This window comes from Paralcaligenes ureilyticus (assembly GCF_004346225.1).
Lineage (GTDB): Bacteria > Pseudomonadota > Gammaproteobacteria > Burkholderiales > Burkholderiaceae_B > Paralcaligenes > Paralcaligenes ureilyticus.
In genome coordinates, this window is sequence record NZ_SMAJ01000021.1 from 1 (window position 1) to 56,595 (window position 56,595).

At 57.9% G+C, this 56,595-nt stretch carries 55 protein-coding genes and 1 riboswitch (1 of these 56 only partly in view); of the genes, 23 read left to right on the forward strand and 32 right to left on the reverse strand.

Going from position 1 to position 56,595, the window contains the following annotated elements; all coding sequences use genetic code 11:
• Positions 1–173 precede the first annotated feature (173 nt).
• Together sucD and sucC are read right to left on the reverse strand one after the other, a co-directional pair.
• Complete coding sequence (gene sucD, locus EDC26_RS18185; protein WP_132585425.1) at positions 174–1,052, reverse strand: succinate--CoA ligase subunit alpha; 879 nt, start codon at positions 1,050–1,052, stop codon at positions 174–176.
• 1 nt (position 1,053) lies between these two features.
• On the reverse strand, positions 1,054–2,262 hold the full coding sequence (gene sucC / locus EDC26_RS18190) for an ADP-forming succinate--CoA ligase subunit beta (RefSeq protein WP_132585428.1): 1,209 nt from the start codon (positions 2,260–2,262) through the stop codon (positions 1,054–1,056).
• Positions 2,263–2,618: 356 nt separating this feature from the next.
• Between sucC and EDC26_RS18195 the strand changes: the two genes are divergently transcribed.
• The 3 genes from EDC26_RS18195 to EDC26_RS18205 all read left to right on the forward strand — a co-directional run bounded on the left by EDC26_RS18195 (position 2,619) and on the right by EDC26_RS18205 (position 6,523).
• Positions 2,619–4,373, forward strand: a complete 1,755-nt coding sequence (locus EDC26_RS18195) for a thiamine pyrophosphate-binding protein (RefSeq protein ID WP_132585431.1) — start codon at positions 2,619–2,621, stop codon at positions 4,371–4,373.
• A 26-nt stretch (positions 4,374–4,399) separates the two neighbouring features.
• On the forward strand, positions 4,400–5,632 hold the full coding sequence (gene frc, locus EDC26_RS18200) for a formyl-CoA transferase (protein WP_132585434.1): 1,233 nt from the start codon (positions 4,400–4,402) through the stop codon (positions 5,630–5,632).
• Positions 5,633–5,749: 117 nt separating this feature from the next.
• Positions 5,750–6,523, forward strand: coding sequence for a fumarylacetoacetate hydrolase family protein (locus EDC26_RS18205; RefSeq protein WP_132585437.1), 774 nt, complete (start codon positions 5,750–5,752; stop codon positions 6,521–6,523).
• Between the two features lie 153 nt (positions 6,524–6,676).
• Here EDC26_RS18205 and EDC26_RS18210 read toward each other — a convergent pair whose 3' ends face one another.
• Both EDC26_RS18210 and EDC26_RS18215 read right to left on the reverse strand, forming a co-directional pair.
• Positions 6,677–6,949, reverse strand: coding sequence for a LysR family transcriptional regulator (locus EDC26_RS18210; RefSeq protein ID WP_132585580.1), 273 nt, complete (start codon positions 6,947–6,949; stop codon positions 6,677–6,679).
• Positions 6,950–7,131: 182 nt separating this feature from the next.
• Positions 7,132–8,061: a LysR family transcriptional regulator gene (locus EDC26_RS18215; protein ID WP_132585440.1), complete on the reverse strand. Its 930-nt coding sequence runs from the start codon at positions 8,059–8,061 to the stop codon at positions 7,132–7,134.
• Positions 8,062–8,426: 365 nt separating this feature from the next.
• On the opposite strand from EDC26_RS18215, the gene oxlT reads away from it, so the two are divergent.
• Positions 8,427–9,761: an oxalate/formate MFS antiporter gene (gene oxlT, locus EDC26_RS18220; RefSeq protein WP_132585443.1), complete on the forward strand. Its 1,335-nt coding sequence runs from the start codon at positions 8,427–8,429 to the stop codon at positions 9,759–9,761.
• A 216-nt stretch (positions 9,762–9,977) separates the two neighbouring features.
• Positions 9,978–11,426: an aldehyde dehydrogenase family protein gene (locus EDC26_RS18225; protein WP_132585446.1), complete on the forward strand. Its 1,449-nt coding sequence runs from the start codon at positions 9,978–9,980 to the stop codon at positions 11,424–11,426.
• A gap of 155 nt (positions 11,427–11,581) precedes the next feature.
• Here the strand turns inward: EDC26_RS18225 and EDC26_RS18230 are convergent, their stop codons facing one another.
• Positions 11,582–12,058, reverse strand: coding sequence for a TM2 domain-containing protein (locus EDC26_RS18230; protein ID WP_243700975.1), 477 nt, complete (start codon positions 12,056–12,058; stop codon positions 11,582–11,584).
• Between the two features lie 169 nt (positions 12,059–12,227).
• Between EDC26_RS18230 and EDC26_RS18235 the strand changes: the two genes are divergently transcribed.
• From EDC26_RS18235 to ruvB, 7 genes are all read left to right on the forward strand, one after another.
• On the forward strand, positions 12,228–13,391 hold the full coding sequence (locus tag EDC26_RS18235; RefSeq protein WP_132585449.1) for an FAD-dependent monooxygenase: 1,164 nt from the start codon (positions 12,228–12,230) through the stop codon (positions 13,389–13,391).
• Positions 13,392–13,432: 41 nt separating this feature from the next.
• Positions 13,433–14,452 carry a tRNA dihydrouridine synthase DusB gene (dusB, locus tag EDC26_RS18240; RefSeq protein WP_132585452.1) on the forward strand — a complete coding sequence of 340 codons (1,020 nt, stop codon included), beginning with the start codon at positions 13,433–13,435 and terminating at the stop codon, positions 14,450–14,452.
• Positions 14,453–14,490: 38 nt separating this feature from the next.
• A complete protein-coding gene (locus tag EDC26_RS18245; protein ID WP_132585455.1) occupies positions 14,491–14,730 on the forward strand; it encodes a helix-turn-helix domain-containing protein in 240 nt (79 codons plus the stop codon).
• A 23-nt stretch (positions 14,731–14,753) separates the two neighbouring features.
• Positions 14,754–16,346 (forward strand): bifunctional phosphoribosylaminoimidazolecarboxamide formyltransferase/IMP cyclohydrolase, encoded by a 1,593-nt coding sequence (gene purH / locus EDC26_RS18250; protein ID WP_132585458.1) that lies wholly within the window; start codon positions 14,754–14,756, stop codon positions 16,344–16,346.
• Positions 16,346–16,891 carry a crossover junction endodeoxyribonuclease RuvC gene (gene ruvC, locus EDC26_RS18255; protein ID WP_132585461.1) on the forward strand — a complete coding sequence of 182 codons (546 nt, stop codon included), beginning with the start codon at positions 16,346–16,348 and terminating at the stop codon, positions 16,889–16,891. Before purH ends, ruvC begins: the two co-directional genes overlap by 1 nt.
• Positions 16,892–16,916: 25 nt before the next feature.
• The gene (gene ruvA, locus EDC26_RS18260; protein WP_132585466.1) at positions 16,917–17,492 is read left to right on the forward strand and encodes a Holliday junction branch migration protein RuvA; all 576 of its coding nucleotides are present in this window, start codon (positions 16,917–16,919) and stop codon (positions 17,490–17,492) included.
• A gap of 243 nt (positions 17,493–17,735) precedes the next feature.
• A complete protein-coding gene (ruvB, locus tag EDC26_RS18265; RefSeq protein WP_132585469.1) occupies positions 17,736–18,800 on the forward strand; it encodes a Holliday junction branch migration DNA helicase RuvB in 1,065 nt (354 codons plus the stop codon).
• Positions 18,801–18,807: 7 nt separating this feature from the next.
• Here ruvB and recQ read toward each other — a convergent pair whose 3' ends face one another.
• Together recQ and EDC26_RS18275 are read right to left on the reverse strand one after the other, a co-directional pair.
• Complete coding sequence (gene recQ / locus EDC26_RS18270) at positions 18,808–20,634, reverse strand: DNA helicase RecQ (protein ID WP_132585472.1); 1,827 nt, start codon at positions 20,632–20,634, stop codon at positions 18,808–18,810.
• 177 nt (positions 20,635–20,811) lie between these two features.
• The gene (locus tag EDC26_RS18275) at positions 20,812–21,978 is read right to left on the reverse strand and encodes a fimbria/pilus outer membrane usher protein (RefSeq protein ID WP_132585475.1); all 1,167 of its coding nucleotides are present in this window, start codon (positions 21,976–21,978) and stop codon (positions 20,812–20,814) included.
• Between the two features lie 205 nt (positions 21,979–22,183).
• Positions 22,184–22,320, forward strand: a riboswitch (yybP-ykoY riboswitch).
• Positions 22,321–22,384: 64 nt separating this feature from the next.
• On the opposite strand from EDC26_RS18275, the gene EDC26_RS18280 reads away from it, so the two are divergent.
• The 3 genes from EDC26_RS18280 to EDC26_RS18290 all read left to right on the forward strand — a co-directional run bounded on the left by EDC26_RS18280 (position 22,385) and on the right by EDC26_RS18290 (position 25,861).
• Positions 22,385–23,389 (forward strand): sodium:calcium antiporter, encoded by a 1,005-nt coding sequence (locus EDC26_RS18280; protein WP_132585586.1) that lies wholly within the window; start codon positions 22,385–22,387, stop codon positions 23,387–23,389.
• A 62-nt stretch (positions 23,390–23,451) separates the two neighbouring features.
• Positions 23,452–24,321: a cytochrome c oxidase assembly protein gene (locus tag EDC26_RS18285; protein ID WP_132585478.1), complete on the forward strand. Its 870-nt coding sequence runs from the start codon at positions 23,452–23,454 to the stop codon at positions 24,319–24,321.
• An 88-nt stretch (positions 24,322–24,409) separates the two neighbouring features.
• On the forward strand, positions 24,410–25,861 hold the full coding sequence (locus EDC26_RS18290) for a M48 family metalloprotease (RefSeq protein WP_425012896.1): 1,452 nt from the start codon (positions 24,410–24,412) through the stop codon (positions 25,859–25,861).
• 636 nt (positions 25,862–26,497) lie between these two features.
• Here EDC26_RS18290 and EDC26_RS18295 read toward each other — a convergent pair.
• The 4 genes from EDC26_RS18295 to EDC26_RS18310 are packed head-to-tail and all read right to left on the reverse strand — an operon-like array spanning position 26,498 to position 29,251.
• Positions 26,498–27,589: a YheT family hydrolase gene (locus EDC26_RS18295; RefSeq protein WP_132585481.1), complete on the reverse strand. Its 1,092-nt coding sequence runs from the start codon at positions 27,587–27,589 to the stop codon at positions 26,498–26,500.
• 8 nt (positions 27,590–27,597) lie between these two features.
• Entirely contained in the window at positions 27,598–28,020 is a 423-nt protein-coding gene (locus EDC26_RS18300; RefSeq protein WP_132585484.1) for a YybH family protein, read from the reverse strand.
• Positions 28,021–28,075: 55 nt separating this feature from the next.
• On the reverse strand, positions 28,076–28,288 hold the full coding sequence (locus EDC26_RS18305; RefSeq protein ID WP_132585487.1) for a zinc-finger domain-containing protein: 213 nt from the start codon (positions 28,286–28,288) through the stop codon (positions 28,076–28,078).
• A gap of 42 nt (positions 28,289–28,330) precedes the next feature.
• Complete coding sequence (locus EDC26_RS18310; RefSeq protein ID WP_132585490.1) at positions 28,331–29,251, reverse strand: branched-chain amino acid transaminase; 921 nt, start codon at positions 29,249–29,251, stop codon at positions 28,331–28,333.
• A gap of 206 nt (positions 29,252–29,457) precedes the next feature.
• On the opposite strand from EDC26_RS18310, the gene EDC26_RS18315 reads away from it, so the two are divergent.
• Positions 29,458–30,879, forward strand: a complete 1,422-nt coding sequence (locus EDC26_RS18315) for a DEAD/DEAH box helicase (RefSeq protein WP_132585493.1) — start codon at positions 29,458–29,460, stop codon at positions 30,877–30,879.
• Here EDC26_RS18315 and EDC26_RS18320 read toward each other — a convergent pair.
• A complete protein-coding gene (locus tag EDC26_RS18320; RefSeq protein ID WP_132585496.1) occupies positions 30,856–31,248 on the reverse strand; it encodes a thioredoxin family protein in 393 nt (130 codons plus the stop codon). The genes EDC26_RS18315 and EDC26_RS18320 overlap by 24 nt on opposite strands.
• 60 nt (positions 31,249–31,308) lie before the next feature.
• Here EDC26_RS18320 and EDC26_RS18325 point away from each other — a divergent pair, with 60 nt between their 5' ends.
• The 4 genes from EDC26_RS18325 to phaP all read left to right on the forward strand — a co-directional run bounded on the left by EDC26_RS18325 (position 31,309) and on the right by phaP (position 34,963).
• Entirely contained in the window at positions 31,309–32,115 is an 807-nt protein-coding gene (locus tag EDC26_RS18325; protein ID WP_132585499.1) for an EI24 domain-containing protein, read from the forward strand.
• Between the two features lie 97 nt (positions 32,116–32,212).
• Positions 32,213–33,019, forward strand: coding sequence for a competence/damage-inducible protein A (locus tag EDC26_RS18330; protein WP_132585502.1), 807 nt, complete (start codon positions 32,213–32,215; stop codon positions 33,017–33,019).
• A 207-nt stretch (positions 33,020–33,226) separates the two neighbouring features.
• Positions 33,227–34,051, forward strand: coding sequence for an IclR family transcriptional regulator (locus EDC26_RS18335; RefSeq protein WP_132585505.1), 825 nt, complete (start codon positions 33,227–33,229; stop codon positions 34,049–34,051).
• Between the two features lie 336 nt (positions 34,052–34,387).
• Entirely contained in the window at positions 34,388–34,963 is a 576-nt protein-coding gene (gene phaP / locus EDC26_RS18340; RefSeq protein ID WP_132585508.1) for a TIGR01841 family phasin, read from the forward strand.
• A gap of 111 nt (positions 34,964–35,074) precedes the next feature.
• Here the strand turns inward: phaP and EDC26_RS18345 are convergent, their stop codons facing one another.
• The 20 genes from EDC26_RS18345 to EDC26_RS18440 form a co-directional block, all read right to left on the reverse strand.
• Positions 35,075–36,112 carry a quinone-dependent dihydroorotate dehydrogenase gene (locus tag EDC26_RS18345; RefSeq protein ID WP_132585511.1) on the reverse strand — a complete coding sequence of 346 codons (1,038 nt, stop codon included), beginning with the start codon at positions 36,110–36,112 and terminating at the stop codon, positions 35,075–35,077.
• A 57-nt stretch (positions 36,113–36,169) separates the two neighbouring features.
• Positions 36,170–36,907: an arginyltransferase gene (locus EDC26_RS18350; RefSeq protein ID WP_132585514.1), complete on the reverse strand. Its 738-nt coding sequence runs from the start codon at positions 36,905–36,907 to the stop codon at positions 36,170–36,172.
• Positions 36,908–36,969: 62 nt separating this feature from the next.
• Complete coding sequence (gene aat, locus EDC26_RS18355) at positions 36,970–37,722, reverse strand: leucyl/phenylalanyl-tRNA--protein transferase (protein WP_132585517.1); 753 nt, start codon at positions 37,720–37,722, stop codon at positions 36,970–36,972.
• Positions 37,723–37,732: 10 nt separating this feature from the next.
• Complete coding sequence (locus EDC26_RS18360; protein ID WP_132585520.1) at positions 37,733–38,323, reverse strand: NUDIX hydrolase; 591 nt, start codon at positions 38,321–38,323, stop codon at positions 37,733–37,735.
• A 9-nt stretch (positions 38,324–38,332) separates the two neighbouring features.
• Positions 38,333–39,022, reverse strand: coding sequence for a DUF2946 family protein (locus EDC26_RS18365; protein WP_132585523.1), 690 nt, complete (start codon positions 39,020–39,022; stop codon positions 38,333–38,335).
• A gap of 118 nt (positions 39,023–39,140) precedes the next feature.
• A complete protein-coding gene (hydA, locus tag EDC26_RS18370; RefSeq protein ID WP_132585526.1) occupies positions 39,141–40,544 on the reverse strand; it encodes a dihydropyrimidinase in 1,404 nt (467 codons plus the stop codon).
• Between the two features lie 11 nt (positions 40,545–40,555).
• Positions 40,556–41,284, reverse strand: a complete 729-nt coding sequence (locus EDC26_RS18375; RefSeq protein WP_132585529.1) for a maleate cis-trans isomerase family protein — start codon at positions 41,282–41,284, stop codon at positions 40,556–40,558.
• Positions 41,285–41,306: 22 nt separating this feature from the next.
• A complete protein-coding gene (locus tag EDC26_RS18380; RefSeq protein WP_132585532.1) occupies positions 41,307–41,978 on the reverse strand; it encodes a GntR family transcriptional regulator in 672 nt (223 codons plus the stop codon).
• 221 nt (positions 41,979–42,199) lie between these two features.
• Entirely contained in the window at positions 42,200–42,955 is a 756-nt protein-coding gene (locus EDC26_RS18385; RefSeq protein WP_132585535.1) for an aspartate/glutamate racemase family protein, read from the reverse strand.
• Positions 42,956–43,045: 90 nt separating this feature from the next.
• Positions 43,046–44,356 (reverse strand): MFS transporter, encoded by a 1,311-nt coding sequence (locus EDC26_RS18390; protein ID WP_132585538.1) that lies wholly within the window; start codon positions 44,354–44,356, stop codon positions 43,046–43,048.
• 268 nt (positions 44,357–44,624) lie between these two features.
• Positions 44,625–45,110, reverse strand: a complete 486-nt coding sequence (locus EDC26_RS18395) for an aconitase X swivel domain-containing protein (protein WP_132585541.1) — start codon at positions 45,108–45,110, stop codon at positions 44,625–44,627.
• Complete coding sequence (locus EDC26_RS18400) at positions 45,107–46,342, reverse strand: aconitase X (RefSeq protein WP_132585544.1); 1,236 nt, start codon at positions 46,340–46,342, stop codon at positions 45,107–45,109. Before EDC26_RS18400 ends, EDC26_RS18395 begins: the two co-directional genes overlap by 4 nt.
• Positions 46,343–46,346: 4 nt before the next feature.
• Positions 46,347–47,330, reverse strand: coding sequence for a Bug family tripartite tricarboxylate transporter substrate binding protein (locus EDC26_RS18405; RefSeq protein WP_132585547.1), 984 nt, complete (start codon positions 47,328–47,330; stop codon positions 46,347–46,349).
• Positions 47,331–47,373: 43 nt separating this feature from the next.
• Positions 47,374–48,186: a GntR family transcriptional regulator gene (locus tag EDC26_RS18410; RefSeq protein WP_165931067.1), complete on the reverse strand. Its 813-nt coding sequence runs from the start codon at positions 48,184–48,186 to the stop codon at positions 47,374–47,376.
• A 304-nt stretch (positions 48,187–48,490) separates the two neighbouring features.
• Positions 48,491–48,922, reverse strand: coding sequence for an EVE domain-containing protein (locus EDC26_RS18415; RefSeq protein ID WP_132585553.1), 432 nt, complete (start codon positions 48,920–48,922; stop codon positions 48,491–48,493).
• Positions 48,919–49,290: a VOC family protein gene (locus EDC26_RS18420; protein WP_132585556.1), complete on the reverse strand. Its 372-nt coding sequence runs from the start codon at positions 49,288–49,290 to the stop codon at positions 48,919–48,921. Before EDC26_RS18420 ends, EDC26_RS18415 begins: the two co-directional genes overlap by 4 nt.
• 171 nt (positions 49,291–49,461) lie before the next feature.
• On the reverse strand, positions 49,462–50,154 hold the full coding sequence (locus EDC26_RS18425; protein WP_132585559.1) for a helix-turn-helix transcriptional regulator: 693 nt from the start codon (positions 50,152–50,154) through the stop codon (positions 49,462–49,464).
• Between the two features lie 80 nt (positions 50,155–50,234).
• Positions 50,235–50,672 carry a hypothetical protein gene (locus tag EDC26_RS18430; protein WP_132585562.1) on the reverse strand — a complete coding sequence of 146 codons (438 nt, stop codon included), beginning with the start codon at positions 50,670–50,672 and terminating at the stop codon, positions 50,235–50,237.
• On the reverse strand, positions 50,669–51,406 hold the full coding sequence (locus tag EDC26_RS18435; protein ID WP_132585565.1) for a type IV toxin-antitoxin system AbiEi family antitoxin domain-containing protein: 738 nt from the start codon (positions 51,404–51,406) through the stop codon (positions 50,669–50,671). Before EDC26_RS18435 ends, EDC26_RS18430 begins: the two co-directional genes overlap by 4 nt.
• Positions 51,407–51,520: 114 nt before the next feature.
• The gene (locus tag EDC26_RS18440) at positions 51,521–53,884 is read right to left on the reverse strand and encodes a TOTE conflict system archaeo-eukaryotic primase domain-containing protein (RefSeq protein ID WP_207915199.1); all 2,364 of its coding nucleotides are present in this window, start codon (positions 53,882–53,884) and stop codon (positions 51,521–51,523) included.
• 155 nt (positions 53,885–54,039) lie between these two features.
• Between EDC26_RS18440 and EDC26_RS18445 the strand changes: the two genes are divergently transcribed.
• The 3 genes in view from EDC26_RS18445 to EDC26_RS18455 are tightly spaced (at most 42 nt apart) and all read left to right on the forward strand, a layout consistent with a single transcriptional unit that may run on beyond the window.
• Positions 54,040–55,338 (forward strand): ATP-binding protein, encoded by a 1,299-nt coding sequence (locus EDC26_RS18445; RefSeq protein ID WP_243700977.1) that lies wholly within the window; start codon positions 54,040–54,042, stop codon positions 55,336–55,338.
• 35 nt (positions 55,339–55,373) lie between these two features.
• Positions 55,374–56,144, forward strand: a complete 771-nt coding sequence (locus EDC26_RS18450) for an enoyl-CoA hydratase (protein ID WP_132585571.1) — start codon at positions 55,374–55,376, stop codon at positions 56,142–56,144.
• A gap of 42 nt (positions 56,145–56,186) precedes the next feature.
• On the forward strand, positions 56,187–56,595 hold the 5' end (the start) of the coding sequence (locus EDC26_RS18455; RefSeq protein ID WP_132585574.1) for a tetratricopeptide repeat protein. The gene runs 1,022 nt beyond the window's last position; the window shows 409 of its 1,431 coding nt (coding positions 1–409); the start codon lies at positions 56,187–56,189; the stop codon falls past the right edge of the window.

Here is a 56,595-nt window from a genome sequence, read left to right on the forward strand (position 1 = left end):
CAGTCGGAGCGCGCAGCGCCCCGACCGCTGGACGGACCGGACGGTACCCACCCCTCGCCCTGCGGCGTCTTAACAGAATGACCCCACCCAAAACGATGACCACTCCCAAAACGGCTCAAAAAAGAGCGACACGAAACCCGTTCAGTTCCGTAAACACGTCAACCGAAAATGCCCTAACGGCCAGCCATCGCTTGATGCATCGTCTGTCCCAGTGCCGCCGGTGAATTGGCAACGTGAATGCCCGCGGCCCGCATGGCTTCGATCTTGGCGGACGCAGTGCCTTTGCCCCCCGAGATGATGGCGCCGGCATGCCCCATGCGGCGCCCCGGCGGGGCGGTGGTGCCGGCGATAAAGCCGATCACAGGTTTCCTGGTGTTGGATCGTTGCAGGAATTCGGCCGCCTCCTCTTCTGCCGAGCCGCCGATTTCACCGATCATGATAATGCCTTCGGTGGCGTCATCGGCCAGAAACATCTCAAGGCAATCGATGAAGTCGGTACCATTGACCGGATCGCCGCCGATCCCGATGCAGGTCGTCTGGCCCAGGCCGACGGCGGTGGTTTGAGCGACGGCTTCGTAGGTGAGGGTGCCGGAACGCGATACGATGCCGATCTTGCCGGGCCGATGGATATGGCCTGGCATAATGCCGATCTTGCATTGCCCCGGGGTGATGACGCCTGGGCAGTTGGGCCCGATAAGCCGGCTGCCGGAATGCGCCAGCGCGCGTTTGACGCGCACCATGTCGACCACGGGGATACCTTCGGTAATGCAAACGATGAGTGGTACCTCCGCATCGAGCGCCTCGAGAATGGCATCGGCGGCATAAGGCGGCGGCACATAGATGACCGACGCATTGGCGCCGGTCGCGGCTACGGCATCCGCCACGGTATCGAATACCGGTAGTCCAATGTGCTTGGTGCCGCCTTTGCCGGGGGTGACTCCCCCCACCATGCAGGTGCCATAAGCCATGGCCTGTTCAGAGTGGAAAGTGCCTTGCTGGCCGGTGAAACCCTGGCAAATGACTTTGGTATTGCTGTCGATCAGAACGGCCATGTCAATTTACTCCTTCAGTGGCTTGGGCAACGGCTGTCGTTACCTTTTGAGCGGCATCGGCCAGGTTGTCGGCCGACATAATGGGCAGACCCGAATCACGCAGAATCTGTTTGCCCAGTTCAACATTGGTGCCTTCCAGGCGAACCACCAGCGGCACGTTCAAGTTGACCTCGCGAGCAGCGGCCACAACGCCGTCGGCAATCACGTCGCAACGCATGATGCCACCGAAGATATTGACCAGGACGCCTTCTACCTTCGAATCGGCCAGGATCAGCTTGAATGCGGCCGCAACACGTTCGCGCGTGGCCCCACCGCCCACGTCGAGAAAATTGGCCGGCTCGCCGCCATACAATTTAATGATGTCCATGGTGGCCATCGCGAGGCCGGCGCCATTCACCATGCAGCCTATATTGCCGTCCAGCTTCACGTAGTTCAGGCTGTGCCTGGCGGCTTCCAGTTCGGCCGGATCTTCTTCGCTTTCGTCACGCAACGCTTCGATATCGGCGTGGCGAAAGAGCGCGTTGTCGTCGAAACTCATCTTGGCGTCCAGGGCCAGAATATCGCCGTCATCGGTAAGCACCAGAGGGTTGATTTCGACGATTTGAGCATCCAGCTCGGTAAAGGCACGGTACATGCTCAGTATGAAGCGCGTAGCTGCGCCGATTTGCTTGCCCGTCAGGCCAAGCCCATAGGCCACCTGGCGCGCGTGGAATGTCTGGGCGCCCGTGGCTGGGTCGATGGATATCTTGAGAATTTTTTCCGGTGAGCGGTGTGCAATCTCTTCGATTTCCATGCCGCCCTCGGTGGACGCCATGATCGTAATCCGCGAGGTGGCCCGGTCGATCAGCATGCCTATATAGAGTTCGCGTTGGATACGGTAGCCTTCTTCTATATAGAGGCGCCTGACCTCTCGGCCCGTTTCGCCGGTCTGCTTGGTGACCAATACCGACGACAGCATTTTTTCGGCGTTCGCGGCAACTTCGTCGATCGATTTCACCACGCGCACGCCGCCGTTGCCGCCAGGATCGTTTTTGAACCGTCCCGCGCCGCGGCCGCCGGCATGGATTTGCGATTTGACTACCCAAAGCGAGCCGCCAAGCTTTTCGGCGGCAGCCCTGGCCTCGGCGGGAGAGAAGGCCACAATGCCTTTGGGCACTGAGGCTCCATAACGTCCGAGCAATTCTTTGGCCTGATATTCATGAATGTTCATTTGTCCCTCGATTCCTTGATTGTCTGGGAAAACATGCTCTGAAGATGCCGCCTGAGACGCCATATGCGTATATGGTATGTGATATATTTAATTTCATCAAGACGTACGAGGGTATTTTCATAGGCGGCACTATCGTTCGGTGGATCCGTCCGGCATTTTTTTGACAACGTTTATTTTTGTGCATTGCAGCTATTTTTGGTGACGTTGGCACCGTTGAAAAAAGGTGTTTCCGTGATCAAAAAAATAGGAATAAGGCTTGTAAAAATATTGTATATCACATATCCTATGCCATCGTTACCAGATAATTTACGCCCAACGAAATCAGAATTCGGCATTTATCCGAGAAGGAGACATCCATGTCCACAGTCGTTACGAACCCATCCCAGACCACCACGGCCGATGACACGCTGAAGCAAAAAAGCAGGAGCGCCAGCGTTGTGTCCGGCGGCCATCTGGTTGCAAAGGCGCTCAAGACCGAAGGCATCGATACTATTTTTACGCTATGTGGCGGCCATATCATTGACATTTACGATGGCTGCGTTGACGAAGGCATTCGCATCATCGACGTGCGGCATGAGCAGGTTGCCGCACACGCGGCGGATGGCTATGCGCGCCAGACGGGCAAGTTGGGCTGCGTGGTCACCACTTCGGGGCCTGGGTGTACCAACGCGATGACCGGCATCGCCACGGCGTTCCGCTCGGAAACTCCGGTGCTGCATTTAGGCGGGCAGGGTGCGTTGAGTCAGCACAAGATGGGTTCGTTGCAAGACTTGCCCCATGTCAGCTTCATGACGCCCATCACCAAGTTCGCCGCCACTATTTCCAGCACCGAGCGCGTGGCCGACATGATTTCGATGGCGGCGCGCGAATGCTTCAGCGGTGCCCCCGGCCCGTCGTATCTGGAAATTCCGCGCGACGTGCTCGACCGTGAAATCGAACTGAGTGCAGCCGTGCTGCCCAAGGCCGGGCATTATCGCGCTTCGACCAAATCGGTGGGCGATCCGGCCGATATCGAAAAACTGGCCGATATCCTGGTCAACGCCGAGCGTCCGGCGATTTTGTTCGGCCAGCAAGTGTGGACTGCCCGTGGTCACGAAGAAGCCGTTGCGTTGCTGCGCGGCCTGGATATCCCGGGCTATTTCAATGGCGCAAGCCGTGGCCTGCTGCCGCCAGGGGATCCGCATCACTTTGACCGCACTCGTTCACAAGCCTTCGTCAAGGCCGATGTGCTGGTGATTGTAGGGACGCCGTTCGATTTCCGCATGGGCTATGGCAAACGCATCAACAAAGACGTTACGTTGGTGCAGATCGACATGGACTATCGCACCGTGGGCAAGAACCGCGATATCAGCCTGGGCCTGGTAGGCGACCCCGGCGCGATTCTTGGCGCGGTGTTGCAAGCCGCAGGCGGGCGCATCAAAAATGACAAGCGTCAGGAGCGCCGCAAATGGATGGCCGAGTTGAGCAAGGCCGAAACCGTGGCGCTTGACAAGGTGATGCCGCTTTTCAGATCCAACAGCACGCCTATCCACCCGTATCGAGTGGCTTACGAGTTGAACGAGTTTCTGGGCGAAGATACTATCTATATAGGCGATGGCGGCGATGTGGTGACTATTTCCGCGCAAGCGGTACGGCCTCGCAACCCTGGCCAGTGGATGGATCCGGGTGCGCTGGGTGCGCTGGGCGTGGGCACGGGCTTTGCCATTGCGGCCGGGTTGGCCGACCCGGAGAAGGAGGTGCTGTGCTACTACGGCGACGGCTCGTTCGGCATGACCGCGTTCGACATGGAAACGGCCAACCGCTTTGGCGTGCCCTATCTGGCCGTGATTGGCAACAACTCGGCGATGAACCAGATACGCTACGGGCAAATTACCAAGTACGGCGAAAAACGCGGCAGTGTGGGCAATTTGCTTTCGGATGTTCCTTTTTCCAGGTTTGCCGAAATGCTTGGCGGCTATGGCGAAGAGGTGCGCGACCCGAACCAGATCGCGGCGGCGCTGCAGCGCGGGCGCGAGTCGATTGCCAAAACGGGCCGTTCGGCGGTCATCAATATTTGGGTCGATCCGCGCGAATATGCCCCCGGCACTAAAAATCAAACCATGTACAAATAATTACGACAGCATCAGGAGGAAACGACATGAACACCAAAGCTCTCGAAGGCGTCCGAGTTCTGGACATGACCCACGTGCAGGCAGGGCCCACTGCCACACAACTATTAGCGTGGTTTGGCGCCGATGTGATCAAGGTGGAGTTGCCCGGACGAGGCGATATCACGCGCGGCCAGTTGCGCGATGTGCCCGATGCCGACAGCCTGTATTTTACGATGCTCAATTCCAACAAGCGCAGCATTACCGTCAATATAAAAAACGCCAGTGGCAGGGCAGTCATGGAAGATTTGGTGCGTCACTGTGACGTGATTGCCGAAAATTTCGGGCCCGGCGTGCTTGATCGCGCCGGCTTTACGTGGGAACGTTTTCAAGAACTCAACCCCCGCATCAGTTATGCGTCGATCAAAGGCTTTGGCCCTGGCGCGTATGCAGATTGCAAGGCCTACGAAAACGTGGCGCAGTGCATGGGCGGTGCTTCGAGCACCACCGGTTTTGAAGATAGCCCGCCTGTCGTGACCGGCGCGCAGATTGGCGATTCGGGCACCGGTGTGCATTTTGTGGTGGGCATTCTGGCTGCGCTCCTGCAGCGTGAAAAGACCGGGCGCGGTCAGCGGATTGAGGTGGCCATGCAAGACGCGGTATTGAATCTGTGCCGCGTCAAGCTGCGCGATCAGCAGCGCGTGATGCGCGGGCCGTTGAACGAATATCCCAACGAGAAGTTCCACGACTATGTGCCTCGCGCGGGCAATGCGTCGGGCGGGGGCCAGCCGGGAGCGGCATTGCGCTGCTCGCCGGGCGGCGCCAATGACTACGCTTATGTGATTATCCAGCCGCAGGGCTGGGAGCCACTGATGAAATTTTGCGGCCGCGAAGATCTGATCACGCATCCGGATTTTGCCACGCCTGAAGCGCGTCTGAGCCACTTGCCGGAGTGCTTCTCGATCGTTGAGCAATGGACGTGCACCAAGACCAAGTTCGAGGTGATGAAGACGCTCAACGACGTCAATGTCCCATGCGGCCCGATCCTGTCGACTAAAGATCTGATCGAAGACAAGTCGATGTACGAACGCGGCTTTCTGGTTGAGCTCGATCATCCGACACGTGGCAAATACGTACAGTTGGGTTGCCCGATCAATCTGTCGGACTCGCCCGTGGATGTGAAGCGTGCTCCGTTGCTGGGCGAACACACCGACGAAATTTTGGCATGGTTGGGCAAGAGTCCGGCCGACATCGCCAAATTGCATGAAGAAGGCTCTGTGTAGCGGGCGCTGGCAGAATTGCAACATCGAAATGCAGATTGACAAAAAGGCGGTACGCAGGATCTTCGACGCTATGAAGGCGCGAAGAGCGTACCGTCTCTGACGGCGGAAGGGCTTTGCATGAAATCCTGGGTACGCTATAGATCGCGTGACGATCGCATCGGCTTCGGTCTGCAGGACGAGCTTGGTCAGATTCACGTACACGACGGGGATATGTTCTACACACCGATCCCGACGGGAGTCCTGCTGAAGGCCGACGATGTCACCTTGCTCAGCCCCTGCCAGCCAAGCAAGATTGTTGCGCTATGGAATAATTTTCATGCCCTGGCGGCCAAGCTGGGGAAGACCGTGCCGTCGCATCCCTTGTTTCTCATCAAGCCGGCAACGTCGGTGTGCGGCACGGGCGCGAGCATCAAACGCCCTAAAAGCTACGACGGCAAGATTGTCTATGAAGGTGAGCTCGGCATCGTGATCGGCAAGCGATGCAGCGATGTCGATCCGGGCGACGCATCCCGTCATATTTTCGGCTATACCTGCGTCAACGACATCACTGCAGCCGAGCTGCTCAACGAAGATCTCAATTTTGCCCAGTGGACACGCGCCAAGGGTTTTGACTCGTTTGGTGTGCTCGGTCCCTGCATTGTGCCTGGATTCGATTGGCGGGCCGCCAGCGTGGTGACTATGCTCGATGGCGTGGAGCGCCAAAACTACCCTTTGTCGGATATGGTGTTCGGGCCAGAGCAACTGGTCAGCCACATTTCGCGCGATATGACGCTGCTGCCTGGCGACGTGATCGCCTGCGGAACGTCGCTGGGCGTGGGGTCGATCAAGAATGGGTCGTCCGTGCGGGTAGCCATTGAAGGAATCGGTGCGTTGACCAATAGCCTGACCTGATTCGGTCGTGCTCGCGAAGAGCGGGTACCTCCGCAGATGTAGCGGCAGCCCTCGTGGCTGCCATCGATGTTTAGAAATGGAATAACGGCGCCGACAAGGCGTAAAAGAAGCCCCGCCGATTAGGGCAGGGCGGCAAAAGGTGATGCGGCGATTTCAGGCCACCGATGCCGGCTCGCCGAAATTTCGGTAATGCTCGTTTTGTTTGCTGCAAATAAGCTGGCTTAAAAAATCGATATCGTAGGCTTTCAACAAATGGGGTTGGCATACTTCAAGATATTTGGCGATGCGCGCTCGGTCGGTGTTGCAGTCGAGGGCGTCCAGCCAATGCAGGGTATCCATACCCCAGCGAAAGCGCAGGTTCAATTCGCTGAAAGCGGCGTTGTATGCCTTCAGGTGTGCATCTTCGTCGGTCTGAGGTGGTGACATAGGGTGCATGCGCGTATACGATGGCAGATGTGCGGTATGCATGATTGATTCCTCCTGGTTGCAATCATTGGTACTTGACGGCTGTCATCATAGATACTATCTACAATACACGATAGTTAAAGATTTATTGGAAAACCATAATTATTTACTTATATATTGGTAGCCGCTATGTTGAAACGGGATCAGGCGTCCCAGGGCAAGTGGGTGTATTTGGCGATCAAGCGCGTGCCGTCTTCCAGGAGGAAGTTTTTGAACGCCAGTGCTACCGGCGGCAATCGCTTGTTTTTGCGGTGCACCACAAACCAATTGAGCATAACCGGAAAGCCTTCGATATCCAGGACGACCAAATTCTTCACCTGCAATTCCAGCGCTACGGTGTGAATCGACAGGAAGCTGATGCCCATCCCGGCGATGACGGCCTGCTTGATGGTTTCGGTGCTGGTGATCTCCATGGCGATTTTCAGATTGGGGAGCCGGCCCGCAAAGCCTTCTTCCATTGAGTTTCTGGTGTCCGATCCTTTTTCCCGCACCACGAACGGTTCACGCGCCAGACGCGCCAGTGGAATATTTTTTTTATTGGCCAGAGGATGGTTGGGCGCAGCCACGATCACATAGGGGTGAGGCGCTATGGATTCATTGATGGTATCCAGATCGAGGGGCGGGCGCACCATGACCGCCAGGTCGGTGAGATTGCCGGCCAGTTGATGCAGAAGTTCCTCGCGATTATGGACGGCCAGATTAAGCACCACGCCCGAATGACGGCGCGTGAAATCGGCCAGTAGACGCGGAAAAAAATAATCGCCCGCGCTGATGACGGATACGTTGAGCTTGCCGCCGGAGATGCCCTTGAAGCGGACCATGGCTTCTTCGGCCTCCCGGAACTGACCGATGATCGAACGAGCATAGTGCAGCATTTCGCTGCCGGCCGGTGTAAGGTAGTTTTTTTTGCCGAGTTGTTCGAAAAGAGGTAAGCCGGCGTGTTCTTCAAGTTGCTTGACTTGGGTGGAGACGGCGGGTTGCGTCAGATGCAGTTCTTCCGCCGCGCGCGAATAGCTCAGGTGCCGGGCCACCGTTTCGAACACTTTAAGTTGGCGCAGTGTGGCGTTTTTCATGGAAAAATCCCATTGATTTTGTTGCAGATGTAAATTCCGATAGCGCCAATAATAAATTAAAATCGCCCATTATTTTAGAACAATAAGCTATTACTTATGATTTATGAATTTTCACTGCCATTTAATTCCTATATCTTGTGTTTAATGACATTTAAGGTTCGGGTATACCCATGATGCATAAGTAGTTATTAATAGTTATGGTAAAAAACTTTAATTTTTACTAATTCTACTTTCAATTTAGGATCGTCGTTAAGGTGAGTGCCGTCTCAGGCGGCGTTTCCCGGGAGGGACTTCCACAGGAAGCCTATCTGAAATTCATCGCGCCCAGGCAGCATGCGCGATGAAAATAAGAACGGAGACAACGCATGACCAATCAACAGAACACGGCCGATGTCAATAACGACTCGGCACACTCGGGTCGATGGGCGCAACTCATCATCGGCATTTTATGCATGGCGCTGGTCGCCAACTTGCAATATGGCTGGACTCTATTTGTCGGCCCGATGGACGCCGAACATCATTGGGGGCGTGCGGCGATTCAGGTTGCCTTTTCAATTTTCATTCTGACGGAAACCTGGCTCGTCCCGGTCGAAGGGTGGCTAGTTGACCACTTCGGGCCTCGCCCGGTTGTCGCAACAGGTGCGATTTTCGCGGCGCTCGCCTGGGTGATCGATTCCCAGGCACAGTCGCTGACCGCGTTGTATTTCGCTGCGATTCTTGCCGGTTTGGGTGCGGGGTGCGTCTACGGCACTTGCGTCGGTAATGCATTGAAGTGGTTTCCGGACAGGCGTGGCCTGGCAGCAGGCTTGACGGCGGCAGGTTTTGGCGCCGGAGCGGCCATTACGGTGATCCCTATCGCCAAGATGATCCATTTCTCCGGGTACGAGCACGCTTTTCTGATCTTCGGCATTGGGCAAGGCGTGGGTATTTTCTTGCTTTCGATGCTGCTGGTGCGGCCGCGTATTCCAAAGGGGCTAACGGTTTCCAAGGCCAATTTGGCGGGCAAAATCGACTATAAACCGTCGCAGATGGTCAAGACGAAAGTGTTCTGGATGATGTATGCAACGTTCGTTGCGGTGGCGGCCGGAGGCATCATGGCCACGGCGCAGCTTGGTCCGATTGCCCACGACTTCGGCCTTGCCAGTCTGCCCATCACGCTGGCCGGCCTGACCTTGCCGCTACTGACCATGACACTGTCGATCGACAGCCTGTGCAACGGCTTCACCCGCCCGTTGTGTGGCTTCATTTCCGACAAGATCGGTCGTGAAAACACCATGTTCATCGTGTTCACAGGCGAAGGGCTCGCCATGCTGGGCCTGATGTATTTTGGCCATAATCCGTATCTTTTCATGTTCTTCGCCGCCATGATCTTCCTGTGCTGGGGCGAAATCTACTCGATCTTTCCGGCTATTTCTGCGGATACCTTCGGCACCAAATTCGCGACAGTCAATGCCGGCACGCTGTATACCGCCAAAGGCACGGCTTCGTTGCTGGTGCCGCTGGCTTCGGTGCTGTCGGTGGGCGGGCGCTGGGATCGCGTGTTCATCACGGCCGCCGCGATGAGTATTGTGGCGGCCTTCTTTGCCAAGTTTGTCCTGTCGCCGGCGCGTCGCCGCTGGATTGAAGGGGGATCTGCTCAAGCCCACGCCAGTGTTCTCGCGCCGCCGAGTGTCCAGCTGTTTGAACAAACTGGCGAATAAAGGATTAGCGCCAGCATTCTGGCGCGTCTCGATGCGACCTGCCAAGCCGTTGATTGAACGGATTGGCCGCAAGGATACCGAGAGCGCCAGAGTGTCTTTGCCTCACGGATGCCATGAGTTCCGCGTGAGCGGCGTCATTTCGGAAGGTCTGGTCCCATAAGCAGTTAGTTGTAGCGAATTCCGCAAGACACCTATCCGAACAAGGAGCAAAAAAGCATGAGCCATCCGTCACCGTTGCAGAAGCACGACTTACTCATCGACGGTAAACGTGTTTCGCCCATCTCGGGCGAATATTCCACTAACCTCAACCCGGCCGACGAGACCCAGATTGGGCTGGTTGCCTCTGGAGGCGTCGACGATGTCAATGCGGCCGTACGCGCCGCCCGGGCCGCACTGCCTATCTGGAGCGGCATGCGCGCCGCTGACAGAGGGCGCATTTTGTATCGGTTCGCCGATCTGATCGAGGCTCACCAGGATGAGTTGGTGACGCTAGAAAGCCGCGATACGGGCAAGCCCCTGAGCGCAGTCAAGCGGCAAGACATGCCCGCCGTCATCGATACCGTGCGGTATTACGCAGGCTGGGCAGACAAGATCCAGGGCTCCGTCGTTCCGGTTCGTCCGGATGCGTTGACGTACACGCGGCGCGAGCCGGTCGGTGTGGTGGCGGCCATCGTGCCGTGGAATTTTCCGTTGATGATCGGCATGTGGAAAATTGCTCCTGCGCTCACTTGCGGTTGTACGATGGTCGTCAAGCCCGCGGAGATTACGCCGATGTCCATGCTGCGCGTGGCCGAGCTGGCGCTCGAGGCGGGCATGCCTCCCGGTGTACTCAACATTGTGACCGGACTGGGAAGCGTGGTGGGCGACGCGCTCGTTCAGCACCCGGATGTCGACAAAGTGACGTTCACCGGTTCTCCCAATGTCGGCCGAGGCATCATGCGCGGCGCGGCGGGCAACTTCAAGCGAGTCACCCTCGAGCTGGGGGGCAAATCAGCCAATCTCATTTTTGCCGATGCCAATCTTGACGCTGCGGTGCGTGCCGCGGCTTCCGGCATTTTCTTCAATACAGGACAGGTTTGTTCGGCCGGGTCGCGCATTCTGGCGCAGCGCCAAGTCTACGATGAGGTGGTGGAAAGGCTCGTCAAGCGTGCGCAGACAATTCGCGTGGGCGACCCTACGGCTACGGACACGTCCATGGGGCCGCTGGTATCGGCACGGCAGCTTGCGACAGTCCTCGATTATGTCGATATAGGGAAACGCGAAGGAGCCACGCTCGCCGCAGGCGGCGAACGCCTCGACCGCAAAGGCTACTATGTCGCGCCCACCGTGTTCGCGGACGTTGAACACGAGATGCGGATTTCGCAGGAAGAGATATTTGGTCCGGTGGCGAGCGTCATTCCGTTCGATGACGAAGAAGATGCCATTCGCATCGCCAACGGCACCGTGTACAGTCTGGCGGCGGGCGTGTGGAGCGCGGATATTGGACGGGTGCACCACGTGGCTCACTCTTTGAAGGCCGGCACTGTCTGGATCAATACCTACGGTTATACCGATATACGCTTGCCCTGGGGCGGTGCCGGCGATTCCGGCCTGGGCCGCGAACATGGCGACGCCGCGGTCGAGAATTTTACCGAGCCGAAAACGGTGTGGCTGGCCTTGAGATAGATGGCTTGGCCTTGCCATAGATGTAGTGCCACCCCTTGTGGGTGGCATTTTTGCTGAACGACGTGCAGGTTGTTGCGTAAATGGCAGCCACAAGGGCTGCCGCTACAAAACGTGCCCGCCGCCAATATAACGGCGCCCCTAATGGGCACCAAAACCTACAACACCAACCCGTTCAGCCACCCCATCGAGGTATAAACGTAAATTACCGCAATGGAAATGCCGCCGGTCACCACGATGCCCGACAGCAGGGTCGTGAAGATGGCCAAAATGACCGGCCCCCAGCCTGTTTTGGTGACCCGCCCTGACGCAGGGTTGTATTTCAGATCGAACTGGTCGTCGGGCTTGAGCGCGAAGATCAGGGCCTCGGTGAAGCCCGCGGTAATCGGGATGAGCAACATCAGGAACGGCGGATTTTCCCACCAGCTGGGGTAGAGCTGGGCCAGCACAATCATGAAACATGAAAAAGCGGTGACCATCCAGGCGCGCCGGCGCCCCAGATACCACCACTGTGCGCCGAATATTCCCAGCAAACACGCCAGCCATGCCACCGCCAGCTTGCTTCGATGCGGTTTGGCCGCCGGCACTGAAGCTTTGGACGATACGGCAAAGCCGGACTGGGTTTGCGTCTGCATGGTGTTGCACCTCGGTTGACCGCCTGGAATCTTTATTCCATTTCATTGTTGGCACCCACAAGGGGTGCTGCTACATGTCAGCTTCGTTTTCGCGTTCACGATTGATTCGGAAATGGAATTACATTAAAGCCGTAAAATCTGCCTTATTGTAGTTGAGCCCAGGGCGAAAATGACGGATACGTCCGCTTATGATGTTGTTATTAACGGCGCAGGGCCAGTGGGCTGCACGCTGGCGCTGCTGCTGGCTTCCAAAACAAGCGTGCCCCGGCGCATTGCCCTGGTCGGCAGGCACTTCATCGCGCCGGGCACTCCGGCTCCCGCTGCCTCTTGCGACCCGCGCACGCTCGCCATCAATCATGGCAGCCGCGTCCTGCTCGAACAATTGCATGCGTGGCCGGATCAATCTTCCAGCATCGAAACCGTGCATGTATCGCAACGCGGCCGCCTTGGCCGTACGGTCATACGCCACAGCGATCTGAATGTGCCTCGCCTGGGCAGCGTCACACCCTACGACGCCTTGCTGGCGGCGCTGCATGACGCTGTATCGCGTTGCGGAATCGAACTTGTCAGCGCGCCCGCCGTCCATCTGCGTTATGCCCAAAACGTGCAGGTCGATCTGGGGGAACGCGTGCTTTCCAGCGCGCTGCTCATCCAGTCCGATGGGGTCAGGCCTAAAGGCCTGCAGCGCCAGTACGGCCAGCACGCCGTGCTGGCCACGGTTCGCGCCAGCCGGCCCAGGCCGCATTGGGCGTTCGAGCGATTTACCTCCGAGGGCCCGCTCGCTGTTTTGCCGCATCCTCGGGGCGCCGACTTCTACGGCATTGTCTGGTGCTGTTCTCCGCAGCGTGCAGAAAGCCTGTCCCGGCTGGACGACCATGCCTTCGAGGCTGCCCTGCATGACGGCTTCGGCGATCGGCTTGGGCTTTTTTCCAGCGCCGGCCCGCGCCACGTTTTCCCGCTCAGCCTGCACGCCGGCCCGTCATTGATCAATACGCGCACTATTGCCATTGGCAATGCCGCACAGACGCTGCATCCCGTGGCGGGCCAGGGACTTAACCTGGGGTTGCGCGATGCGGTGCAGCTGGCCCAGGGGCTGTCCACGTGGTTGCTGCGCAGCGACACCGATCCGGGGCCGGTGCTGACGCGTTTTGCACAGAACCGTCGCCCGGACCGCTGGTTGACAACCGGGATTACCGATTTTCTGCCGCGGATTTTCGCCACGCGAAATCCCCTGATCGAGCACGCCTGCGGATTAAGCCTGCTGGCGCTCGATCTGAGCGCCAGCCTGCGTACGCCGCTGGCGCGTCATTTGCTTCAAGGACTACGCACGTAACGGTTCGCAGCACAATACAAATAGGGGGTTAAAATCCCCCGATGCGCATTGGTCCCTGGTCCTTCCCCAACACGGTTTTTGTCGCCCCCATGGCGGGGGTGACCGATCGTCCCTACCGCCGATTATGCAAAAAGCTGGGCGCGGGCTATGCGGTTTCGGAAATGGCAGCCAGCAATCCACGCCTGTGGGACAGCGTCAAAACCTCGCGGCGCCTGAATCACGAAGGTGAAATGGACCCCATTGCCGTACAAATTGCTGGGTCCGACCCCGATATGCTGGCCGAGGCCGCTGTGTTCAATATACGCAAGGGTGCCTGCATCATCGACATAAACATGGGCTGCCCGGTTAAAAAAGTGTGCAATGTCGCCGCGGGGTCGGCGCTGCTGCGCGACGAAGATCTGGTCGTGCGCATACTTGACCGCGTGGTGCGCGCTTGCACGCCGCTGGGCGTGCCGGTCACGCTCAAGACCCGCACGGGCTGGGATCGCGAGCATCGCAATGTGGTACATCTGGCCCGGCAGGCCGAGCAAGTGGGCATTGCCGCGTTGATCCTGCATGGGCGCACCCGCGCCGACCTGTATCAGGGCCAGGCTGAATACGACACGATTCGGGACGTAAAAAGCGCACTCAAAATTCCGGTGATTGCAAATGGGGATATCGATAGTCCCGAAAAGGCGCAATACGTACTACAGTACACAGGGGCCGACGCGATCATGATCGGCCGGGCCGCACAAGGCCGTCCCTGGATATTCCGTGAAGTTGCGCATTATCTGGCAACCGGATCGCATCTGGATCCTCCCAGTTACGGTGAATTACGTGCGTGTTTGCTGGATCACCTCGACGACCACTACCGGTTCTATGGTGAATACACGGGTGTGCGATCGGCGCGCAAGCATATCGGCTGGTACTTGGCCGAATTGCCGGGCAGCGATGCACTCATACGCGACATCAACCAGATCGACACAACATGCCATCAGACCCGAGCCCTGGAGCAATGGTTTAATCGTTACCCTGCCCACGAACCTATCGAAACCCGTTTGCCAGCGGCTCTGGCCGCTTAAACCGAACATCCAACAACTAAAAAATATTTTCATCCGCCATGAGTATCAAAAATCCCTTAGAGCAGTCCGTACGCGAACGTCTTGAACTTTACTTTTCCGATCTGGGCGAATCCGAGCCCCGCGACATGCTGGCCATGGTCGTGAACTGCGTCGAGCGCCCTGTGCTGCAGGTCGCGCTGGAAAAATCCAAAGGCAATCAGTCCAAAGCGGCCGAGATGCTGGGCGTCACCCGCAGCACACTGCGAAAAAAGCTGCAGGCCCATAACCTGCAACCCTAACCCTCCTTAACGCAAGCCTATTCATGAAGATTCAGACCGCCTTACTTTCGGTTTCCGACAAAACCGGCATTGTCGAATTCGCCCGGGAGCTTGCCGCACGCGGCGTGCGCCTGCTCTCCACCGGCGGCACGGCCAGGCTGCTCGCCCAGGCTGGGCTTTCCGTCACCGAGGTGGCGGCCCACACCGGCTCGCCTGAAATTCTCGATGGGCGCGTCAAGACCCTGCATCCCAAAATCCATGGCGGCCTGCTGGCGCGGCGCGATAGCCCCGAACATATGGCCACGTTGGCGCAACACCATATCGACCCCATCGATCTGCTGGTGGTCAACCTGTACCCCTTTCGCGAAACCATCGCCAAGCCCGGCTGTTCATTTGCCGACGCGGTTGAAAACATTGATATCGGCGGGCCGGCCATGCTGCGCGCGGCAGCCAAAAATCATGGCACACAGGAGGGCGGCGTCACCGTCGTCATCGATCCGGGCGATTATGCGCGCGTGCTGGCTGAAATGGATGGCCCGGCAAAGCAGACCTCATACGCCTTGCGCCTTGAACTGGCCACGCGGGCGTATGCGCATACGGCCTCGTACGATGGCGCCATTGCCGACTACCTGAGCAGCCTGGCCGAGGCTGAGCCCGGCCAGGATCAGGCGCCGCAGCGTCACCCCTGGCCTCGTACGCTGACCTTGCAAATGCGGCAGCAGCAAGTGCTGCGCTATGGCGAGAATCCGCATCAGGCCGCGGCTTTCTATACCGACGAGCCCTTGGGCGCGGGGCTGCTGGGCAGCTATAGACAGTTGCAAGGCAAAGAACTGTCATACAACAATATCGCCGATGCTGACGCCGCCTGGGAGTGCGTGCGCAGCTTCGACACCACGGCCTGCGTGATCGTCAAGCATGCCAACCCCTGCGGAGTCGCTATCGCCGATACCCCGCTGGCTGCCTACCGGCAAGCGTTCAAAACCGACCCCTCTTCGGCCTTTGGCGGCATCATTGCCTTCAATCGCCCGGTCGATGCGGCCACGGCGCAGGCGATCAGTGCCCAATTCGTCGAAGTGCTGCTCGCGCCCGCTTACGACGCCGCCGCACTGGCGATCTTTGCCGCCAAGAAGAACGTCCGCGTCCTGCAAGTGCCTGCCGGATCGGCGCACAATGCCTTCGACGTCAAGCGCGTCGGTGGCGGATGGCTGGTGCAGACCCCCGATAACCATCAAGTGGCCGCCCAGGACTTCAAGGTGGCCACGCACAAGGCGCCTACACCGCAGCAGATGCGCGACCTGATGTTTGCCTGGAAGGTGGCCAAATATGTTAAATCGAATGCGATCGTGTTCGTGGCCGATGGCATGACGGTAGGTGTGGGCGCGGGGCAAATGAGCCGCGTCGATTCGGCCCGCATTGCCTCGATCAAGGCGGCGAATGCGGGCTTGAGCCTGGCCGGTTCGGCGGTGGCTTCCGATGCCTTCTTTCCGTTTCGCGATGGGCTCGATGTGGTCGTCGATGCGGGCGCCACTTGCGTGATACAGCCCGGGGGCAGCATGCGCGACGATGAAGTCATCGCCGCCGCCAACGAGCGTGGCATTGCCATGGTGCTGACCGGCGCGCGGCATTTCCGCCACTAATGCGCATCCTGGGCATCGATCCGGGTTTGCGCCGCACGGGCTTTGGCGTGGTGGACGTCCAGGGCATGCACCTGCAGTACATTACCAGCGGCACCATCGTCATCCCTGCCGATCAGCCGCTGGCGCAACGCTTGAAAGTCATCCTCGATAACCTGCGCGAAATCGTGCGAGACACCGAGCCCACCGTGTCGGCGCTGGAAAAGGTATTCGTCAACGCCAACCCCATGTCCACTCTGCTGCTCGGGCAGGCGCGTGGCGCGGCCCTGTGCGCCATGGCGGACAGCCAACTGCTGGTGCATGAGTACACGGCGCTGCAAATCAAGAAGGCCGTCGTCGGCAATGGCCATGCGGCCAAGGAGCAGGTGCAGAAAATGGTCCAGCATCTGTTAAAGCTCGACGGCTTGCCGGCCGCCGACTCGGCCGATGCGCTGGCCTGCGCCATTTGCCATGCGCATGCCGGTCCGTTGGCACAACGCCTGAAACTGTCCGGCGAGCTGGCCGGGCAACGCGGCAACCGCCTGCGCGGCGGGCGCCTGATCGGTTAAGCACTTCTTATAAAGGGAATCTCCGATGATCGGACGCATCACTGGCACTTTGCTGGAAAAAACGCCTCCCGTGGTCTGCATCGATGTCGCGGGCGTGGGCTATGAAATCGACGTTCCCATGAGCACGCTCTACGATCTCCCCGAAAACGGCGCACGCGTCTCCCTGTATACGCATCTGGCCGTGCGCGAGGACGCCCATACGCTGTATGGCTTTTCGACCGCCAGCCAGCGCTCGACATTCCGGGCGCTGATCAAAGTCACCGGCATCGGCGCGCGTACCGCCCTGGCGGTACTTTCGGGCATGACGGTCGAAGATCTGGCCAACGCCATTACCCGCCAGGAAACCACGCTGCTGACCCGCGTGCCCGGCATCGGCAAGAAGACGGCCGAACGATTGCTGCTTGAACTGCGCGGCAAGCTGGGCGCCGATATGGGCCCGGGCGCCGTCCATTTATCGTCAGGCAAGGATGACATTCTGAATGCGCTGCTCTCGCTGGGCTATTCAAACAGTGAATCGCTGGCGGCTCTCAAAGGCCTGCCCGACGTAATAGACGTGTCCGAAGGCATCCGGCTGGCGCTCAAATCGCTCGCCCGCGGGTGAACTTTGTAGCGACAGGCCTTGTGCCTGTCATCGTTGCAAGATTCCATCCTGGCTGTGAATGGTTTTTGTAGCGGCAGCCCTTGTGGCTGCCATAATCGTTGATAATCAAGGTGGTGTCTTGCGTAGATGACAGGCACAAGGCCTGTCGCTACAAAACCCATTTGCACGTTTCGTAGGGGCGGCCTTTATGGCCGCTCAATTGCTTGGTGTACGATAGCCCTAACTTTGCCGACCCCACCCATTATGGCCATACATTCCGATAAGCTCTCCAGCGCCCCTCAGACCGAACGCATCGTCGCCGCGCAAAGCGCCTCGCCTAATGAAGAGTCGGTCGAGCGCGCCTTGCGGCCGCGCGCATTCCACGAATATATCGGCCAGCAGCGTGTACGCGAGCAGCTTGAAATCTTTATCGCAGCCGCCAGAAACCGTAGCGAAGCACTGGATCATGTCTTGCTGTTCGGGCCGCCGGGCCTGGGCAAAACCACCCTGGCCCATATTATTGCCAATGAAATGGGCGTGCAGATGCGCCAGACGTCGGGCCCCGTGCTCGAGCGGGCCGGCGACCTGGCGGCATTGCTGACCAATCTCGAAAAAAACGATGTACTCTTCATCGACGAAATCCATCGCCTGTCGCCGGTCGTGGAAGAAATTCTCTATCCGGCCCTCGAGGATTTTCAGATCGACATCCTGATCGGCGAAGGGCCTTCGGCGCGCAGCGTCAAGATCGATCTGCAGCCGTTTACCCTGGTGGGCGCGACCACGCGCGCGGGCATGTTGACCAACCCCTTGCGCGATCGCTTCGGCATCGTCTCGCGCCTGGAGTTCTACAGCGCCGAAGATCTCATGCATATTGTGGCGCGCAGCGCCCATCTGCTTAACGCCGGCCTGACGGAAGAGGGCGCCATCGAAATCGCCAAACGCGCCCGCGGCACGCCGCGCATCGCCAACCGCCTGTTGCGCCGCGTACGCGATTATGCCGAGGTCAAATCAGATGGCAGGATCGACGCGTCGATAGCGGCGGCGGCGCTGGCCATGCTGGAGGTGGATCCACAAGGCCTGGACCTGATGGATCGCAAATTGCTCGAAGCCATTATTCATAAATTCGACGGCGGCCCGGTAGGGGTCGACAGCCTGGCCGCGGCCATAGGCGAAGAGCGCGACACCATCGAAGACGTGATCGAGCCCTATCTCATCCAGCAAGGCTATTTGCAGCGCACCTCGCGGGGCCGAATCGCCACGCAGACCACGTGGCGGCATCTGGGCCTGACGCCGCCCAGCGCGGCCGACAGTGCCGAGCTATTCGTCTGACGCGCTATCAGGCATCCACCCGGCGCAAGAGATCTTCGCCGTAGGCCTCGAGCTTGCGCGCCCCGACTCCGCTGATATGGCTTAATTCGTCGAGCGACGTGGGGCATTGCAACGCAATCTCGCGCAGGGTCGCATCGTGAAAGATGACGTAGGCAGGCACGCCGTGGCCGCGAGCCACGTCGGCGCGCCAGACGCGCAACGCCTCAAAGCGCTGCTGAGCGGCCGCTGGAAGCACGATTTCAGCCTCTTTGCGCCGTGCCGCCGTTGAACGGCCGGTGCGCGCCTGTTTCTCGGATTCGCGCCTGAGCATCAGGGTCTTCTCGCCCTTGAGCACTTCCCGGCTGGCGCTGGTCAACGCCAGGGTGCCGTAGCCTTCATGATCGATCGCCAGCAGGCTTTGCGCCAGCAGCTGACGCAAGACGCCGCGCCAGGCCTGATCGGACAGATCGGCGCCTACCCCGAACACCGACAACGTCTGGTGGTCGTATTGCTTGATGCGTTCGGTCGTCTTGCCGCGCACGATATCGATGAGGTGCCCGGCCCCGAAACGCTGGCCGCGCTCGCGCCACAGGCGGTACACCGTGGACAGGATTTTCTGCGCGGCGACCGTGCCATCCCAGGCCTGGGGCGGCTCCAGGCAGGTATCGCAATTGCCGCAAGGCTCTATGGTCTGATCGAAATATGCCAACAGGCGCTGGCGCCGGCACGATACCGTCTCGCACAGTCCCAGCATGGCATCGAGCTGGGCTCCCAGGCGGCGCCTGAACAGATCATCGCCGGCCGACCCGTCGATCATGCGCCGCAATTGCACCACGTCTTGCAGGCCGTACGCCAGCCACGCCGTTGCGGGCAGGCCGTCACGCCCTGCGCGGCCGGTTTCCTGGTAATAGCCTTCCACCGACTTGGGTAAATCGATGTGAGCGACAAAACGCACATCGGGCTTGTTGATACCCATTCCAAAGGCGATGGTAGCCACGATGACCCGCCCGTCCTCACGCAGGAAGCGGGCCTGATTGTCGGCCCGCACCGTGGCGCTCAGGCCCGCATGATAGGGCAGGGCGGCGATGCCGTGCTGGCATAGAAAGTCGGCAGTCTCTTCAACCCTGGCACGCGACAGGGCGTAAACAATGCCGCAGTCGCCAGGATATTCCGTTTGTATGAAATGCAAAAGCTGGCGCTTGACTTCGGCCTTTTCAATAATGCGATAACGTATATTGGGCCGATCGAAGCTGGACACAAAATGCCGCGCGCCATCCAGGTTCAGGCGGTGTGCGATTTCGCGGCGCGTCACGGTCGTGGCGGTTGCGGTCAGGGCAATGCGGGGAACCTGCGGCCAGCGCTCCGACAAAATCGACAGTTCGAGATACTCGGGGCGGAAGTCATGCCCCCATTGCGACACGCAGTGCGCTTCGTCGATGGCAAAAAGAGCGATCGTGCCCCGTTCTAGCAGATCCAGGCAGCGCTCGGTCAGCAAGCGCTCGGGCGCCACATAGAGCAGATCCAGCTGGCCCGTCAAAAATGCCTGCTCCACCTCGCGGGCCGTGTGCCAATCCTGCGTCGAATTCAGAAAAGCGGCGCGCACGCCCAATTCGGTGAGGGCATCGACCTGATCCTGCATCAAGGCAATAAGGGGCGATACCACCACCCCGGTGCCCGCCCTGATCAAGGCCGGGATCTGGTAGCACAGCGACTTTCCTCCGCCCGTGGGCATTAGGACCAGCGCGTCGCCGCCGCCCACCACATGCTCGATGATCGCCTGCTGGTCGCCACGGAAAGATTCATAACCGAAGACGGATTGCAAAGTATCGAGTATGGTTTTTTCGGCAGCAGACATTCAACGGTCAGAAGATAAATGGAAAGGGCCGGCCGGATGTTTTGGAAACATCGGCGCGGGAACGGTATTTTAGCCGTCATGCTACACCGCGCGGGCACAGCTTGCGCAGGTGGCAGGGCTTGTATGTCCAGCAGGGCTTTTGTAGCGCCACCCACAAGGGGTGGCGCTACACGCGGATCAATTGATCGGGATGGAAAAATGCAGGCCTACGTCGTAATCGCCGCCGATCCTTTCATGATCGGCCTTCAGCGCCACCCGTAAATTGGGGCTCAGCCAGAATTGCTGGCTTAGTCCAATATATTGTTTCGACGGCCCCAGCGCCGTGTCGACCGTTTCGTAAGTGCCGCTGATATCGCCCCAGCGCCCCGTTGGCCACGTTGCCGCCCAGCGATTGCTGGTCTGTCCGCCATCCACCGAATAATCGCGATACCGGCTCAAATCGGCAAAGCCGCCGCTGCGCTGCTCGTTGGTCCATGACAGCTTCAGTGTATCGAGAACGCTTGCTTCGTAGCCTACCTGGTAGCGCCAGCCATGCTGCATATCCTGGCTTGCCTTGGCAACCCCTGCTTTCCAGACACCCCAGTTGCGGGTATCGTAGGTTCCGCCTACGCCCAGCGTATCCATCGCCGGTGCCCATTCGACCTGGGATTCCAGTGTCAACTGCGGGCTCCAGCCGTAACGCAGCACTGAGCTGCTGGCCGCCGGCCCGTACGTCAGACCGCCTTCGGACGTGCTGGGCGAGTAGTCCAGCGCGCCCACCATCGCCGAGTATTGCCATTGGCCCACCGCCGCGTTGCCCTTGGATAGCTGGTCAGAAAGCTGCACGCCGCCCAATCGGGCAGAGTTGCCCCACTGCGGGGCGGCAGCCAGATCATTGCCCAAGGTCAGGCCCACGCCGTTGGGGCGGGTGTAGCGCCAGTTATGGGTGCCCAGCGTCCAGTGCTCGTTGCCGGCCGAATCGCCTCCACCAGGGTCATCCTGCGCAAGGACATCGACCCCCATGGGTCGCCAGGCGCCGGGCGCATACAAAGGCAAGTGCTTGCGCCAAGCTCCCTCCAGATCGATATCCGGGGTCGTTGACGAGCTCGGGTCGGGTGCGGTGCCGGCGACGGGAGTGGTGGACGCCGGGTCATCAGCGGCTCCCGCGGGCGGCAAGGGCTGCGGCGGTTCCACGGCAATATTGGGTACCGAATACAAGCGGACCGGAGCCAGATCGCTTAGCGAGGGCCCGCCATCATCAACCGGGGCGGCGCCCGGACCCTCTTGCGCCCGAGCCAGAATCGCCCAACAACTCAGCAACCCCAATCCGATTATTGCCTTGATGCCTAAACTATTTATTGCCATGACTGTTCACCACAAACTGCATCCCAAAATCATCATACCTTGATAGGCCGATGATGGCACCCGTTGGCCATCGAGGCCGTATCTTGCATGGATGACAGGCACAAGGCCTGTCGCTACGTGATTCACCGGCAGGTACTTGTAGCGGCAGCCCTTGTGGCTGCCATCTCGCCAAAAAATTGCTCGATAATCTGCTAGAATTCACGCTCTTTCCGTCATTGGGGAGTAGCTATTTTCGGGCATTGTCCGGGAAGCTTGCGTCAACATACTTGGTGATTCGTTCGCCATGGCGCAAGCGGCGTTGGGTGTCAGTCCTGCGCCATGCGAGACCTTTGGCCGCGATGCGTCGTCCTGCCGGGCGTTGCGTATCGTCGCGCCATGGTTATCGCTACGCCCGGCCCCGATTGTCATGCCGCTTGCTCTCTTCCTCTTTCTCTTTTCCGCCGTGGCGATCTACGCCGCCTGTGAGTTCTTCGTCAATGGCGTGGAATGGGTGGGCTACCGCCTGAATCTGGGCGCGACCGCTGTGGGCACTCTGTTGGCGGCGTTTGGCACGGCACTGCCTGAAAGTGCCGTCACCTTTGTTGCCGTGGTGTTTGGAAGTACGCCCGGGCAAAAAGATATTGGCGTAGGGGCCGCATTGGGCGGGCCGCTGGTGTTGGCGACGCTGGCCTACGCGGTCGTGGGGCTGGCCGTCTGGCGTCGATCCGGGCGGGCAGGGGGCGATCGGCGCGTCATGGCTGTGAATCAGCAGCGCCTGGCGCGCGATCAGGCCTGGTTCATGGCGATTTTCGTGGCCAAGGTGGCGCTGGGCGTGCTGGTCTTTAGCTGGAAGCCCTGGCTAGGACTGTTGTTTTTGCTGGCCTACGGCTGTTACGTCAAGCGTGAACTGGCCGTTTCCGAAGGCGCCGCCGATGCCCAGGCGTTGGAGCCGCTGAAATTGCGGCCGCACGATTCCAGCCCTGGCATGTCCTGGGCTCTTGTACAAACGCTGTTGGCGTTGCTGGTTATTGCGGTTGCGTCACATGTGTTTGTTCAGCAGATCGAGGCCATAGGCATTTGGGCCGGTGCGTCGCCGCATATCACGGCCCTGCTGCTCTCGCCGGTGGCCACCGAGTTGCCTGAAATCATGAACGCCCTGATATGGGTCAGGCAGGGCAAAGAGCGTCTGGCGCTGGCGAATATTTCGGGCGCCATGATGATACAGGCGACGATTCCCAGCTCGCTGGCGATCTTCATGACGCCCTGGCATCTGGATACACCCTTGCTGACGGCGGCCGCCATGACGATGCTGTCCATCGGCTTTTTGTGGATTTCATTGCGGCGCGGTGCGATGCGTGTGGCTCCGCTGGCCACGGTAGGGTTGGCGTATCTGGCCTTTATCGGGTTTGTCCTGGTGTATTTCGGTGTGTGACGCACGATCGCAGCCGTTTGCCTTTCTCTATTACAATCAAGCTTTTACCGGATTTTTGGCTCATGGATTTGCTGGCCTGGCTCACGCCCTGGGAGTTTTCTCCAACGTTGTTGCTACTGTTTTTTGTTGGCGGCGGTCTGTTTGTGCGTGGCACCCGGGTTCATCATGTAACCATCGTGCGGCAGGCTTTGTTCTGGCTGGGCCTCATTTTTTTATATTTGTCGCTGCACACCCGCATCGACTACTACGCCGAGCGCATGTTTTTTGTGCATCGCCTGCAGCATTTGGTGTTGCATCACTTTGGGCCCTTGCTCATCATGGGCGCCTACCCGGGGCAGGTCATGCGGGCCGGCCTGCCCTCGCGCTGGCGTTTTGCCCTACGCGACTTTCGCCGCACGCGCGTCGGCCATGGGCTTGAAACGCTGCTGACGCACAAGATTCTGGTCCCGTGTCTCTTTGTTTTCTTTGTCGTGATATGGCTGGTCCCCTCCATCCAGTTCTATTCCATGCTGGACTGGCGTCTTTATCGCTTCATGAACTGGTCGGTTGTGGCCAGCGGATTCATGTACTGGAACCTGATTCTCGATCGGCGGCCCAGCCCTCCGGCGGCCATGTCTCCGGGCGGCCGCATCATTTCTCCGGTTCTCACCATGGCGCCGCAAATGCTGGTGGGAGCGATCATTACCTTTACCCAGCACGATATCTATCCAGTCTTCGCCTTGTGCGGCCGGGCTATTCCCAGTATATCGGCAGCCATGGATCAGACGCTTGGCGGCTTGACCATGTGGATTCCGGCCGGAATCATCGAAGTGTTTGGCTTGTTGTTTGCCTTGGGAACGTTGATGCGCCTGTCGTCCAAAGGGCGCTTGCCCAACAAGCGCGCGCGGATGCAGCAGGCGCAGCAGGCAAAACAGGCCCCGCTGACGGTATAGGGGAATAGGCGGTGTTCATGGACATCATCGCGTGAACGGCGCTGCCAGGGTGTCCAGAACGTGCGGTTTCAGGCTGTGTTCGGCCGTCATGGCCGCAATCCTGAGTGTGCTGCCGTTGCACCTTCGTGCTCAGCCCATTGGCATTCCCAGCATGGGGGCTGCGTCCTCGGCCGAACTCTCGCCCGCGCTGGAACGGACTTTGGGCGACGCCATCATGGAGCAGGGGCGGCACGATTCAACCTATATCAACGACCCCGATCTCAATCAATACCTGACCGATATGGGGCATAAATTGGTGGCCGGTGCGCCCGGCGGCCCTTGGCGCATTACCGTTTTTGGCGTGCGGGATCCGCAAATCAACGCGTTTGCCTTGCCCGGCGGGTATGTGGGGGTCAACAGCGGTTTGCTTGTGTCGGCACAAAACGAGTCCGAACTGGCATCGGTGCTGGCTCATGAAATTGGCCACGTAGTGTTGCGGCATATTGCTCGCGGCATGACACAGCAAACCCAGAATAGCCACCTGATGCTGGTCTCGATGGCGGCAGCCCTGCTGGCTGCCATAGCGGGTAGCGGCGACCTGGCAATGGGCATGGCCACTTTCGGCCAGGCGGCCGCGGTGGATCGCCAGCTCGGGTTTTCGCGGCAGGCCGAACAGGAGGCCGATCGCACGGGCTTCGACATGCTGCGCCGCGCCGGCTACGACCCGCAGGGCATGGTGCAAATGTTTACCCTGTTGATGAGGCAGTCGGGCCTGAACGAAGGTGCCGGCGGCAACGCCTACACCAGCAACCACCCCTTATCCATACAACGCTTGTCCGATATTGAAAACCGGGCGCGTGAATTGGCTCCGGTGCATCATCGCGATTCGGATACCTTTTGGTATTTGCGCGCCAAGCTGCGTGTAGTTCAGGCGCAAGACCGCCAGGCTCGTGAAGAGGCGTTGCGGCAACTGCGACAGGATGCCGGTTCTTTGACCGGCGTCCAGCGCTCGGCCGCCTGGTACGGGCTGGCCTATGCGGCCTGGAAAAATAACCGATTCGACCAGGCCGATACCGCCCTGCAAAAGGCTCGCGCAGACGGCATCGATTCGCCAGAGCTGGCGCGTCTGGCAATTCAACTGGCCAGCCAACGCGGCGATCTGAAATCCGCGCGCGCCCAGGCACAGGCCGCGGGGACGCGCTGGCCCGACAATCAGGCAGTGGCTTTGGCCAGGGTGGACGTTTTGCAAAAAGACGGGCACGACAAAGAAGCCATCCAGTTTCTGACCCAACGCATCGCCCAGTGGCCCGATCTCGCCACGTTGCATCAGCTGCAAGCGCAAAGCTACGAGCGCATCGGGGAAAAAGTGCAGGCGCGGCGCGCCATGGCCCAGTATTACATACAGACCGGCGCCTTATCGACAGCGGTTGAACAACTGCAGCAAGCGCGCAGCTTATCGAACGACTTCTATACGCAGTCCGAACTCGATGCGCAAATTCGCGACATCAGGCGACGGCTGGACACCGAGCGCGAACTGCTGCAGCGTTTTAAACAGAAATAACGGGGCGGCCATGTGGCCGCCAGATCGTCGAGTGGCCGCAAGGGTCGCCCCACAAAAACGTATCCGTCGTTCATGTAGCGGCAGCCCTTGTGGCTGCCATCGGCGCTCTATAAGTACCGCCTCGGTTCTCAACGATTTTGGCAGCCACAAGGGCTGCCGCTACATGAACGACAATCACGCCAATCGGATTCAATGACGATTGCGCCAATGAATCCACCAACGGTCACGCCCACCAGAATCAGCAACGACCCCCCAAACATCCACTACATGAGCATCGTGGCCGGTTAAGGTGGGGCGGGCGATTCGGGCACGCCGTGTGCAGGGCCGGCTTCGGGGATCCAAGGCGTGCGCTGTTTGAGCAAGCGTTTTGACCCGTCCAGTGGACGGGTCATCTTGCGAGTTCGCACGCCGCCCCGAAGCTGGTCCTGCGCGCGGGGAGTCATGGCGCAGCCATGACCGTGCACGTTCGAGCCCGACCTGCCTTAACCGGCCACGATGCGGGGCTAGAAGGTTCTATAGCCAAGATAGGGTGACACAGAAAAATAATGCCATCCATCAAACGCCATTTACCGGAAATGCCACGTGCAGCGAATGCCACCCACGAGGGGTGGCGCTACAGGGCGGCCGCTACACAACTCAAATCCCCGCCTCGAAATAACGTGCAATGCGTTGTGGCAGCCAGCCTATATTTCCCGGAAACGGCCCGCTCACGAAGGCAGCGTGACCGCCTTCAGCCGGCTGGTGCAACAACACCTGGTCCGAGCACTCGTTCGAGCCCGGCAGCGACGGCTCCGGGACAAAAGGATCGTTGCGCGCATTGAGCACCAGCGTAGGCACACCAATAGTCTTCAGGTGAGGCTTGCTCGACGCGCGCGACCAATAATCCAACGCATTTTTATACCCATGCATAGGCGCCGTATAGATATCGTCAAAATCATGCAGGCTTCTCGCCTGGCCCAGCCTGAACACATCAATGACGCCCGGAAAACGTCTGCTCTTTTCCAGCACCTTTTCCTTCATCGTCTTCAGGAAATACGGCGTATACACATAACGCCCGGCAAAAGTGTCCGTCAAAGCATGGCCGCTCGCCGTCAGATCCAGCGGCACCGAGATCGCCGCGCTCGCCGCCAGCCACCGGGAATCCACAGGATTCTCGCCCAGATACTTCAGCATGGCATTGCCTCCCAGCGACACGCCAACAGCGTGCCATTTCGCGTAAGGCGCGCGAGCGCGGACCGTACGAAACATAAAATCCAGATCGGCCGAATCGCCCGAAAAATAGGCCCGTGCCATACGGTTCGAAAACCCCGAGCAGCTGCGAAAATGCGCAATGGCCACAATCCAGCCGCGTGCCCTGAAATACTGCGCAATGGCTTGCGCATAATGGCTGCGGCTGCTGCCTTCCAGGCCATGAAACAAAACCAGTGCAGGCGTGTCGCGGGTCGCCGGCAAATTTTCCCAATCATCTTTCTGAATCCAGCGCCTTGCCGCCGTCCCGGCCAGTGCCGGGTCGGGCCTGACCGATTTCCCTTGTGCCGTTCGATCGGAGAACAGGCCCGGGCCAGCCCAGTCGAAATCGATAAAGTCGCCATCGGGCGTGTCGACCCGATCACGCACGAACGCTATCCGGTGGTACCGGGCGCCCAGGGCGCCAAACAGGGTTTGCGTATTGCGCCCGGGCAGCCATACCGGGTTGGAGCAGGGCGAGGAATCTATCTGTGCGGTCAAAACAGTCTTTAATGCAAGGTATCGGGGATGTCCTGCAGGTCGAACATCCTGGCGTCAGCCGGTGCATTCGAGACATGATGCAACACCATGCGCCAGCCGGTTGGGCTTTTATGAAAGACATTGCTGGTGTGGAAGTTGACGGTCTTCCCGGCGTCCGCGCCGGCCAGCGTGACTTGTTCGATCAGGACATGAACGGCGCTTAACAGAGTAGTCATGGCGACGGGATGCATCGGGTAAATCATCAATGGCCCGTCGGCCAGGATTTGTTGCCATGAGCTGTATACCGCCGCGTAGCCGGTCAGACGCATGCCGCTTGGGTGTACGCAGACGATTTCTTCATCGTCTGCCCAGACCTGCATCAGTCGCGTCAAATCGGCCTGACGCAGGGCTTCGTAAAAAGCGTGTTCGGCTTCGTCGGGAGTGGCAAACATGAATGATAATCAGCACGTGGTTGAGAAGGGCATGGAGTGTCGGTACGCCCGCCGTCTAGTGTCCGGATACGTGCTCGCCCTCTTTAAGCTGGTAGGTCGCGCCGCAATACGGGCATGAGGCCTTGCCGGTTTTGACAACCTCGATATAGACCCGCGGGTGCATGCTCCAAAGCGGCGCATGAGGTCCCGGGCAGTAAACCGGCAAATCACTGGCCTGGACAAAAACGGTGGCTTGCTCGGGCTGGAATGGCTTGGCGACGCTGGACATGGAGTTTTCCTGAGAATAAATGGGATCTGGATAAGCGTGGATTTATACCTTGGTGAGCCAGCTCAGGTATTTGGGGTTGCGGCCATTGACCACATCGAAAAAAGCTTTTTGCAGTTTCTCGGTAACCGGCCCGCGGCTGCCCGAACCGATGACGCGTCTATCCACCTCGCGGATAGGTGTGACTTCGGCGGCCGTGCCCGTAAAAAAGGCTTCGTCGGCAATATACAGGTCGTCGCGCGTCAGGCGTTTGGTGTGTAGCGGGATGCCCAGGTCGGAGGCCAGGGTGTGTATGGTCGAGCGTGTAATGCCTGTTAGCGCCGAGGCGATTTCAGGCTCGCACAGCGCGCCGTCCTTGACGATAAAAATGTTTTCGCCCGAGCCTTCGGCGACAAAACCGTCGGTGTCCAGCAAAATGGCTTCATCGTAGCCGTGGTCCAGGGCCTCGGCGTTGGCGATAATCGAGTTGGCGTAGGTGCTTGCGACCTTGGCTCGCGGCATCGTCACGTTAACGTGCTGGCGCGCATAGGAAGATATCTTGACGCGTATACCTTGTTTCAATGCCTCTTCGCCCAGATACGCACCCCATGGCCATGCGGCAATCGCCACGTGTACCTGCGCGCCTCGGGGCGACACGCCCATTTTTTCCGAGCCGTAGAACACGATGGGGCGGATGTAGCATGATCGCAGCTGATTACGCCGCACGACTTCGCATTGCGCCTCGATGATCGTTTCGCGATCATAGGGTATGGGCATTTGATAGATATGGGCCGAATTGAACAGGCGCTTGGTATGTTCGTGAAGCTTGAAAATCGCGGTGCCGATGTCGGTGTGGTAGGCGCGTACGCCTTCAAAGACAGACAGGCCATAGTGCAGGGAGTGCGTCAGGACGTGGGTGGTGGCGTCGCGCCACGGCACAAGTTTGCCGTCATACCAGATAAAACCGTCTCGATCGGACATCGACATAATGCACTCCTGAAATTGAGCCCTCATTGTAGCAAGCAGGGGATTGGGCGCTAAAGGCCTGCCTGGTGTCCTATTTCGTGGATATTTAACGACACTTCGGGCCTCGGCGACAGGCCAGTTATCGTGCGCCAGCCATGCTGCGCTAAAATAGGCGGATTATAAAAGCGTGTCCGGGGTGTTCCCGTGTCAGGCGTCTACCACTCTCAATGACTGAATTTACCCTCTCTGATACCCCCGCCACCACGTTTGCCGACTTTGGCCTGCACCCAAACATTCTGCAAGCTGTCGCTGAAACCGGATACACCACTCCCACCCCCATACAAGCTCAGGCCATCCCTATTGTGATGGATGGGCGGGACGTCATGGGGGCGGCGCAAACCGGGACGGGGAAAACAGCGGCATTTACCTTGCCGATATTGCACCGGCTAATGCCTTTTGCCAGCAGCAGTGCATCGCCTGCGCGCCATCCGGTGCGCGCGCTGATCCTGACTCCCACGCGCGAACTGGCCGATCAGGTGTCCGACAATGTCATTCGCTACTGCCAGGCAACGCCTTTGCGTTCGGCTGTGGTGTTTGGCGGTGTCGATATCGGGCCGCAGCGCGACGCCTTGCGGCGCGGTTGCGAGATACTGATTGCCACGCCGGGCCGCTTGCTCGACCACGTTGAACAAAAAAACGTCAATCTGAGCCAGGTTGGCATACTGGTGCTGGATGAAGGCGACCGGATGCTGGACATGGGCTTTCTGCCCGACCTGGACCGCATCATTCGCCTGTTGCCTGCACAGCGTCAGGGCTTGCTGTTTTCGGCCACCTTCAGCAACGAAATTCGCAAGCTGGGGCGCAGTTTTCTGAATAATCCGGCCGAAATCGAGGTCGCGGCCCGCAATGCAACGGCCGAAAACGTATCGCAAATCGCCTATCCGTTGTCGGGCGACGACAAACGCGCCGCCGTGGTGCATTTGGTCAAGTCGCGCGGCCTGAACCAGGTGATTGTGTTTTCGAACACCAAAATCGGCACGAGCCGCCTGGCCCGCCAACTGGAGCGCGATGGCGTCAAGGCGGAATCCATCCATGGCGATAAAAGCCAGCTCGATCGGATGAAGGCGCTTGAAGCCTTCAAAGCCGGCGAGCTCGAGGTTCTGGTGGCCACCGACGTGGCGGCGCGGGGCCTGGACATGCCAGGTGTACCTTGCGTGATCAATTACGACCTGCCTTACAACGCAGAAGATTACGTGCATCGCATCGGCCGCACGGCGCGCGCCGGAGCGTCGGGCGAGGCCATTGCCTTTTACGCTCCCGACGAAGAGCGTTACTTGTTCGATATCGAAAAACTTATCAAGGCCAAGATTCCGCGTGGGCACTTGGCGCTGCCGCCTGCGGCGCGTGTGGGTGTTGCCAGCCGCGAGCGCGTCCATGGCCGCGACCGCGCAAACGGCAGCCACGATCGCGGCCGGCGCGGCGGCTATTCCTCCGGCTTTGGCTCGACGCCGCCGGTAGACGATTTTTTCTCCAAACCCTATGTGCCCCAGGTCTCGTCCGCTGTTGTGGCCGAGGCCGAGGTTAATCCGGCCAAGGCGGTTGCCGCCCGAAAAGGGGTGGGCGTTTTACTGGGCGGAAGGCGCCAGTAAAGAAGCGAGCAGCGGCGGGCCATCCGCCGTCGCCTTGCCCTCGTTTGCTTCAATCTGGTCTATCAGCCGCGCAAGGTGGCTGATATAGGGCATCAAGGTGCCGAAAAACCGATGGCCTTGCGCGTTTTGCACAGACACGGTGGGGAAGTTCTCGACGTCTTCATCGCCCAGCAGTTCGGGGTTTTCTTCGATATCGATCCAGACAAAAACGTGTTGCGGATATTCACCGGCCAGTTGCTGGAAGTCCGTTTCGTATTTTTTGCAGGTATCGCACCATTGCGCGCAATAGCAGACTATGACCAGGCCCTGGAAGGCCTCGAGCCGCGCCGACAGAGCCGATAGATTGTGTAACGGATTAAATACGAGCATAGAGGAATATCGCGTCAAGTTTGACTATGATAGTCATGATACCAACTTTCAAACTTCCCAATGGCGATAACAAGCAACTCCAATCTGACGATCCGGCGGCAGGCTTCATCGGTCTCGCGGGGCTTTGCAGGAATCGGGCTGGCCTTCAGACGGGCCCTGGTTTCCCAGTGCCATCCCAAAATGCTGCTGGCCATTTTCATGCCACTGCTGATTGCGGTGCTGGGAGCCATTTTATTGCTTTGGGGGTTCTGGACGCCGCTCACGCATTGGCTGGACACCCAGGCCTCGGGCTGGGGCGTACTCAACCACATCGATCAGTGGATGCTGGCGATCGGGCTTTTTTCCATCAAGCTGTATCTGGTACCTCTGATGGCGGCAGGTATTTTGCTGCCCGTTGCGGGCATTATGGGCCTGGTGATCGCCGCGATTTTTGTTATGCCTATTGTGCTCAGGCATCTGGAGGCGCGCGACTATGCCGGTTTGAAGCGTCAGGGCCAGTTCTCTACCGCGGTAAGCGTCTGGAACGCCGTCTGGGTAGGTACCGTTTTTGCCGTAGGCTGGTTGCTGACCATGCCTTTGTGGCTGATTCCGCCCCTGGCGTTGGTGCTGCCGGTTTTGTGGTGGGCCTTTGCCTTTAGCGGCATGTTGAAGGTCGATGCCGTAATCGAGCATGCCAGCGCCCAGGAACGGCGAATTTTATGGCGTCGGCATAAGAAGCAATTCTGGCTGATAGGCCTATGCCTGTCGCTCATCAACCTGTTCCCGCCCGCCTGGATTATCTTGCCGGTGTTTTCCGCGCTGGTGTTCGCCCATTACGGCCTGGAAGCGTTGCGGCAATTGCGCCTGGAGTCCATTATCGATGTCTGAGTCGCCTGTAGCGGCACCCCTTGTGGGTGCCATGTCACCCAACCCGCGATTGATCTAGAAATGGAATAACATCCCCTTTTTCAGCACGAGATTTTGTATGAGCACAGTTAACGCGCCGCGGGTCCGGCTAATCATCATCGGCGATGAAATCCTTTCCGGCCGCCGTGAAGACAAGCATTTCGCCAAAATGGTTGAGCTGCTGTCGCAGCGCGGCATGCAGTTGGGCGGCGCCGAGTTCGTGTCCGACGATCGCACAACCATAGCCGATACGCTCACGCGCAGTTTTGCCAGCGACGATATTGTGTTTAGCTGCGGCGGCATTGGTGCCACGCCCGACGACCAGACCCGTCAGGCGGCCGCGCAGGCTCTGGGTGTCGGGCTGGCCTTGCATCCCGAGGCCGAGCGCCTGATTGCCGAGCGTTGCGCCGATAATGCGCGCCGCGGTTCGGGCAGCGCGGACATGTCTTTGGCCGAAAATCAGCAGCGCCTGCAAATGGGCGTGTTTCCCGTGGGCGCCGAGATCGTGCCCAACCCCTACAACAAGATTCCCGGGTTTTTCATTCGCAACCATACCTTTATGCCGGGGTTTCCCGTCATGGCCTGGCCCATGATGGAATGGACGCTCGACACGCGCTATCGTCAATGGCATCACCACGTCACACGGGTGGAACATTCCTTCCTGGCATTCAAATTGCCCGAGTCGCGAATCACGCCGGCTCTGGAAGCGCTGGAACAGAAGTGGCCTGGCGTCAAGGCTTTCAGCCTGCCCAGCATGGGTGAAACCGGCCATCCGCATATTGACCTTGGCGTCAAGGGCGAACCCATCGCTGCCGCGCAGGCCTTGGCCTTTTTGCGCAGCGAAGTCCTGAATGTGGGCGGGTCGCTGACTCCTCCCGAAGAGTAGGCGCCGGCCTGGTTGCCGGCATGGCACCCACAAGGGGTGCCGCTACAAAAACGCGACCGTCACTCATGTAGCGGCAGCCCTTGTGGCTGCCATCAATGCCAGATCTGCAACGCGACCCCTCGCGGCGACCCTTTACGCAAAAAAAACTTGCGCCCAACCCCTTTTTTTTCATATTATGGGAATGTTGCGCTGCGTCAACCGAAAACCATGCCCAGATCTCCTGTTTTTACGTCGGCCTCCTTGGCCTCATCTACCAATGGATCGCCCATCACGATTCAGGTGCTGGAGCGGGCGATGCTGTTGCTGGATGTCCTGGCCAGACAGGCAGAGCCTGTCGCCTTGAAGGATATTGCCGCGGTAACGGGGTTGCATACGTCTACTGCCCATCGAATTTTGAATGATCTGGTCGTAGGGCGCTACGTAGAGCGGGTCGACAGCGGCCTTTACCAACTGGGCATGCGCCTGCTGGAACTGGGTTCGTTGGTCAAGGGGCGCCTGAATGTGCGGGAAGTGGCGCTGGAGCCGATGCGGGAGCTGCACAGGATTACGGGACAGACCGTTAATCTATCGCTGCAGCAGGGTGACGAAATTGTGTATATCGAACGCTCGTGGAGTGAGCGTTCGGGGATGCAGGTGGTTCGGGCCATAGGCGGGCGGGCGCCGTTGCATCTGACGTCGACCGGCAAGTTGTTCCTCTCGACCAGCGACCCTCGTCAGGTGAAGGCATACGCCATGCGCACCGGCCTGGCGGGCACCACGCGCAACAGCATTACGCAAATCGACCAACTCGAGCGGGATCTCGCCCTGGTGCGGCGTCACGGTTATTCGCGCGACAACGAAGAGCTGGAGCTGGGTGTGCGCTGCATTGCCGCAGGGGTATACGACGATACCGGCAAATTGCAGGCCGGGTTGTCGATCTCAGCTCCCGCCGAACGTATGCGTGACGAATGGATCAGCATCCTGCAACGCACCGCCGCGCAAATTTCTGAAGCCCTGGGTTACGAGGGCGGGGATTCATCGGGGTCGTCCTAGCTATTGGCCTGGCGGCACCCGCAAGACGGCGCAAAATCGTCATCAAATTGACCAAATTCCCAGGCAAACTGACCAGGCTGTCACTCCTGCTTCCTTGGCGCCCCGACACTTGTTCAAACCGATCGGATACATCTCATTTCAAATAATCCGGGCTTTTGTTGCATCGCAACAAATAATGCTTGACAGCCTATTTCATTCATGTAGAATTTCAATTGTGCAGTGCAACAAAGAAGGTTTTCACAGTTAGGTGATTTGCTTAGCCTTCTTCAAACTTAATTTGAACCCTTGTTCAATTATTACGGCCGACAAACAGCCGGCTTAACGAAGGAAATGATCATGAGCGCAATCCCCCAACAAGTTTTGGCTAGCCAAAAAGCCTCCCTGGACAAATTTCTTGCCGTTCAAGGCACGTTTTTCGGTGGTTTCGAAAAGCTCGTCGACTTGAACATCAAAGTATTGAAAGCAACTTTGGACGAAGTCGCCCAAAAATCGCAGCAAGCCATCGAAGTCAAAGATGCGCAAGAAGCGATGACCTTTACCTCGGGCCTGGTTCAGCCCGGCGCCGAAAAAGCGTTGGCTTACAGCAAGCATATTTACGATATCGTGTCGGGTGTGCAAGCCGATCTGTCCAAACTGACCGAAGCGCAAATCGCCCAAGGCCAGCAACAAGTGACTGAAGCCATCGAGCAGTTTTCGAAAAACGCCCCTACGGGTTCGGAAAGCGCCGTGGCCTTGCTGAAGTCCACGCTGGCTAATGCCGCCAGTGCTTACGAATCGGTTAGCAAGGCTGCCAAGCAGGCTGCCGAAGTCGCTGAATCGAACATCAATGCCGCGACCAACGCAACCTTCAAGGCTGCGACCGACGCCGCCGATGCCGCCAAGGCTCCTCGCGCACGCCGTACCGCTGCTTAAAGGCTAGGCCGTTGTATGCGATGTCTCTGACATCGCTCACGCAGTAGATTTTGCAGTACTACCGTAGACTTGAGCTGTATTGAACCCCGGAGATGGCTTCCGGGGTTTTTTTTATGAGAGAGCCCGCACGCATTCGTCTATGAGAGCCGGGCCGCGATAGATCAGGCCCGTATAGAGTTGAACCACATCGGCTCCGGCTGCGATTTTTTCTTGCGCTTGTTGGCCAGTGGTGATGCCTCCCACGCCGATGATGGCCAATGAGTTTCCCAATTGCTGTCTGAGCCGCGCAATGACGGCTAGCGACAGTGCATGGACAGGCGGGCCCGACAAGCCGCCGGCTTCGTGCGCATGGGGCAAGCCCTGCACGCCGTCGCGCGATAGGGTGGTGTTGGTGGCAATGACGCCATCGATTTCGTAACGCGGCAGGGCATCCGCAATGACGTCGATCTGTTCGGTGCTTAGGTCGGGTGCAATTTTAACGACCAGCGGCACAAGCCGTCCGTGCTGATCGGCCAGCGCCTTGCGCTTTTCCTGCAAAGGCCCCAGCAGGCCCGCCAGCTCGTCCTGGCCCTGCAGGCTGCGCAGATCGCGAGTGTTGGGCGAGGAAATATTGACGGTAACGTAGTCGGCATGCGGGTAGACCCCTTCGAGCCCCAGAAGATAATCGTCGACTGCGTGAGCGATAGGCGTATTGGCATTTTTGCCGATATTCAGACCAAGGATTCCGCCCTGGGCGCGCCACTGGCTGCCCTTTACATTCTCGATGAAGGTGGCCAGGCCGCGGTTGTTGAAGCCCAGGCGGTTGATGAGGGCCTGGGCGCGCGGCAACCGATACATGCGCGGCTTGGGGTTGCCGGGTTGGGGTTTGGGGGTAACGGTCCCGACTTCGATAAAGCCGAAGCCCAGGTTTCCCAGCGCGTCGATGTGAGCGCCGTTTTTATCCAGGCCGGCGGCCAGGCCTACAGGGTTTCGCACATCCAGGCCCATCAGGCGGACCGGTTGGCCGGGCTGGTCATGCAGAAGCCCGCGGGTCAGGCGGCAATCATAGCTTTTTTGCAGCGATCGCAGAGTCAGCTCATGCGCTGTTTCGGCGTCCAGGGAGAACAAGGCCGGCCGGACCAGCGCGTAGGAATTAAACAGGAATGACATGAAGAGGCTTAATGGCCTGGCGGCTCTTTGGAGTGGCTGGAAAAACGGATACGCGCTTCACGGTTTGGCCGGGTCGCTCTGCTCGGCCCAAACTCCCTGCCGCAGAATCTGGCAAGGTCTGAATTGCGATTTGTACGCCATTTTACGGCTTTCCCCGATCCAGTACCCCAGGTATAACCAGGGCAGGCCGATTTCCTTGCAACGTTCGATTTGCCAGAGTATGCCGTATGTGCCCAGGCTGCCTTTCGCGTTGGGGTCAAAAAAGGTATAGACCGACGACAAGCCGTTTTCCAGGCAGTCGATCATCGACACCATTTGCAGCACGCCTGCCGGGGAACGAAATTCCACCAGATGCGAGTCGATCCGGCTGGTCAGTAGAAACTGTGTGTACTGGGCCTGGCTGTCTTCGTCCATGCCGTCTCCGGCGTGGCGGCCGGCCTGATAGCGGCGGTACAGATCAAAGTGCTCGGCCTCCCAGTGCAGCGGCATGGCATGGCTTTGCAAATTGTGATGATGGTTCCATGCTTTGCGCTGGGTGCGGTTGGGGCGAAACCGTTGCGTGTCCACGCGAATGGAGATGCAGGCCTGGCAGGTATCGCAGTGCGGCCGGTATGTGAACAGGCCGCTGCGTCGAAAACCTTGCTCGACAAGCCTGGAGTACGTCGCCGTGTCGATCAGGTGCGCGGGCGCGGCCACCTGAGAGCGGGCGACATGGTCGGGCAGATAGCTGCACGGGTAGGGCGCTGTCGCATAAAACTGCAAGGTTTTAAAATTGAGTTCGGTCGGATGGCTCATGGCGAGGCCTGGCTAAAGTTAGAGGTCTGTTTCGCAGGTGCGGAGCAGACCGCTTCAAACCATTATGGCGTTTTTAGCGGCAAGGGGGCAAGTTCGCCCGATTGCAAGAGCTGCCCGGACCCCCAGGGCGGAGTGGGCTGCTGCAAGGCTGCTTGCAGATAAAGCAGGAACTTGGTGCGTGGAATCGGCCGTGCGCCCAGGCTGGCCAGGTGCCCGGTTTGCTGCTGGCAGTCAATGAGTGGCACATTATGGCGCGTCAAGAATTTGACCAAATAAGCCAGGGCCAGTTTAGAGCCGTCATCGATACGGCTGAACATGGATTCGCCGCAAAATACGCCACCGAGGCTCACACCGTACAGGCCGCCGACCAAGCGGTTGTCTTGCCAGGTTTCGATGCTGTGGACCTGTCCGGCGTGATGCCAGGCCAGGTAGGCCTCTCGAATTTGCGGGCAAATCCAGGTGCCGTCTTGCCCGTCCCTGGGGGCCGCACAGGCCGTCATGACATCGGCAAACGCGGTATTCATTCTGATTTGGATCGGAGCATCGCGATCGAATTCGCGCCGAGCCAGTTGACGCAGCTTTTTACGCAATGAATGGGACGGCGAAAACTGCGCGCAGACCAGCACCATGCGCGGATCCAGGCTCCACCACAGCACCGGGTTTCCTTCGCTGAACCAGGGGAAGATGCCTTTGGAATAGGCCTCGGTCAGGCGTGCAATCGATAGCTCGCCGCCTGCCGCCAACAGCCCGTCTGCATGCGCTGTGCTCGGATGCGGCAGGGGAGTCGTACCGTCTAGCCAGACCAGGGTGTGCAAGGTGCAGTCCTTAACCTTTCGGCAGAGGATGGGGAACCGAGTAGTGATGTATCGGGAACACCCCGTTTTTTTTGTCGTGCAGATAGTGTTCCAGTGTTGTGATGACCGTTCGGAACGACAATTCTTCCCAGGGGATTTCGTGCGCGGCGAAGTAGCCCGCTTCAAGTGTTTCGGGGCCTGGATTCAAGCCGGGATCGAGCACCTTGGCCAGATAGAAAAAATGAACCTGTTCCGCGTGCGGGACGTCGATAACGGTATAAAGCGGCCCCAGTTCGATCTGAACCCCGGCTTCTTCGTCTGTTTCGCGCACCGCGCCATGTGCCGTGGTTTCACCCAGTTCCATAAACCCGGCCGGCAGCGTCCACGTGTTGTAGCGCGGCTCGATCGCCCGGCGACACAGCAGAATCTTGTCTTCCCAGACGGGCAGCACGCCCACCACATTACGCGGGTTCTGATAGTGGATGGCGCCGCAGTGCTCGCATACATCGCGCTGCCGGTTGTCGTCGGGCGGTACCATGCGAGTCAGTGGCGAGCCGCATTGACTACAAAATTTTTGTGTCCGGGGGGCGGGGAAGTAAAAAGTGGGGGCGCGTTCAGTCATAGCCCAATATTAATCGCCCTTCGGATAACGGACAAACCCCAGTATTTCCGGAATCGCGGCCGCAGTGCAAAAATTGAGTAGCGTGGCGGCACCCCCTGCAGGTGACATTTGCCCAGACGTAGCGGCACCGCTTGTGGGTGTCACTCGTCCAGAAACGGCTGCCACCCAACCCGCTACTCGAATAGGCTCCCGCCGAGGTAATTCAATATCTCCCAGACCTCCGTCGGGCTCCCCCTCCAGGGCATCCATCAAACGTTCCCCTTCCACCGTATAAAGCCCTGCCAGTACAGCCGCCAGATCCCGGCCGGCAATCAAACCCGGGCCGTGTTCCGTCTGGGCGTAAAGCCGTCCGTCGTCATCCAGCCACCAGCCTCGCACATCACTTACATCCAGTCCATTATGCGTGCGCAGGCCAAGGGTTTCATTGGTCGTGCGCAAGATATACGGCGCCGCATCCAGCCGTACAAAGACTTTTTGTGGGCCGTTCTGAAAGTACCATCGTCCCTCCTCGTCGCCTGTGTAATTGCGCCCGATAAACTGTAGGATCTGGGGGTTGGCGATCGATTCACCCACAGCCGTGGACAGCGCATCGCCGCGCGGATGCAAACGCCATTCGCCACGCTCGGTGAGCGACAGCCAGCCGAAAACGTCGGGAACATTGGGCCACCGCGAGATCGCGGCAATTACGTTGACGTCCATGGATAAATCGTGCCAGTTGCCCTCAATCAGTAGACATTAACACCGTTACGGCTTGATATTTAGGCGTTAATGCTTATTTTGGCGCTGCCAAACCATTCGGGCAATGGTGTCGGCATTTTTAGACCATGGGCTTGGCGCAAGGTAAAAATTCGCCGGCGCCCGAGTTGCCTAAAAAGGAGAATTCCCGGCTGACCACTTTGCCGCGTGAAAGAGTGAGTATTGGCCAACCTTGAACTTCCATGCCCTGATACGGTGTGTAGTCGACATTGTGGTGCAGGATTCCATTATCGATAACCACGCGGCGCTTGGTGTCCCACAAGGCAATATCGGCATCGGCGCCCACCATAATTGAGCCCTTGCGCGGATACAGTCCGTACATTTTTGCAGGATTGGTCGCCGTGAGTGCCACGAATTGATGAATGTCGATACGGCCCGTCATCACCCCGCCAGAGAACAACAGGGGAAGCCGCGTTTCAAGGCCAGGAATTCCATTTGGGATGTATTGAAAAGCCTGTTCTTTGCCTTTGAATTTCTTGCCTTGCGGGTCGTCGTAACGAAAAGCGGCATGGTCCGATGAAAATATTGAAAAAACGTTATGAGCCAAGCCATTCCAGACCGCTTCCTGGTTTTGCTTGTCACGGGGAGGAGGGCTGCAAATGCATTTCGCACCCTGGTACCCATCAGCATCCAGGTCTTGTTCTGTCAGAAACAGGTATTGTGGGCAGGTTTCAGCATAAATTCGCAATCCGCGCCCGTGCGCCCAGCGTATTTGTTCAATAGCCTCGCGGCCCGATACATGGACGATAAGAATGGGGACTCCGGCGAGTTCGGAAAAGGTGATCGCTCTGTGGGTCGCTTCGCGTTCGACGGCCATCGGCCGTGAGATTGCGTGAAACTTTGGCGCGGTATGCCCTTGGCTGGCCAGGCGTTCAGTAAGCCACGTGATGCAGTCGGAGTTCTCGGCATGGATCATGACCAGCGCATCATGGGTTCGGGCAACGTCGAGCACCTTGAGGATCTCGTGGTCATTCAGTTTGAGATCATCGTATGTCATATAGATCTTGAACGAGGTGTAGCCCTCTTGAATCAAGCGAGGCAGCTCGTTTTGCAGTACCTCCGGCGTCGGGTCGGTGACGATTAAGTGGAACGCATAATCAATAGCGGCTTTGCCTGCAGCACGATTGTGATAATCATCGACCGCTGCTTGTAGTGATCCTCCTTTGGTTTGGGCAGCAAACGGAATGACCGTGGTTGTCCCTCCACAGGCGGCCGATCGCGTGCCTGAGGCAAAATCATCCGCCATGCGCAAGCCGTGCGGCATGGGTTGGTCCAAGTGACAATGTGCGTCTATACCGCCTGGCAATACCAACAGGCCGGAGGCGTCGATGGTTTCAGCGGCCTCGCCCAGCTCCAGGCCGAGCGCCGCAATTTTTCCATGCCTGATGCCGATATCGCATTTGAAACGATCCGAGGCGGTTGCAATGTCCGCATTGCAGATCATCAAATCAAAACTTGTACTCATGCTGTTTCTGCTTATGCCACATCTTGAAATAGACGGCCCCAGCCTGTCACCTGTCGCGTATCAAAGCCGGCTATGAGTAGCGACTTCCACACAACGGTAGCGATCGTGTCATAGACCGGAATACCTGTGAGCGCTTCGAGATCAGGAACCAAATGCGCCGCTTTCAGGTTAGTGCAAAAAGTTGAAATGGCTTGGGGGTTTTGGGCGGCTACTTGGGTAACCATGTCGCGAATTTGCCCATCAGTGACTTCTGAAAATGAGAAATTAACGTGCAGATTCAAATGGCACTCAGCGATGCAATTCAATCCTGAACGTTTATAGTTCGCTACAATTTTTTCCTGGACTTCCGTAAGGTAAGGGCTGACAAGGCCGAAATTTTGCACACCGGTTTTCTCGAAAATTTCGTTCAAGGCCAGCACCGAGGTGGTGGCGGGAATACCCGTGACCTCGGTAATTCGCTGGCACAGACGTTGATCGGCGTCAAAGCCCAGCCAGCCTGACGAGGTTCCATTCCAGGCAATAACGTCAACCTTCGCATCGGCCAGCAGCTTGGCGGCTTCCATTATTTTGCTATCGTCGAATTGGCCTAGCGCCTGATCGCGTAAGGAGATTTCGGTAACGGTAAAGCGCGCGAAGTGGGCCGATACGCCGGACAAACCCGATACCATTGCGCTGGTGATGGGTTCCAGAGCCGTGTTCGAGGAGGGAGTCAGCATTCCCAGCAAAATGCGTTTTGTCATGTTTGTCTCTTGGTGAAAAAAACTATATTTCGTCGTGTTTGAATATAGCGTCGAAGTCGGGAGGCGCGGGCTCCGTACTGTCGAGATCCAATGCGTGCTCGATATGCAAAAGATGATCCAGCATGCACTGCTTCGCGCCGGCGCTATCGTGCGCTTCGATCATGTCAACCAGATCGCGATGTTCGTGGTGCGGGCAAGCGGGGGTGTTAGGCTTGTCGTAGAGAGTGATGATAAGGCAAGTCAAGGCGGTCAACTCGCGCATGATGCGCGGCAAGAAACTGCTGGCGACCATATCTGCGATATGTATGTGGAACTCTCCGGAAAGCCTGATGATGCGGCGCAAGTCGTTGGCGTTGCGGGCTTCCTGTTCTTGCGCAACGTGCCGGCGCAGCGTGCGTACTTGGGCTGGCGTGACCTGCCTTGCGAGCAGGTCCACCATGCCCGGTTCGATCAGGCGGCGTGTGGTGAACAGTTCACGCGCTTCTTGCGTTGTTGGGCGAGCAATAAACGCGCCGCGGTTCGGAATAAGCGTAACCACTTTCTCGTGCGCCAGGCGGCTTAGCACTTGGCGCACTTTAGCGCGACTCGCGCCTGTGGCTTCCGTCAGACGCTCTTCCGCCAGTTTGGTGCCAGGAGCCAGCCGGCGCTCCATAATGGCCACCTGGATTCGCTGATAGATTTCATCGTTTGCCATCTCATGCCCTTTTGACGGGATGGGAGCATTAAATACCGTCGATGTCGCAGATACGTCCAATCCGCGTCTCCTGAATTATTCAAAAATAAAGTGGCCGGCCAGCGATGAGGGTTTGAACAACTAAGTAAACATCACAGTGCCGGATTGTGAACATTTTTTCCTGGATCGATTATATACGCGTGCCTCTGTGCGTCTGCGAGCTGAAACCTATGCAGGCATGGCTATATTGGCGGACGTTCGCGCTTCAGCAACGCTTGCATTGCCGCCGACAAGCCTTGATTTGGCTTAGGCGGCGGCGGTGAAAAGCTGCCTCTTTCAGCTGTGCCAGGCGCCAATGCGATCAAGGTCTCGGCATGTCGCACCGCGCTGGAAACCCCCTCGACTAAAGGCACGGGAATATCATTTCGTATGGTGCGGGCCAAACCTGCCAGGGGTGCGCCAGCCAGAATCAGTACATCAGCCCCGTCTGCGTCAATCGCCTGCATGCACAGTTCACGCAGCCGACTTTCATGATCGGTTTGCACCGTGCCGATATCCTGCAGCGGTTGCTGTAGGCAGCGTATGCTGGCCAGGCGTCCTGCCAGCCCATTAGCCTGCACACATTCGCGGTACCAGGCTGTGATCCGGTGTGAGATAGCAATAATCGAAAAGCGATTGCCCAACATGCAGGCGCTCATGAGCGCGGCTTCCGTGAGTCCGATCACAGGGATATCGACCGCTTCGCGGATGCCCCATAGCCCAGGATCTCCGAAGGCGGCAATCACGAGTGCATCGTATTTGGACGCTTTCTCGGCGGCCAGGTTGGCGGCGGCGTATGCGCCTATCAGCGCTTCAAAGCGGGTTTCTATGTATGCCACTCCCAATGGCGCTGTCACGACGTCGATATGGGTGGAGGCTGATGCGGCGCGCCTAGCCTCGGCCGCAATCAGATCGGAAACGCTTTGGGACGTATTGGGGTTAATCAACAGGATACGCATTAGAGACTCTTTATTGATTTATTGAAAGCCTCAAAATGAATTCTGAGGCTTTCACCGAGTTGCCAATAGTGGCGCTGTCTGGCCTTGACGTCAGACAGGCAGCTTCTTGCTGTAATCAATGAGCAAGGTAGAGCAAACGAATAGGCCTACCCCCGCCGCTGCAAACAGCATGAATGCCAGAAAAAAGGACCCGGTCATTTGTACGATCAGACCCACCAGGATAGGCACGCCTACACCGGCGATGTTGCCGCCCAGATTCATGGTGCCGCCTAAAAAGCCCACTGTATTGCGCGTACCGAGAATCGCGGGAATGCACCAGTAGAGGCCGCACCAGCGCAGAAAGAACAGCGTGGCCGACAGCATGACAACTACGGCAACGGGATCGGTAATTTGCGAAACACTGAATATGGACACGGTAGCGAGAATTGACGCAACGCCGCATAGCGTACGCATCACTTTGCCTTGCGAGGCGCCGGCAGCCCGCCATTTGTCCGCCAGCCAGCCGCCCACCAATTCGCCAACAAAGCCCGCAAAGAACATGATGAATACGGCGCCGCCCATCTGTTTGATGTTCAATCCACGCGCTTCGGAAAGATAGCTGGGTATCCAGGTCAGCAGGCCGTAGAACAGGGTATTGAAAAACATCCAGCCGAAGAACATGCCCCACACAGACCGGTATTTAAAAAAGTCCAGCAAACGGCCGCTGACGATGGCCGGCTCCGTAACCTGTTCCATTGCATGACTGGCTTCGATATGACGAGCCTCAGCGTCGTTGGCGCTGGGATGTTCACGTGGATTGTTGCGTATGTAATACCACGCCCAAAGCCCGGCGATCATCGTGCCTACGCCAGCGATAATGAAGGCTGCGCGCCACGAGTGAAAGATGACAATCAGAAACGAGATCAAGATGGCACCGAGAGCGGAGCCTAATGGGGCGCCGCCATCCAGGAGTGTCGCGCCACGTCCGCGTTCGTTTTGTGTCATCCACATGGCATTGAGTTTGCCGCCGGCGGGATAGATCGGTGCTTCGGATGCACCAAGGCCTAAGCGAGTAAGAAGCAGAATCACCCAGCTCACCGACGCTGCGGCGAGCGCCTGGAACAGGCCCCAGAAAAACGTTGCGCCAGCGATCACCACACGTGGCCCGAACCTGTCCGCCAGCATGCCGCCAGGGATTTGCATAAAGGCGTAGGTCCAGAAAAATGAGCTTAGCAGCAAGCCTTGTACCGCTGGACCAATATCGAACTCTTTGCCGATCAACGGCATGGCGACCGATATGGACGCCCGATCGACATAGTTGATGGTAACCAGGAACAGTATCAGAAAAAATATTTTCCATCGCACGCGGGTAGGCGCGGCGGCGGCGGACTGGCTGGCGTTGACCTCGAGTTGAGCTTCCATGGCTTGTCTCCAATGATTATGTTTTGTTTGCATGCATGAAACAGTGCAGCGCACACAATTTTTATTCCAATTTTTGCAAACTCTGGCACGAGTCTACTTGTTGGATAATCATATTGTGGACATAAACAATAGATAATGTCAACGATATTAATATTATTGTTTACAATTTATATGGGGATTCTTTTTGTTGTGAAACAAAGGGATATTTTTGTATTGCCAGTGTGGTAGGCAGGGGTCTTGATAGCGGTTGCCCAAGAAGGTCACCCACTCACCGAGGCCCGCGTACTGGACTCAACCGGACGCCATCTATAGTGTCTATGGGATCGGCAATAGGCTCGCCAAGCCGGTCAATGACGCGTAGCGTCTTGAGTTGCGTATCAACCTCGACCTGTGCCCCGTGCGGCACGAGAGCCGTAATGTCTGCATCGAAGCCCGCCAGCATGGTGATGCCGGCCAGCGCCGCGCCTTGCACCAGAATGGTATTGACCGAATTGAACACAATGGCCCGCGGAGCCATGTTGCGCGAGCGCATTTCATACAGCATCCATGCGCTGGCGACGCCGCCCTTGGCCGTGTCGAGCACCAGGATGCAGTCGACATAAGACTGTCCGGCCAGTTTATGGGTGGGCCGCGAAAACACTCCACGAAGCCGATCCAGATCGTAACGCGCCGAAAGGCCGTCGTGGGCGACAAGAGCCTTTCCTGCCACGTTATGCCCCATTGCCTGGCGGGCCTGCAATATCAATTCTTTCATTGAAGTTCCCCTTTTTCAGCTGCCGCGATGCAGGCTTCCATGGATGCGAGTTTGGGCACATAGCCGTATCCGCCCAGAATGTTGACCAGTTTTGCGCTATTGGTTGCCAGGTGTTTCCAGCCTTTGGTTTCTGCAATTTCGCGCGCATAAGACTGGTAGAAACACATGCCCGACATCACCGTGCCGCCGGCCGATTCAATGATTTCGGTGTAGCCGAACCGATCGGCGTCCGGCTTGATTTGCGGGCTGGTGATCGCCAATAAGGGCACCTTGAATGTGCGTCCTTGACTTAATTCGGCAATGGATCGCAATTCGAACAGACTGAGTTGCGGCGCCGAAAACACGACGACATCGACTCGGTTGTCGACGGCATAGCTTGCCTGTAGTGCGTCGATGTCGCTCTTGCCTATGTGATGTCGTAGCGGCAACATATGGCCGTTCACGTCCTGCGCGCGAAAGGCTTCGGGTGTGATCCCGACAATATGATAGAGCGCGGTCGACCCGAAACTGGCCATGGCTGCGCCGAAATGCTTGAGTTCGTCCGAAGAGGGAGAGCGGTCGATGCCTTCGATGACGGGCACCTGCCAATAGTTTCCGGCCAGGCGTCCGATGACGCCGCCGAGCGCCCCCCATTCGTTAAGGGTGCGCGGGGTCCATTCCACGGACACGTGCAACGTCGCCTGCCGGTGTTTGTCGAGATGGAAGCCGTAGCGCGGCGTACGGCCCGTCAAGCCGGCCGATAGCGCGGACGGGCCGCCTTCGAAATTGGATCGGGCGCCATTGACCGAGTTGGAGTAGATCACGACTCCCGTATCGCCAAAGGCGACATGTTCGCCGCGCGTGGCGGACAGCACCGTCTGGTAATTGATGCAGGTGTCTGTCATGCTGACACCCAGCGCCACAAAGGCATCGATCGCGCGTCTTTCCAGGTGCAGCATCCAGTCGGCCTGGCCAATGACATCCGCTTTTGAAAAGTCTGTTCCGCGTGGATCCGTGATGGTTGGCACCCGCACCCGATGCCGGCCGTCCTTGGCCTCGGCCAAGCTTTCGAGCCACAGCACGCCCGCCTGCCCCAGGCTTTCGGTATCGGCCATCACATGGGCTTGCGTGACCGGAACAAAATCCTGCGCACCGAAAAAATCGCCCACGGTGATCTGATGCCTGATGGCAATCCTGGCGACCTGGCCGAACTCTCCGGCCAGCATGGCTTTTTCTTCATCGTTTAAATTCAAGGTTTCACTCCAGAGAAAGGCCTGTTTCGCGAACGGCGTCGCCCCATTTGGCAATTTCCTTTTGTTGAAACGGCGCCAGGGGGATATCCAGGGTTTGTACGCCGATGTCACTGAGCCTGCGCGCATAGCTGTCGGACCGGACGATGTTTTCGAGGGCAGAGGTCAATTTTTGTTTTACCTCGGGCGGCAACTTCGCCGGGGCGAAAACGGCCCACCACGCGGTCGCTTCGAAGCCCTTGATCCCGGACTCGGACACGGTAGGTACATTGGGCAGCACTTTGGATCGGGTGAGGCTTGTTACAGCCAGTGCAATCAGGCTACCGCTAAGCACATGCGGCAATATCGACTGGACCGGATCGAACATCAATGGGATAGTCCCGCCTATCAGGTCAGTGACCGCCGGGGCGCTGCCTTTGTAGGGGACATGGGTCAGTTTGATGCCGGCGGCTTTGCAGAACATGGCGCCCGCGAGGTGGCCGGGAGTTCCGTTGCCTGCCGAGCCATAATTGATCGACCCGGGGTTGGCGCGGGCCTGGGCGATAAGGTCTGCCAAGGTCTTGAAGCCTGCCTTGGCGTTGACCACAATGCCGATGGGCGCACTGGCGATGGTGGCGATGGGCGTAAAGCTCGCCGTGACATCGTAGGGTAATTTTTTGTACAGCGTGGCATTGATGGCATTGGTGCCGACCGTTCCCATAAGCAGCGTATAGCCATCGGGCGCCGCCATGGCGACCGCGTCTGCGCCGATCGATCCGCCTGCGCCCCCCCGATTATCGATATAAACCTGCTGCTTCAACATATCGCCAAGCAGTTTCGCCAGGGGGCGGGCCACAATGTCGGTTGGCCCGCCCGCGGGAAAAGGCACGACCATTCTGATTTTTCGGGATGGATAGGCTTGCGCAAATGCCTGCATGGAATAACAAAGACTTGATAGCCCGGTGATTACAGGTGCAATGATCAGCTGACGGCGGCGGTTCGAAAATGACATGGCACTACCTCCTGGTTAATCAAACAGGCTGTCTTTCGGTGTATTAGTGCAGTTTCAGCCTTTTGGCGGTTTCGACCGGACGTAAGGCGCTTGCAATCTCCAGCGGCCCGGGCAAGCTTAATCTGAACGTATAGCGCTCCGGAATAATGTAGATACGCGTGAACTCGCAAATGGTCCCTGGGGCCGTGCGAGACGTCCTTTCCATGACAAGCACATTGGTTCGAGCATTGATGCTTAGCTCACGCGCCACTTGGACGGTTGCCGGCGCGCATCGGATGACCACGTCGGCGCGGCCAATGCGCAAGCCAAGAAACTGTTGCAGGATTTCATAGACTATCAAGTCACGTGCGCGCTTTTCGCCCACCGCTGCGGCCGATGCGGGCAAAAATGCTTCCACGACGGCGAAAGGCTGTCCGTCCACACAGTAGCGGCGCCGCAGGCGCACCGGCAGATCGAGCCCGTGGGCAAGCGTTCGATCGGTGCGGCCCGCCGAAATCGAAAATTCGAGCAGCTCGGTCTGAGGCTCGACGCCCTGGTTGCGCAAGGCATCCTGAAACCCTTGAAGCATGCTCAGGTCTTGATGCAGGGGCGGCCGCGACACAAACGTGCCCTTGCCGCGATGCGCCACGACCTGCCCATTGCGGGTGAGCAGCGCAATGGCCTGGCGCACGGTAATGCGGCTGACACCATGCATGGACATCAGTTCGGTTTCGCTGGGTATGCGCATGCCCGGGGCCAGACGGCCCGTCGAAATCTCGTTTGCCAGGCGATTGGCAATTTGCATATAGAGAGGTTCTTCGCAGAGGGGATCAAGCACGGCTTGCGATGCCGCGGCTTTCTTGATGCTGCGTCGCATGATCATAATGTCCTATATTGTATTAATACATTATAGAATAAGCGGGCAAATTTACGCTATGTTTTTTAATGCGGGCAAGCTTCGCGCACGGCGCAATTCCGTTGCTAAATCAATCGCGGGCCGACTGGGGTGGCAGCCACAAGGGCTGCCGCTACATGATTGACGGACGCGTATTTGTAGCGGCAGCCCTTGTGGCTGCCATTAATACACTAAGCAATAGTCTGTCTTCCTCGTCAACGTCGCAGACTTCAACAACAACCGCCGCCGTCCCGGATGGATTCATGTCGGCATTGACAACAACTTGTTATGCGTCGGGAAACCGGGCGCCCATTGCGGCGGCAATGACTTGCATGTCGTGATCGCTTATGGAAAAAATCCCGAACCGAAATTGATAACCCCAATTCCGTGCCCCGGCCGAAAACTCCAGCGTGTCAAGCAAAGCCTTGATCGGGGCTTCGTGGGCTGCCATCCATAGTACGTCTCGACGGAAGGGGACGAATCCGCCGCCCATATCGAAGGGATAAGGTTCCTTGTTTTTAACGACCCCTATGGCCGTGAAGGCCTGCAGCTTTTTTTTGCTGTTGAAATCAAGCACGGGTGAATAGTAGACGATGCGGTCTGCGGGCTTTATACGATGTAGTGGCGCCGCTTTGCCGTGGCAAACCTGCATGAAGCCGGCTTCGCGGCCTCGCTGCACGTGATCGGCCGATGCCACGGCAATCCAGTTTTGAGTCATTCTGCAGACAGCGCAAATACGCGCAAGCGGTGGCCGTCCGGATCGAGGGCAACAAAGGTGTAGCCGAAATCCAGCTGGGTCGGCGCCTGCGCCACAGCCAGCCCGCGGCCCACCCATTCGGTGTGCATGGCGCGAACGGTATTGTTGTCGGCGACCGAGAAAGCGAGCTCGGCCCCGCCGCCGGTGGCCGTGGCGGCCGGTTCTACCGTGTGTTTGGACCACAAACCGAGCTTGAGGCCCGAATCCAGGACGAACAGGGCAAACGTCGGCGAGGTTTCGACGGGAGCTCTACCAAGCAATGCGGTATAGAAGCTGGCGCTGGAAGCGGGGCTGTCGACGTAAAGAAGGACATAAGTAGGATGAGTCATGCCGGTGCTCCTTGATGATGGACGGGGTCGTCTCTGAGGCAGGGATGGTTCCTGTGCAGATTGATGTCATCCTAACGCCGGCTGCTGTCAGATTCTGTCAGTAGCGTTTGAGCTTCGCATCATCCCGCCTGATGCCTGATCGTCGTGGCGGTCAGCGACCGGCCGCATCGATCACCTTGTCGGTATGCCTTGCGCCTTTCTCCACTCTCTGAGCAGGGCTTGCTTGCTGCGCGGGTATTGCGGGCCTGGCCAGGAAAGGGAAGATATCCTGTCTGTCCGAAAATGACGGAAATCGTCTCGCAGCTCACACCATGAAACAAGCAGGCGGGATGTCTCGAAGAACCCAATGGCAAATGGCCATATCGTGCGCTGCGATTCAACCCCCTCTTGATCGGAATAGGTGATGGACAGCTTATGCCCGGTGCGGATGGCCTTTCTTACCAGCCCCAAATCGATGTCTTCCGGACTTACCGTGTCATGAGGCCCGACAAACAGTGCGTTGTTATCCATATTGCCGCGGAGGTCTTTGGGAAGAACCGCGGCGATCTTGGCCAGGGCATTCGACGCCGCCGACGCAAGCTGCTTGTCTGCCCGCTTGCTGACCCAGCGCGAACCCAGCACCAGAGCCTCGATCTCGTCGTCGGAAAACATGAGCGGGGGCAGCATGAAGCCAGGCTGCAGAATGTAGCCCATGCCGCGTCCTCCCTCGATCATGGCGCCTTGCGCCTGAAGAGAGGCAATATCCCGGTAGAGAGAGGTTCGTAGGCTGACACCCAGATCGTTGGCCAGTTTTTTGCCGCTTACAGGCAGGCGATAGCGGCGCAACAGCTGAAGCAGCTCAAGAAGACGTTCTGATCGTGACATTTTGAGTCGCCTGTTTCGGTTTGTGCCGTCAGTTTAAAATTATTTCCTGTTGATGATTGTCTACCTATCGGGGTGTGCGCTTATCGTAGTCGTTGTGTAAGTGCCTCTGCCTGCTCGGCGAATTTCTCCGGGTTATTCCGTTCCAGTTTCGCCAGGTTGTGCAGTTTCCAGCGAATCTCCGGGAGATGCTCGATATGTGAAATTCCCAACAGCGGCGATTCGGGGTGGCCAGTAACGAGCGACAACAGAAAGCGGCGTTCTTCCGCATCAAGGCCGCTTTGGAGCTCTTGTATCATTCGCGCTCGCGCGCCCAATAGCGCACGCAATTCGACTGGTTGGTTTGTCATGCCTTTGAAGTTGCGTTCGTAGTCCTGGCTGACGTCTCGTAGTGACGGGAACAACACCTCGTGAAGGGGTCGATTGTGGCTGGCGAGGTAGATTACGAGTGCGCCGCTGGCAAAGACAAATGGAGTAACTTGAGTTAACAGGCGTGCGGTGTCAAGGTAGATTGAGTTCATGGCTTGAGCACCAGCAGTCCGTCAGCCGACCGAGATACCCAGGCTCTGGCGCTTCCGGTGGGCAGTTGTGTGGAATCCAGCTTCGCGGCCCAAGGGAGGGAGAACTCGCGTCCGAGTTGCAGGCACAGACGTACCGTCTTGACACTAGTGCAATGGTGCAGCAAGTCGCACAGCACATCAGTGCGTAAGCTGTATGCACTCTCCGCGAGTTGACGCGCTTCCTGTAGCGGTTGGCGTACGCCCACCTCGCTTAGCATTTCCAGTAGTGCACGCTCAGGCGTTGAGACCCGGGGTGCGCCGCTGCGTCTTTCAAACGGCCCAGCATAAAGCGGGTCGACGGGTGGCTCGTCGAACAGCCGTTTGCGGTGATACTCCGCCGGGAAGCGCTCTATGAACCAGCCAGGCAGATGGGCCGCTGTCCAGCCATACAGATGCAGGACTGGATGCTGTGATAGGTAGTGTCTTATGCCGTACCAGTCGAGGGCAGATTTGCCGCCAACGTGCAGCCCAACGACTGTGCGCTGCAGTAGGATCAGGCAGGGGTGCAGTTCCAGCGTATCGCTGGGGCGGCAGTACACGCCGCGCGCCAGTCGGAAAAGCCAACCGGAGCGCGCGTAGTGGACAGCCAGGTCGGCAGAGATGCCCTGTGCTGCCAATCCCTCAGAGGTTAATGGCGTACCTGGAGCCCATTGTCTGTAGAGAGATTTTAGTTTATTTCTATTAGTCGTAGTCATACTACGATATTTATCGTTATTTAAAGAAGTTGCCAAGCTTTATTTGGTATCTATTATCGTAGTTTAATTACGACAAAATAAAATTTTCTAAGAAACGGCCTTTCTACAGTCAGTTTATGAGAACAGTGTGGGGGCCTGTTCTCTCAACGCGGATTCGTCACCGATTCGGTAGCCCATCGCGCGGTATCCGCGCTGGCGCTTATCCCACATTCGCAGCAGTACGGGGTGGCCGATGTCTACGAAGTCGATGATCCGCACGTCGGTTTTTCCAGCGTGTTCGCGATGCAATCGGCCCGCGTACTGTTGCAGCGTCCCCTTCCATGACACGGGCATTGCAAGCACAAGAGTGTCAAGCGATGGATGGTCAAAGCCTTCTCCGATTAGCCTGCCGGTCGCCAGCAAGACGCGTGGCGCGTCCGGCGGCAGTGCGTCGAGTCCCATGATCAAGTTGGCTCGCTGTTTCTTCGAAATCCGCCCATGCAGCACAAATGGGGATGGCACCTTTCCGTCAAGTGCGGCCAGGATGGCATCAAGGTGCTCGGTACGTTCAGTCAGGACGAGCACCTTTCGGCCTCGGTAAAAGGCCTGCTCGATTTCGGCGGCGATCGCCATTGTCCGGCCCTGATTGTTGACCAAGTGACGGAACACGTCCTGAATCCCGGCTTCCTGCGGCAAATCGATACGTCCGTAGATCGAATGCGGCACCACTTCCAGATCTCGCGGAGCACTTGTGGGCCTTGCCGCCGTATAGCGGATTGGGCCGCATTGCATGAAGATGATGGGCTGCTGGCTGTCACGGCGGATTGGCGTGGCTGTCAAGCCGAGCACGTATTTCGCCTTGACGTGTTTCAGAATGGTTTCAAACGACACGGCCCCAATGTGGTGGCATTCATCAACGATGACGTGACCGTAGTGCTCGACCAGTGGGTTGATCTCGCCTTGATGCGACAGGGATTGCATCACCGCAATATCAATCTTGCCAGTTGGCTTGGCCTTGCCGCCTCCAATGGTGCCAATCATGTCTTGCCCGGCGTCCAGGAATACCTGTAGACGCTCCTGCCATTGTTTGAGTAATGTGGTGCGATGCACCAGCACCAAGGTGTTAACGCCGCGACGGGCGATCATTGCGGCGGCAATCACCGTCTTGCCGAATGCAGTGGGTGCGCACAACACGCCGGCTTCATGATGGAGCATTGCCGCGGCGGCTGTTTCCTGGTCGAGCCGTAGCGTTCCCGCAAAGCTAGCGTCGAGCGACCGACCTTCAAACCGTTCGTCACGCAGATCACAATAGATTCCGTGATCGCGTAATAGCGCCTGAGCGGCATCAAGGCAACCACGTGGCAATGCAATGTGCTGTGGGTAGTTTTCGGCACAACCGATCACGCGGGGTTTGTCCCATACCGACATTCGCATTGCTTGCGCTTTGTAGAATTCGGGATTCTGGAAGGCAGCTAGGCGGATCAGGCGATTGGCCAGCGGTTGTGGCAATTGATTCTTTTCGAAATAGACGAGATTTGCCATAGTCACGGTGACCTCCTTAGGCATCGTCCCTGGCAGCTTCCCGATGACGGGTGGCGGACGCTTCCACGGCTGCGCTTGATCTTCTTCGTCAATAAATGTCACATCCAGGGGATGTGCGCCGCCAGTGGCGAGCAAAATGGAGGGCTCGATGTCCTGCGGCAGCATAGGTTGGACGGATGCGAGGAACGCCCACTGGTCGGCATACGGGCGCAAGGCGGCATCGACAAATACGCTACAGCCGTTTTCGCGAGACCTTTTTTGGAGAGGCAAGGCGATCAGGTTGCCAAAGCCGCCTTTGGGCATTGTGTCCTGGTTGGGAAATAGCCGATCGTACGAGGTCAACTTCATTTGTCGCGTACGCGCACAGGTGTGGCTGATAATGGCAGTGCCTAGTCTTCGGGCATCACGGGCGGGTACTGGGTTCGAGAAAAAAATCCAGGCGTGCGCGCCCTTGCCGGAACGAGAGATTTCGATGGCGATCGGCACACCGAGCTCCTCGCAAGACTGAGTGAATGCTTGCGTATCTTCTCTCCATTCGGCCTCGTCGAAGTCGATTGCAAGGAAATAACAAGTGTCATTGGTTAGCAGCGGATAGACGCCTGCTGTATGCTTGCCGGCCAGATGATCATAAATGACTGAATCCGACAAAGGCATCAGCAAGCGCTTGTCGCAGTTTGAACACTTGATACGTGGCTTTTCGCAGATGCCGGCCCGCCACTCGTTGGCGCAGGCGGGAGCGTACCCAGATTTGCCGGTCGCTTTGCTTTCCCAGCGAACGGGATAGATGTCGGTTCGCCCGCGGAAAAGTCGGCGAAAGAGTGTCACCTTATCGGCGATGGACAATCGTGGGGATTCGTCCTCGGTTGCTGTCACTGACGGTTCTGATGGCAAGCGCCACTCAATGCCGCGTGCTTCGAGCAATGCGATCAATCGGGCGTTTTCTATCTGTAGCGCCATTGTAGGGTCATGGCTAGCCGTGGATTCTGTGCCTGACATTGAAGTAGAATCTTTCGGTTTCATTTTTCGAGAAACACTGGCTTTCGTGATCAGATGGCATTAGAATCCTGATCAGTCGATATTAAATTCCTGATTGGTCGGCATTAGAATCCTGATTGGTCGAGATCAAAATCCTGATTGGTCGGCGTTTAATTCCTGATTGGACGACATTGGATCATATAAGCCCTAATCCCACATTTATACCGCGTTTCGTCGAGGCCAATGTTAGGGCCGCGCTCCACGACACGCCGGTAGTTTTGATTAACGGCCCGCGCCAGTGCGGAAAGACCACGCTGGTGCGCCAATTAACGGGCGAATTGCATACCTATATCACCCTTGATGATGATACGGCGCTGGCTGCCGCCCGCAGTGACCCGGCTGGCTTTGTACGTGGGCTGGAGTATGCCGTGATAGATGAGGTGCAGCGCGCGCCGGCGCTGCTGCGGGCGATAAAAAAGTCGGTTGACGAAAATCGTAGCCCGGGCCGTTTCTTGCTTACCGGATCTGCGGACGTTTTGGTGTTGCCTCAGATAACGGAAAGTTTAGCTGGCCGCATGGCTGTGATTAGCTTGTTGCCGTTCGCTCAGGCTGAGGTCAATCGCAATAAATCCGATTTTCTCGCACAAGCGTTTAGCGGCCGTGTTGTGAAAGTTGCACAACCCATTATGGGAGCTCAGCTTGTTGAACGTGTGCTGGGTGGCGGGTACCCGGAAATGTTGCTTCGGACTCCTAAAAGGCGGCAGGTGTGGGCTCGTGATTATATTAATGCCATCGTGCAGCGCGACGTGCGTGATATTGCCAGTTTGGACAAGCTGGATCAGCTTCCTCGCCTACTGCGCATGTTCGCACATCACAGCGGGCAGCTTACCAATTTTACGCAATTAGGCAACCAACTTGGACTAGATGCCAAAACGATCAGAAGGTATACCGTCGTTTTTGAACAGCTGTTTTTGTTGCGTCGAGTTGAGCCGTGGTTTGATAACCGGATCAAGAGACTTATTAAAACGCCTAAGGTGCATTTCTTTGATGCGGGATTGCTGGCTGCAATACTGGTGGCAACTGCGGAGGGAATTAAGAAAGATCGTTCGATCTTCGGCCCCATACTGGAAACCTTTGTTTTTTCCGAGGTGTTGAAGCACATTTCGTGGTCCGATGAAATTTACAGCTTGTACCATTACCGCGACAAGGATAACGATGAAGTCGATATCATTATTGAAAATGAGCACGGCAACCTGGTGGGGATTGAGGTTAAAGCGGCGGCATCAGTAAATGCTGCCGATTTCAAAGGTTTGCGCAAGTTGGCCAGCGTGCGTCAGGACACTTTCAAGCTAGGCATTGTGCTTTACGATGGCGACAAAGTAATTCCTTTTAATGATCAATTTGTTGCGGCGCCTATTTCTTGCTTGTGGAGCTGATAGGCCCTCAAACATCGATCCGGTACAGTTAAAACATGAATCTGAAAAACCAGGCGGTGTCGGTTGACGAGTTCGGTATTGCAACGCTGACCCTCAGCAACGGCGGCCCGCTGAATATTATTGGCAGCCAGGTGGCTCAAGACCTTGCCGCGCTTATCCGTTCGTTGGCGGCGGACACTTCCATCAGGGCTTTGATCATTCAGGGGACCGGCAGCAAAACGTTTATTGGCGGGGCCGACATCAAGGAAATGGTCGATCTGAAGCCGGCGTCGGCTGAAACGTTTATACGTTGCTTGTATGAACTATGCGAATCGGTAAGGGTTTTTCCTGCGCCGACCATTGCAAAGATCGATGGGTGGTGTATTGGAGTGGGCCTGGAATTGGCGGCGTGTTGCGATGTGCGTTATGCGTCGGCAAAATCGCAGTTCACCATGCCCGAAGTGAAGCTCGGTATACCGTCCGTTATCCAGGGCGCGTTGCTGTCGCGGCTGATCGGCGAGGGGCGAGCCCGTTGGTTGATGCTTTCGGGAAACGTGATTGATGCTCCGACGGCGCTGGCCTGGGGCCTGTTGAACGGTGTGGCAGAGCCTGAAAGCCTGGATGCCCTGGTAGGCGAGTTTGCCCGCGGCCTTGCCGCTTGCGGTGCGGCGGGCATGAAAATACAGAAGCAGTTGCTGATCGAATGGGAAGCGCCTTATCTCGATGATGTCGTTAAGCGAAGCATCGGGCGCTTTGGTCAAGCTTTTGAGAGCGATGAGCCGCATATTCGCATGAGCGAGTTTTTTCACAATAAAAAGATGCGGTAAAAGAATAAGTAACGATTACCCAACAGGGTCGAGGGATAGGTAATGCATCAAAAGAAGTTGCAGTCGTCAATAAAAATAGGCATCGAGCATCACCAGGCCGGGCGCGTGGCGCAGGCCGTGGCGATTTATTCTTCCATACTGCAGGCGCATCCTCATAACCCGCAGGCCTTGTACTTGCTCGGTTTGATCGCCCAGGAATCGGGCGACCATAAAAAGGCGGTTGCGCTTTTCACCAAGGGGCGCAACGCCAGTCCGTCTGAACCGGTATTCCATTTGCAGCTTGGCATATCGTTGAATCATTTAGGGGCTGTGGATGATGCAATTTCCAGTTGTAGGGCGGCACTGGCTTTAAACCCCGCGTATGTCGAAGCCCATTGCAATCTGGGCAATGTGCTTGCACGCATGGGTGATGCGGATGCCGCCATAGCCAGCTACCGCCGTGCGCTGCAGC

What these genes read in the sequence shown, in the direction of transcription:
- EDC26_RS18360 (WP_132585520.1), bottom strand. Translation starts at nt 38,323, where the DNA reads ATGACTGAACGCGCCCCCACTTTTTACTTCCCCGCCCCCCGGACACAA.
- EDC26_RS18395 (WP_132585541.1), bottom strand. Translation starts at nt 45,110, where the DNA reads ATGAAAGAATTGATATTGCAGGCCCGCCAGGCAATGGGGCATAACGTG.
- EDC26_RS18440 (WP_207915199.1), bottom strand. Translation starts at nt 53,884, where the DNA reads ATGGCGCTACAGATAGAAAACGCCCGATTGATCGCATTGCTCGAAGCA.
- EDC26_RS18195 (WP_132585431.1), top strand. Translation starts at nt 2,619, where the DNA reads ATGTCCACAGTCGTTACGAACCCATCCCAGACCACCACGGCCGATGAC.
- EDC26_RS18305 (WP_132585487.1), bottom strand. Translation starts at nt 28,288, where the DNA reads ATGTCCAGCGTCGCCAAGCCATTCCAGCCCGAGCAAGCCACCGTTTTT.
- EDC26_RS18350 (WP_132585514.1), bottom strand. Translation starts at nt 36,907, where the DNA reads ATGAGCCATCCGACCGAACTCAATTTTAAAACCTTGCAGTTTTATGCG.
- EDC26_RS18425 (WP_132585559.1), bottom strand. Translation starts at nt 50,154, where the DNA reads ATGTCACGATCAGAACGTCTTCTTGAGCTGCTTCAGCTGTTGCGCCGC.
- EDC26_RS18325 (WP_132585499.1), top strand. Translation starts at nt 31,309, where the DNA reads ATGGCGATAACAAGCAACTCCAATCTGACGATCCGGCGGCAGGCTTCA.
- sucC (WP_132585428.1), bottom strand. Translation starts at nt 2,262, where the DNA reads ATGAACATTCATGAATATCAGGCCAAAGAATTGCTCGGACGTTATGGA.
- EDC26_RS18390 (WP_132585538.1), bottom strand. Translation starts at nt 44,356, where the DNA reads ATGGAAGCTCAACTCGAGGTCAACGCCAGCCAGTCCGCCGCCGCCGCG.
- EDC26_RS18335 (WP_132585505.1), top strand. Translation starts at nt 33,227, where the DNA reads ATGCCCAGATCTCCTGTTTTTACGTCGGCCTCCTTGGCCTCATCTACC.
- dusB (WP_132585452.1), top strand. Translation starts at nt 13,433, where the DNA reads ATGCGCATTGGTCCCTGGTCCTTCCCCAACACGGTTTTTGTCGCCCCC.
- EDC26_RS18450 (WP_132585571.1), top strand. Translation starts at nt 55,374, where the DNA reads ATGAATCTGAAAAACCAGGCGGTGTCGGTTGACGAGTTCGGTATTGCA.
- EDC26_RS18280 (WP_132585586.1), top strand. Translation starts at nt 22,385, where the DNA reads ATGCCGCTTGCTCTCTTCCTCTTTCTCTTTTCCGCCGTGGCGATCTAC.
- ruvC (WP_132585461.1), top strand. Translation starts at nt 16,346, where the DNA reads ATGCGCATCCTGGGCATCGATCCGGGTTTGCGCCGCACGGGCTTTGGC.
- frc (WP_132585434.1), top strand. Translation starts at nt 4,400, where the DNA reads ATGAACACCAAAGCTCTCGAAGGCGTCCGAGTTCTGGACATGACCCAC.
- EDC26_RS18290 (WP_425012896.1), top strand. Translation starts at nt 24,410, where the DNA reads ATGGCCGCAATCCTGAGTGTGCTGCCGTTGCACCTTCGTGCTCAGCCC.
- EDC26_RS18225 (WP_132585446.1), top strand. Translation starts at nt 9,978, where the DNA reads ATGAGCCATCCGTCACCGTTGCAGAAGCACGACTTACTCATCGACGGT.
- ruvB (WP_132585469.1), top strand. Translation starts at nt 17,736, where the DNA reads ATGGCCATACATTCCGATAAGCTCTCCAGCGCCCCTCAGACCGAACGC.
- EDC26_RS18245 (WP_132585455.1), top strand. Translation starts at nt 14,491, where the DNA reads ATGAGTATCAAAAATCCCTTAGAGCAGTCCGTACGCGAACGTCTTGAA.
- EDC26_RS18235 (WP_132585449.1), top strand. Translation starts at nt 12,228, where the DNA reads ATGACGGATACGTCCGCTTATGATGTTGTTATTAACGGCGCAGGGCCA.
- EDC26_RS18215 (WP_132585440.1), bottom strand. Translation starts at nt 8,061, where the DNA reads ATGAAAAACGCCACACTGCGCCAACTTAAAGTGTTCGAAACGGTGGCC.
- EDC26_RS18300 (WP_132585484.1), bottom strand. Translation starts at nt 28,020, where the DNA reads ATGTTTGCCACTCCCGACGAAGCCGAACACGCTTTTTACGAAGCCCTG.
- EDC26_RS18315 (WP_132585493.1), top strand. Translation starts at nt 29,458, where the DNA reads ATGACTGAATTTACCCTCTCTGATACCCCCGCCACCACGTTTGCCGAC.
- EDC26_RS18385 (WP_132585535.1), bottom strand. Translation starts at nt 42,955, where the DNA reads ATGCGTATCCTGTTGATTAACCCCAATACGTCCCAAAGCGTTTCCGAT.
- EDC26_RS18420 (WP_132585556.1), bottom strand. Translation starts at nt 49,290, where the DNA reads ATGACTCATCCTACTTATGTCCTTCTTTACGTCGACAGCCCCGCTTCC.
- recQ (WP_132585472.1), bottom strand. Translation starts at nt 20,634, where the DNA reads ATGTCTGCTGCCGAAAAAACCATACTCGATACTTTGCAATCCGTCTTC.
- EDC26_RS18380 (WP_132585532.1), bottom strand. Translation starts at nt 41,978, where the DNA reads ATGGCAAACGATGAAATCTATCAGCGAATCCAGGTGGCCATTATGGAG.
- EDC26_RS18410 (WP_165931067.1), bottom strand. Translation starts at nt 48,186, where the DNA reads ATGCGACGCAGCATCAAGAAAGCCGCGGCATCGCAAGCCGTGCTTGAT.
- EDC26_RS18435 (WP_132585565.1), bottom strand. Translation starts at nt 51,406, where the DNA reads ATGACTACGACTAATAGAAATAAACTAAAATCTCTCTACAGACAATGG.
- oxlT (WP_132585443.1), top strand. Translation starts at nt 8,427, where the DNA reads ATGACCAATCAACAGAACACGGCCGATGTCAATAACGACTCGGCACAC.
- EDC26_RS18285 (WP_132585478.1), top strand. Translation starts at nt 23,452, where the DNA reads ATGGATTTGCTGGCCTGGCTCACGCCCTGGGAGTTTTCTCCAACGTTG.
- purH (WP_132585458.1), top strand. Translation starts at nt 14,754, where the DNA reads ATGAAGATTCAGACCGCCTTACTTTCGGTTTCCGACAAAACCGGCATT.
- EDC26_RS18415 (WP_132585553.1), bottom strand. Translation starts at nt 48,922, where the DNA reads ATGACTCAAAACTGGATTGCCGTGGCATCGGCCGATCACGTGCAGCGA.
- EDC26_RS18330 (WP_132585502.1), top strand. Translation starts at nt 32,213, where the DNA reads ATGAGCACAGTTAACGCGCCGCGGGTCCGGCTAATCATCATCGGCGAT.
- EDC26_RS18430 (WP_132585562.1), bottom strand. Translation starts at nt 50,672, where the DNA reads ATGAACTCAATCTACCTTGACACCGCACGCCTGTTAACTCAAGTTACT.
- EDC26_RS18275 (WP_132585475.1), bottom strand. Translation starts at nt 21,978, where the DNA reads ATGGCAATAAATAGTTTAGGCATCAAGGCAATAATCGGATTGGGGTTG.
- sucD (WP_132585425.1), bottom strand. Translation starts at nt 1,052, where the DNA reads ATGGCCGTTCTGATCGACAGCAATACCAAAGTCATTTGCCAGGGTTTC.
- hydA (WP_132585526.1), bottom strand. Translation starts at nt 40,544, where the DNA reads ATGAGTACAAGTTTTGATTTGATGATCTGCAATGCGGACATTGCAACC.
- EDC26_RS18230 (WP_243700975.1), bottom strand. Translation starts at nt 12,058, where the DNA reads ATGCAGACGCAAACCCAGTCCGGCTTTGCCGTATCGTCCAAAGCTTCA.
- EDC26_RS18405 (WP_132585547.1), bottom strand. Translation starts at nt 47,330, where the DNA reads ATGTCATTTTCGAACCGCCGCCGTCAGCTGATCATTGCACCTGTAATC.
- EDC26_RS18345 (WP_132585511.1), bottom strand. Translation starts at nt 36,112, where the DNA reads ATGTCATTCCTGTTTAATTCCTACGCGCTGGTCCGGCCGGCCTTGTTC.
- EDC26_RS18375 (WP_132585529.1), bottom strand. Translation starts at nt 41,284, where the DNA reads ATGACAAAACGCATTTTGCTGGGAATGCTGACTCCCTCCTCGAACACG.
- EDC26_RS18320 (WP_132585496.1), bottom strand. Translation starts at nt 31,248, where the DNA reads ATGCTCGTATTTAATCCGTTACACAATCTATCGGCTCTGTCGGCGCGG.
- EDC26_RS18310 (WP_132585490.1), bottom strand. Translation starts at nt 29,251, where the DNA reads ATGTCGATGTCCGATCGAGACGGTTTTATCTGGTATGACGGCAAACTT.
- EDC26_RS18365 (WP_132585523.1), bottom strand. Translation starts at nt 39,022, where the DNA reads ATGGACGTCAACGTAATTGCCGCGATCTCGCGGTGGCCCAATGTTCCC.
- EDC26_RS18210 (WP_132585580.1), bottom strand. Translation starts at nt 6,949, where the DNA reads ATGTCACCACCTCAGACCGACGAAGATGCACACCTGAAGGCATACAAC.
- phaP (WP_132585508.1), top strand. Translation starts at nt 34,388, where the DNA reads ATGAGCGCAATCCCCCAACAAGTTTTGGCTAGCCAAAAAGCCTCCCTG.
- EDC26_RS18205 (WP_132585437.1), top strand. Translation starts at nt 5,750, where the DNA reads ATGAAATCCTGGGTACGCTATAGATCGCGTGACGATCGCATCGGCTTC.
- ruvA (WP_132585466.1), top strand. Translation starts at nt 16,917, where the DNA reads ATGATCGGACGCATCACTGGCACTTTGCTGGAAAAAACGCCTCCCGTG.